The organism is Streptomyces sp. P9-A4 (genome assembly GCF_036634195.1).
Classification (GTDB): domain Bacteria; phylum Actinomycetota; class Actinomycetes; order Streptomycetales; family Streptomycetaceae; genus Streptomyces.
Genome location: NZ_JAZIFY010000001.1, coordinates 858,000 through 912,560, shown reverse-complemented (window position 1 = coordinate 912,560; position 54,561 = coordinate 858,000). Strand labels below are relative to the sequence as shown.

The 54,561-nt window shown below is 70.3% G+C and carries 56 protein-coding genes and 3 pseudogenes (2 of these 59 running past the window's edge); 35 read left to right on the top strand and 24 right to left on the bottom strand.

Annotated features, from left to right (window positions below):
- Positions 1-280, top strand: partial view of a gas vesicle protein K gene (locus tag V4Y03_RS03960; protein WP_443079729.1) — the 3' portion only. Its footprint begins 137 nt before the window's first position; 280 of the gene's 417 nt are visible here — the last part of the coding sequence; its start codon lies beyond the left edge, outside the window; the stop codon is at positions 278-280.
- A gap of 415 nt (positions 281-695) precedes the next feature.
- Here the strand turns inward: V4Y03_RS03960 and V4Y03_RS03955 are convergent, their stop codons facing one another.
- Positions 696-977, bottom strand: a complete 282-nt coding sequence (locus tag V4Y03_RS03955; protein ID WP_332437102.1) for a transglycosylase family protein — start codon at positions 975-977, stop codon at positions 696-698.
- 432 nt (positions 978-1,409) lie between these two features.
- Between V4Y03_RS03955 and V4Y03_RS03950 the strand changes: the two genes are divergently transcribed.
- Positions 1,410-1,868, top strand: coding sequence for a hypothetical protein (locus V4Y03_RS03950; RefSeq protein ID WP_332434016.1), 459 nt, complete (start codon positions 1,410-1,412; stop codon positions 1,866-1,868).
- 118 nt (positions 1,869-1,986) lie between these two features.
- Here V4Y03_RS03950 and V4Y03_RS03945 read toward each other — a convergent pair.
- From V4Y03_RS03945 to V4Y03_RS03915, 6 genes and pseudogenes are all read right to left on the bottom strand, one after another.
- Positions 1,987-2,375: pseudogene (locus tag V4Y03_RS03945) on the bottom strand (class II glutamine amidotransferase); the annotation flags it as partial.
- 626 nt (positions 2,376-3,001) lie between these two features.
- Complete coding sequence (locus V4Y03_RS03935) at positions 3,002-3,298, bottom strand: DUF2188 domain-containing protein (protein WP_332434015.1); 297 nt, start codon at positions 3,296-3,298, stop codon at positions 3,002-3,004.
- Positions 3,299-3,414: 116 nt separating this feature from the next.
- Positions 3,415-4,536: pseudogene (locus V4Y03_RS03930) on the bottom strand (glutamate--cysteine ligase).
- A 150-nt stretch (positions 4,537-4,686) separates the two neighbouring features.
- A complete protein-coding gene (locus V4Y03_RS03925; RefSeq protein ID WP_332434014.1) occupies positions 4,687-4,860 on the bottom strand; it encodes a CsbD family protein in 174 nt (57 codons plus the stop codon).
- Positions 4,861-5,375: 515 nt separating this feature from the next.
- Entirely contained in the window at positions 5,376-6,053 is a 678-nt protein-coding gene (locus V4Y03_RS03920) for an HAD family hydrolase (protein ID WP_332434013.1), read from the bottom strand.
- A gap of 11 nt (positions 6,054-6,064) precedes the next feature.
- Positions 6,065-7,030 (bottom strand): TIGR03557 family F420-dependent LLM class oxidoreductase, encoded by a 966-nt coding sequence (locus tag V4Y03_RS03915; RefSeq protein ID WP_332434012.1) that lies wholly within the window; start codon positions 7,028-7,030, stop codon positions 6,065-6,067.
- Between the two features lie 328 nt (positions 7,031-7,358).
- On the opposite strand from V4Y03_RS03915, the gene V4Y03_RS03910 reads away from it, so the two are divergent.
- The 7 genes from V4Y03_RS03910 (at position 7,359) to V4Y03_RS03880 (ending at position 11,557) form a co-directional block, all read left to right on the top strand.
- Entirely contained in the window at positions 7,359-8,048 is a 690-nt protein-coding gene (locus V4Y03_RS03910; protein WP_332437101.1) for a HemK2/MTQ2 family protein methyltransferase, read from the top strand.
- A gap of 61 nt (positions 8,049-8,109) precedes the next feature.
- Positions 8,110-8,310 carry a CDGSH iron-sulfur domain-containing protein gene (locus V4Y03_RS03905; RefSeq protein ID WP_443079861.1) on the top strand — a complete coding sequence of 67 codons (201 nt, stop codon included), beginning with the start codon at positions 8,110-8,112 and terminating at the stop codon, positions 8,308-8,310.
- Positions 8,307-8,615, top strand: a complete 309-nt coding sequence (locus V4Y03_RS03900; protein ID WP_332434011.1) for a hypothetical protein — start codon at positions 8,307-8,309, stop codon at positions 8,613-8,615. Before V4Y03_RS03905 ends, V4Y03_RS03900 begins: the two co-directional genes overlap by 4 nt.
- 2 nt (positions 8,616-8,617) lie before the next feature.
- On the top strand, positions 8,618-9,103 hold the full coding sequence (locus V4Y03_RS03895) for a flavin reductase family protein (protein WP_332434010.1): 486 nt from the start codon (positions 8,618-8,620) through the stop codon (positions 9,101-9,103).
- Positions 9,104-9,207: 104 nt separating this feature from the next.
- Positions 9,208-9,363 carry a DUF6131 family protein gene (locus V4Y03_RS03890; RefSeq protein ID WP_332434009.1) on the top strand — a complete coding sequence of 52 codons (156 nt, stop codon included), beginning with the start codon at positions 9,208-9,210 and terminating at the stop codon, positions 9,361-9,363.
- 109 nt (positions 9,364-9,472) lie between these two features.
- Entirely contained in the window at positions 9,473-10,036 is a 564-nt protein-coding gene (locus tag V4Y03_RS03885; protein ID WP_332434008.1) for a sigma-70 family RNA polymerase sigma factor, read from the top strand.
- A 195-nt stretch (positions 10,037-10,231) separates the two neighbouring features.
- Positions 10,232-11,557 (top strand): hypothetical protein, encoded by a 1,326-nt coding sequence (locus tag V4Y03_RS03880; RefSeq protein ID WP_332434007.1) that lies wholly within the window; start codon positions 10,232-10,234, stop codon positions 11,555-11,557.
- Positions 11,558-11,805: 248 nt separating this feature from the next.
- Here the strand turns inward: V4Y03_RS03880 and V4Y03_RS03875 are convergent, their stop codons facing one another.
- Positions 11,806-12,003 (bottom strand): hypothetical protein, encoded by a 198-nt coding sequence (locus V4Y03_RS03875; RefSeq protein ID WP_332437304.1) that lies wholly within the window; start codon positions 12,001-12,003, stop codon positions 11,806-11,808.
- Between the two features lie 461 nt (positions 12,004-12,464).
- On the opposite strand from V4Y03_RS03875, the pseudogene V4Y03_RS03870 reads away from it, so the two are divergent.
- Positions 12,465-13,169, top strand: a pseudogene (locus V4Y03_RS03870) (IS630 family transposase); the annotation flags it as partial.
- A 120-nt stretch (positions 13,170-13,289) separates the two neighbouring features.
- Here the strand turns inward: V4Y03_RS03870 and V4Y03_RS03865 are convergent.
- Together V4Y03_RS03865 and V4Y03_RS03860 are read right to left on the bottom strand one after the other, a co-directional pair.
- Complete coding sequence (locus V4Y03_RS03865) at positions 13,290-14,162, bottom strand: undecaprenyl-diphosphate phosphatase (protein WP_332434006.1); 873 nt, start codon at positions 14,160-14,162, stop codon at positions 13,290-13,292.
- Between the two features lie 81 nt (positions 14,163-14,243).
- Positions 14,244-14,714: a winged helix-turn-helix transcriptional regulator gene (locus tag V4Y03_RS03860; RefSeq protein WP_317874639.1), complete on the bottom strand. Its 471-nt coding sequence runs from the start codon at positions 14,712-14,714 to the stop codon at positions 14,244-14,246.
- Between the two features lie 106 nt (positions 14,715-14,820).
- Here V4Y03_RS03860 and V4Y03_RS03855 point away from each other — a divergent pair, with 106 nt between their 5' ends.
- Complete coding sequence (locus tag V4Y03_RS03855; RefSeq protein WP_332434005.1) at positions 14,821-15,990, top strand: thiolase family protein; 1,170 nt, start codon at positions 14,821-14,823, stop codon at positions 15,988-15,990.
- A 10-nt stretch (positions 15,991-16,000) separates the two neighbouring features.
- Here V4Y03_RS03855 and V4Y03_RS03850 read toward each other — a convergent pair whose 3' ends face one another.
- The gene (locus V4Y03_RS03850) at positions 16,001-16,798 is read right to left on the bottom strand and encodes a TVP38/TMEM64 family protein (protein WP_332434004.1); all 798 of its coding nucleotides are present in this window, start codon (positions 16,796-16,798) and stop codon (positions 16,001-16,003) included.
- Between the two features lie 94 nt (positions 16,799-16,892).
- Here V4Y03_RS03850 and V4Y03_RS03845 point away from each other — a divergent pair, with 94 nt between their 5' ends.
- Complete coding sequence (locus V4Y03_RS03845) at positions 16,893-17,645, top strand: DNA alkylation repair protein (RefSeq protein ID WP_332434003.1); 753 nt, start codon at positions 16,893-16,895, stop codon at positions 17,643-17,645.
- Positions 17,646-17,733: 88 nt separating this feature from the next.
- On the top strand, positions 17,734-18,579 hold the full coding sequence (locus tag V4Y03_RS03840) for a spermidine synthase (protein ID WP_332434002.1): 846 nt from the start codon (positions 17,734-17,736) through the stop codon (positions 18,577-18,579).
- On the opposite strand, the gene V4Y03_RS03835 is transcribed toward V4Y03_RS03840, so the two are convergent.
- Together V4Y03_RS03835 and V4Y03_RS03830 are read right to left on the bottom strand one after the other, a co-directional pair.
- A complete protein-coding gene (locus V4Y03_RS03835; RefSeq protein ID WP_332434001.1) occupies positions 18,541-19,872 on the bottom strand; it encodes an MFS transporter in 1,332 nt (443 codons plus the stop codon). The genes V4Y03_RS03840 and V4Y03_RS03835 overlap by 39 nt on opposite strands.
- Before the next feature lie 151 nt (positions 19,873-20,023).
- Positions 20,024-21,133, bottom strand: coding sequence for a hypothetical protein (locus V4Y03_RS03830; RefSeq protein WP_332434000.1), 1,110 nt, complete (start codon positions 21,131-21,133; stop codon positions 20,024-20,026).
- A gap of 133 nt (positions 21,134-21,266) precedes the next feature.
- Here V4Y03_RS03830 and V4Y03_RS03825 point away from each other — a divergent pair, with 133 nt between their 5' ends.
- On the top strand, positions 21,267-21,704 hold the full coding sequence (locus V4Y03_RS03825) for a DUF4442 domain-containing protein (protein WP_317874655.1): 438 nt from the start codon (positions 21,267-21,269) through the stop codon (positions 21,702-21,704).
- 180 nt (positions 21,705-21,884) lie between these two features.
- On the top strand, positions 21,885-22,541 hold the full coding sequence (locus V4Y03_RS03820) for a DedA family protein (RefSeq protein ID WP_332433999.1): 657 nt from the start codon (positions 21,885-21,887) through the stop codon (positions 22,539-22,541).
- 92 nt (positions 22,542-22,633) lie between these two features.
- Here V4Y03_RS03820 and V4Y03_RS03815 read toward each other — a convergent pair whose 3' ends face one another.
- On the bottom strand, positions 22,634-23,161 hold the full coding sequence (locus V4Y03_RS03815) for a gamma carbonic anhydrase family protein (protein ID WP_317874647.1): 528 nt from the start codon (positions 23,159-23,161) through the stop codon (positions 22,634-22,636).
- A gap of 131 nt (positions 23,162-23,292) precedes the next feature.
- Here V4Y03_RS03815 and V4Y03_RS03810 point away from each other — a divergent pair, with 131 nt between their 5' ends.
- Complete coding sequence (locus tag V4Y03_RS03810; protein WP_317874648.1) at positions 23,293-24,048, top strand: acyltransferase; 756 nt, start codon at positions 23,293-23,295, stop codon at positions 24,046-24,048.
- A 39-nt stretch (positions 24,049-24,087) separates the two neighbouring features.
- Here the strand turns inward: V4Y03_RS03810 and V4Y03_RS03805 are convergent, their stop codons facing one another.
- The gene (locus tag V4Y03_RS03805; protein WP_332433998.1) at positions 24,088-24,951 is read right to left on the bottom strand and encodes a DMT family transporter; all 864 of its coding nucleotides are present in this window, start codon (positions 24,949-24,951) and stop codon (positions 24,088-24,090) included.
- Positions 24,952-25,055: 104 nt separating this feature from the next.
- Between V4Y03_RS03805 and V4Y03_RS03800 the strand changes: the two genes are divergently transcribed.
- The 3 genes from V4Y03_RS03800 (at position 25,056) to V4Y03_RS03790 (ending at position 28,004) form a co-directional block, all read left to right on the top strand.
- Positions 25,056-25,628, top strand: a complete 573-nt coding sequence (locus tag V4Y03_RS03800; protein WP_317874650.1) for a helix-turn-helix domain-containing protein — start codon at positions 25,056-25,058, stop codon at positions 25,626-25,628.
- 35 nt (positions 25,629-25,663) lie between these two features.
- Positions 25,664-26,227 carry a YbaK/EbsC family protein gene (locus tag V4Y03_RS03795; protein ID WP_332433997.1) on the top strand — a complete coding sequence of 188 codons (564 nt, stop codon included), beginning with the start codon at positions 25,664-25,666 and terminating at the stop codon, positions 26,225-26,227.
- Between the two features lie 154 nt (positions 26,228-26,381).
- A complete protein-coding gene (locus tag V4Y03_RS03790) occupies positions 26,382-28,004 on the top strand; it encodes a recombinase family protein (protein ID WP_332433996.1) in 1,623 nt (540 codons plus the stop codon).
- A gap of 48 nt (positions 28,005-28,052) precedes the next feature.
- Here V4Y03_RS03790 and V4Y03_RS03785 read toward each other — a convergent pair whose 3' ends face one another.
- Positions 28,053-28,235 (bottom strand): hypothetical protein, encoded by a 183-nt coding sequence (locus V4Y03_RS03785; RefSeq protein WP_332433995.1) that lies wholly within the window; start codon positions 28,233-28,235, stop codon positions 28,053-28,055.
- 151 nt (positions 28,236-28,386) lie between these two features.
- On the opposite strand from V4Y03_RS03785, the gene V4Y03_RS03780 reads away from it, so the two are divergent.
- The 9 genes from V4Y03_RS03780 (at position 28,387) to V4Y03_RS03745 (ending at position 38,569) form a co-directional block, all read left to right on the top strand.
- Entirely contained in the window at positions 28,387-28,947 is a 561-nt protein-coding gene (locus tag V4Y03_RS03780; protein ID WP_332433994.1) for a hypothetical protein, read from the top strand.
- 596 nt (positions 28,948-29,543) lie between these two features.
- Positions 29,544-30,125 (top strand): hypothetical protein, encoded by a 582-nt coding sequence (locus V4Y03_RS03775; RefSeq protein WP_332433993.1) that lies wholly within the window; start codon positions 29,544-29,546, stop codon positions 30,123-30,125.
- A gap of 588 nt (positions 30,126-30,713) precedes the next feature.
- The gene (locus V4Y03_RS03770; RefSeq protein ID WP_332433992.1) at positions 30,714-31,670 is read left to right on the top strand and encodes a hypothetical protein; all 957 of its coding nucleotides are present in this window, start codon (positions 30,714-30,716) and stop codon (positions 31,668-31,670) included.
- Positions 31,671-31,689: 19 nt separating this feature from the next.
- Positions 31,690-32,058: a hypothetical protein gene (locus V4Y03_RS03765; RefSeq protein WP_332433991.1), complete on the top strand. Its 369-nt coding sequence runs from the start codon at positions 31,690-31,692 to the stop codon at positions 32,056-32,058.
- Complete coding sequence (locus V4Y03_RS03760) at positions 32,055-32,291, top strand: hypothetical protein (RefSeq protein WP_332433990.1); 237 nt, start codon at positions 32,055-32,057, stop codon at positions 32,289-32,291. Before V4Y03_RS03765 ends, V4Y03_RS03760 begins: the two co-directional genes overlap by 4 nt.
- 139 nt (positions 32,292-32,430) lie before the next feature.
- Positions 32,431-32,928 carry a phage terminase small subunit gene (locus V4Y03_RS33840; RefSeq protein WP_443079860.1) on the top strand — a complete coding sequence of 166 codons (498 nt, stop codon included), beginning with the start codon at positions 32,431-32,433 and terminating at the stop codon, positions 32,926-32,928.
- A complete protein-coding gene (locus V4Y03_RS03755) occupies positions 32,928-33,266 on the top strand; it encodes a hypothetical protein (protein ID WP_332433989.1) in 339 nt (112 codons plus the stop codon). Before V4Y03_RS33840 ends, V4Y03_RS03755 begins: the two co-directional genes overlap by 1 nt.
- A 390-nt stretch (positions 33,267-33,656) precedes the next feature.
- Positions 33,657-33,860 (top strand): hypothetical protein, encoded by a 204-nt coding sequence (locus V4Y03_RS03750; RefSeq protein ID WP_332433988.1) that lies wholly within the window; start codon positions 33,657-33,659, stop codon positions 33,858-33,860.
- Positions 33,860-38,569 (top strand): peptidoglycan DD-metalloendopeptidase family protein, encoded by a 4,710-nt coding sequence (locus V4Y03_RS03745; protein WP_332433987.1) that lies wholly within the window; start codon positions 33,860-33,862, stop codon positions 38,567-38,569. Before V4Y03_RS03750 ends, V4Y03_RS03745 begins: the two co-directional genes overlap by 1 nt.
- A gap of 239 nt (positions 38,570-38,808) precedes the next feature.
- On the opposite strand, the gene V4Y03_RS03740 is transcribed toward V4Y03_RS03745, so the two are convergent.
- Both V4Y03_RS03740 and V4Y03_RS03735 read right to left on the bottom strand, forming a co-directional pair.
- Positions 38,809-39,279 carry an NUDIX domain-containing protein gene (locus V4Y03_RS03740; RefSeq protein ID WP_332433986.1) on the bottom strand — a complete coding sequence of 157 codons (471 nt, stop codon included), beginning with the start codon at positions 39,277-39,279 and terminating at the stop codon, positions 38,809-38,811.
- 4 nt (positions 39,280-39,283) lie between these two features.
- The gene (locus tag V4Y03_RS03735; protein ID WP_332433985.1) at positions 39,284-40,024 is read right to left on the bottom strand and encodes an XRE family transcriptional regulator; all 741 of its coding nucleotides are present in this window, start codon (positions 40,022-40,024) and stop codon (positions 39,284-39,286) included.
- 138 nt (positions 40,025-40,162) lie between these two features.
- On the opposite strand from V4Y03_RS03735, the gene V4Y03_RS03730 reads away from it, so the two are divergent.
- Both V4Y03_RS03730 and V4Y03_RS33835 read left to right on the top strand, forming a co-directional pair.
- The gene (locus tag V4Y03_RS03730) at positions 40,163-40,384 is read left to right on the top strand and encodes a hypothetical protein (RefSeq protein WP_332433984.1); all 222 of its coding nucleotides are present in this window, start codon (positions 40,163-40,165) and stop codon (positions 40,382-40,384) included.
- Positions 40,381-40,611 (top strand): DUF7848 domain-containing protein, encoded by a 231-nt coding sequence (locus V4Y03_RS33835; protein ID WP_443079726.1) that lies wholly within the window; start codon positions 40,381-40,383, stop codon positions 40,609-40,611. The genes V4Y03_RS03730 and V4Y03_RS33835 overlap by 4 nt, the downstream gene beginning before the upstream one ends.
- Positions 40,612-40,842: 231 nt before the next feature.
- On the opposite strand, the gene V4Y03_RS03725 is transcribed toward V4Y03_RS33835, so the two are convergent.
- The 3 genes from V4Y03_RS03725 to V4Y03_RS03715 all read right to left on the bottom strand — a co-directional run bounded on the left by V4Y03_RS03725 (position 40,843) and on the right by V4Y03_RS03715 (position 44,477).
- The gene (locus tag V4Y03_RS03725; RefSeq protein ID WP_332433983.1) at positions 40,843-41,292 is read right to left on the bottom strand and encodes a CoA-binding protein; all 450 of its coding nucleotides are present in this window, start codon (positions 41,290-41,292) and stop codon (positions 40,843-40,845) included.
- A gap of 80 nt (positions 41,293-41,372) precedes the next feature.
- Positions 41,373-42,884: a carboxylesterase/lipase family protein gene (locus tag V4Y03_RS03720; RefSeq protein WP_332433982.1), complete on the bottom strand. Its 1,512-nt coding sequence runs from the start codon at positions 42,882-42,884 to the stop codon at positions 41,373-41,375.
- A 105-nt stretch (positions 42,885-42,989) separates the two neighbouring features.
- Positions 42,990-44,477, bottom strand: coding sequence for a long-chain-fatty-acid--CoA ligase (locus V4Y03_RS03715; protein ID WP_332433981.1), 1,488 nt, complete (start codon positions 44,475-44,477; stop codon positions 42,990-42,992).
- 198 nt (positions 44,478-44,675) lie between these two features.
- Between V4Y03_RS03715 and V4Y03_RS03710 the strand changes: the two genes are divergently transcribed.
- The 4 genes from V4Y03_RS03710 (at position 44,676) to V4Y03_RS03695 (ending at position 51,394) form a co-directional block, all read left to right on the top strand.
- The gene (locus tag V4Y03_RS03710; protein WP_332433980.1) at positions 44,676-46,127 is read left to right on the top strand and encodes a PucR family transcriptional regulator; all 1,452 of its coding nucleotides are present in this window, start codon (positions 44,676-44,678) and stop codon (positions 46,125-46,127) included.
- A gap of 141 nt (positions 46,128-46,268) precedes the next feature.
- Positions 46,269-46,895 carry a YigZ family protein gene (locus V4Y03_RS03705; protein WP_317878140.1) on the top strand — a complete coding sequence of 209 codons (627 nt, stop codon included), beginning with the start codon at positions 46,269-46,271 and terminating at the stop codon, positions 46,893-46,895.
- 243 nt (positions 46,896-47,138) lie between these two features.
- The gene (locus tag V4Y03_RS03700; RefSeq protein ID WP_332433979.1) at positions 47,139-48,341 is read left to right on the top strand and encodes an exonuclease SbcCD subunit D; all 1,203 of its coding nucleotides are present in this window, start codon (positions 47,139-47,141) and stop codon (positions 48,339-48,341) included.
- Positions 48,338-51,394 (top strand): SMC family ATPase, encoded by a 3,057-nt coding sequence (locus V4Y03_RS03695; RefSeq protein ID WP_332433978.1) that lies wholly within the window; start codon positions 48,338-48,340, stop codon positions 51,392-51,394. Before V4Y03_RS03700 ends, V4Y03_RS03695 begins: the two co-directional genes overlap by 4 nt.
- 19 nt (positions 51,395-51,413) lie before the next feature.
- On the opposite strand, the gene V4Y03_RS03690 is transcribed toward V4Y03_RS03695, so the two are convergent.
- The 3 genes from V4Y03_RS03690 to V4Y03_RS03680 form a co-directional block, all read right to left on the bottom strand.
- Positions 51,414-51,863, bottom strand: a complete 450-nt coding sequence (locus V4Y03_RS03690) for an Lrp/AsnC family transcriptional regulator (protein ID WP_332433977.1) — start codon at positions 51,861-51,863, stop codon at positions 51,414-51,416.
- Between the two features lie 68 nt (positions 51,864-51,931).
- On the bottom strand, positions 51,932-53,635 hold the full coding sequence (locus V4Y03_RS03685; RefSeq protein ID WP_332433976.1) for a DUF885 domain-containing protein: 1,704 nt from the start codon (positions 53,633-53,635) through the stop codon (positions 51,932-51,934).
- Positions 53,636-53,684: 49 nt separating this feature from the next.
- Entirely contained in the window at positions 53,685-54,182 is a 498-nt protein-coding gene (locus V4Y03_RS03680; RefSeq protein ID WP_073816058.1) for an Lrp/AsnC family transcriptional regulator, read from the bottom strand.
- 59 nt (positions 54,183-54,241) lie between these two features.
- Between V4Y03_RS03680 and V4Y03_RS03675 the strand changes: the two genes are divergently transcribed.
- On the top strand, positions 54,242-54,561 hold the 5' end (the start) of the coding sequence (locus V4Y03_RS03675; protein ID WP_332433975.1) for a trans-sulfuration enzyme family protein. It continues 940 nt past the right edge of the window; the window shows 320 of its 1,260 coding nt (coding positions 1-320); the start codon lies at positions 54,242-54,244; its stop codon lies beyond the right edge, outside the window.

The window sequence follows — 54,561 nt, the reverse complement described above, 5'->3', positions numbered from 1 at the left end:
CGCAGCTCACCGTATATACACCGACCGCGACACAGTGGAAGAGGACCTACTCAAACTTGTCCTCACCCTGGTCGAACTCCTGCGTCAGCTCATCGAGCGCCAGGCATTGCGCCGCGTGGACGCAGGAGACCTCACAGACGAACAGGAGGAGGAGCTGGGAGCCACGCTCCTGGCACTCCACGACCGGCTGGCCGAGCTGTGCGCCCAGCACGGCTACGCGCTGGAGGACCTCAACCTCGACCTCGGCCCACTGGGACCTCTCCTTCCACCCCGGACCTGAAAACTCACAGACCAAAGCCAGCCCGGATAGCAGTACCCGTCAGGTCCCAACTCTGCATGGAGGACGCACCACTGCCCAGCCGACCGACTGGATAGCTCGGGATGGCGGAGGTGGACACCGCGAACGCCACCCCGCCTGCGCCCAGTGGGTGGTCCCCGCTCTCACCGGGCCTGATGATCACAAGGGCCTCCACCGCAGCGCGGCGAACACCAACCATCCACCTCACAGATCCACTGCCTATGGCGACATGCAGGTTCGCTGAAGCCTCACCTGCCCGAAGTCGAGAACTCGTACCTGGCGCGCTGACGGTGCCCGGCCGGATCTCCCGGTGCCACATGCACGCCCCCGTTCCATCCCACGGGTACGAGGCCGGTGAGGCCGTCTACCGGTTCCCTACCGGTTCCCTACCGGTTCCCTACCGGTTCCCTACCGGCGGGCACCTCCAAGCACCCATACCCTGCAACGCAGCCAGCCTCTTGGCCGTGGCGATCTGCTCCGATTTCGTAGCCAGGTCGGCTCGGACAGCGTACCTACGGCCACCCGCGGCCCTCCAGCTCGACGGGGTGAACTGCAAGCCGCCGTAGTGCCCATTGCCCGTATTGGCACGCCAGTTACCACCGGACTCGCACTGGGCGATCGCGTCCCAGTCGACGCGAGGTCTCGAAGAGTGGGCGGCCGCATCGGCGGAATCGGTCATTGCTGCCTGACATAGGAGCACTGCGCAGAGCAGGGCCAGGATGGTGCTTCCGGTTCGCTGGCTCTCTTGGAAACGAGACATCAGTCCTCCTTCGCTGTCGGTCAGACCAGCCCCGCGCGTCCGGCTAATCCCGCCTGTGGCTGTCGGGCCATGCAGGCAGCACAGCACGCCTCCATGCCGCCTCCCGGCCCTTTCCGACATGCGAACGGCCGACGCCACCCGTTCGGCGGCCGCAGGCGTGGCTGTCGGGCTCACCGTGTCTGCTATGCCCGACCGGAGTAGAGCCCCAGCTCGGCGCCGCGCGTTCAGCCACTCGCCGCGCGATCATTGTGGTGGGGGTCCTTCGACCGCTGGCTCACCCTGAGGATCGGGGCCAGCTCGCACCAGCAACGAAGCCGGTGGCTGTTATGGCCGGGATGGAGAAGCACACCAATGACCAGTCGACATGACGGTAACGAGTTCCTGTTCCCCTCTGGAGAGCCGCCAGAGGGCGTGTACACAGTGGGCGAACCCGGCCAGGTCGACGAGCCATCGGCCCGAGCCGACGGCAAGTCCACTGCCAAAGAGAAGGCCGCCGCGGTCAAGGAACACACCATCGCGAAAGCCAAGCAGGCCACCACGCAAGTCCGTGAGAAGGCTGGCCATACAGCTGAGCTGGCAAAGGGCAAGACACCTGAGCAGATCCTGCACGCAGCAACACAAACCGCAGCGCACGTCCGCGACACCGCATCCCGAGCCGGCCACCTCGCAGCCGACAAAACCCCCGACGGAGTCCGTGAAAAGACTGTACGCACGGCGCACGCGGCAGGATCGAAATGGACCCCACTGCTTACAGCGGGGATCGCCCTCGTCGTCTTTCTCCTCGTGCGCCGCAGTCGGCGGAACCGCTGAAAGCAGCGCACGGCCGGCCTGCCCAAGGGAGGGCGGCGCGACCTACGGGACCCTCCTGAACGGTCGCCCGAAACCTACCCCCGCAGAGTTCATCCGCAGTGCAGCGATGCGCATGCTCGGCAAAGCAGAGGTCGCGCTGCAGTCGGGGGAAGTCCGCGATGGCCCCGTTGTGCATCCACAGCCAGCGGCCATGGCGGAACGGGTGACAGTTCGTCTGCTGGACCGCGGAGCCCGTGGAGGCACGGACGTGAGCGAAGAACAAGGGGGGGCGGACATGCGCGGCGAGCTCTCGCAGGTTGCGGTTGTTCCAGGCCGGTCCGACATCGCGGAAGACCGCCGGCGTTCCGTCGCCGTCCGGGCTGTACCAGCCGACGCCGAAACCGTCGCCGTTCGTCGACTCGACACCCATCCTCGCGTGGAGGCTCTGGTTGATCAGTGAGTGCTCGGGGCGGTAGAGCACGGCGCGAACAGCAGGGGCGAACCCGAGTACGCGAGCCAGCGACACATGCCCACCATGCCCTTCGATGCCTCCCTCGAGCCTACGCGGGGGAGGACCCCCACCCCGCCGCTGCCCGGTCTGGTGGGCGTCCACCTTCACCAACGCATCGACAGGGCGTTTTTGCGGACTGACTGCCAGGTACGTCGGGCAAGCGACTACTTCATCGGAAATTGACTACACGCCGAGCAAGGAGAGTGCTCGTGAGAAGTGGTGCGACCGTAGGGTCGAGGGCGATCCGCGGGGGTTCAAAGGCTTCATCGAAGAACGCGGGCAGGAAACCGGTGGGTGGCGCGGCCGCATCACCCCGGGCAGACCAATGCGGCAACGAACCCCACTGGGAAGGCGGGTAGGCCGATGGACGGATGAGCGCCGCCCCAAGAGGCTGTCAGCCCTCGACGCCGACGGCGTCGTGCGCAGTCCTTCGTGCCCGCCCAGCGGGGCGAGTCCGCTCGTGCGGGGTCGCCCATGTGCTGTTCGCGTTCACTCTCCGTTCCTGCCTTGTGCAGTGGCAGCACGCTCTGTGAAGGCCAAGAGCCCCACGGGCCGGGAAGCCGAGCGCCCATCACGCATCGTCGCCTGCCTCAGTCGCGGGGTCCCATCAACTGGCACCCTGAGTATGACCGGAAAGACACTCCTAGAAGAGGCCCCCGCGCGCGCCTGTCCTGCGGCCGCGTTCATCGGGGGACGTCATGGGAGCGTCGCCGTACGTGTAGGCGGTTCTGATGTGCCCGTCGCGGGCATGGACGATGACCTGTGCGGGGGTGTGCTCCTTGGCATGCCGGCGTGCGGAGTCGATCGCGTCTCTCTGGGTCCGGTGCGGCTCGTGCAGCAGCCGGCGGCCTTCCCTGCCCTCGACCTGCCACTTCACCCCCGCGGCCGCCGCCCGCTCGCCGGACGGTGCGACGTGGTAGACGGTCCGTTTCGCTGCCATCGTCCTTCTCCTCGCTTTTCAAGCGGACTTCCGACGCCGGAACGTCGCCGGCTTCCACGTAGCCGACTTCGTGGCCGGGGCCTTCTTCCCGCCCGCCTCCTTCGTCGGTCTTGGCATCAGGCTCGGGAGTCGCTCGTGATTCGCGCGCACTGGGTGACCACCGAGGTGAGACTGCCATGAGTGCGCAGGAGCTCGCGCTGGATGCGAGCCCCGTTGCCCCCTTCCAGCAGACCGGCGATGCCTCCGCGGACCCGTTCGTCGTCGCCGCACTCGACCAGGACTTCTCGGACATGGGCGTACAGCGCCTGGACGACCTCTGCCGCCGGCGCCTCTCGCATGGTTCCGGGATGGAGGAGGGGGCCGTCGAGGCCCGATCGGCCCGCCTGCCATGCCGCCAGCCGAATCAGGTCCGTGCTGACGCGGGAGGGCGGATCCCCTCCGCGCCAGGACCTGGCGGCGGTCTCGACGAGGGCGCGGACCAAGGCGGCGAGGAGTACGGGCGTCGACGCTTCGAGGCACACGTCCGCCACTCTGACTTCCACCGTGGGGTAGGTGGCCGACAGCCGGGCGTCGAAGTAGATCATCCCCTCGTCTCGCAGGACTCCGGTGTCGAGCATGGCACGGACCTGCTCGTGGTAGCGATCGGCGGAACCGAAGACGTGCATGGGGTCGGCCGAGGGCAGCCTGTTCCACACCCGGCTGCGATAACTCGCGTACTTGCTGTCCTGCCCTGCCAGAAGGGCGAGTTCGCGCTCGTCGCGGTCAGCACGGAGAGCCAGGGCCGGATCCTGTCCAGTACGGCGACACCTTCCTCGTCAGACTCGACCGAGACATGGACGTGACAGCCGCAGGTGAGTTGTTCCTGCGCGGTCAGGCCGAACTGTTCGCCCAGCCACGCGTATCGCTTGCCCGGGTTCAGCGAGGGCTGGGCGGGTAGCGGCGAGGCGGCAAGGGCTGCCACGAGGGCGCCTGCGGATGCGGCGTGCCGACAGGCCTCGGCACGGCACCGAGTGACTTCATCCCCGAGTTCGCCCATCTCCGTCACCGGTTTGGTGGCGAACTCCACCTGTTCCTTCTGCAGTTCCTTCTCGAGGGCGTGTTCTGACGCGCCGTCACCCTCGCGGCTGCCGACCTACGGACCGGTCCGCAGCCGCGAGGACAGCGCCGACCAGAGCGAGGGACTCCCCACTGCGGGCATGCACGAGAAGCAGCTCTTCCTCCACACCCACGCTTCTCATTCGGCCACCGCCGTTCGCCCCTTTCCATGAGCGGGAAGACCTGCTGTCTCACATGGGTGCCCCTGATGTGTTCGTGGGCAACAGCTCTTCGCCGGCCCATCGTGCTCGGCACCCACCGCGGCTCCTCGACCACGGCTCACCGTCGGCGGGTCAGCCCTTGAAGACGTCCTTGACCTTCTCCTTGGCCTGGCGGGCGTCCCCCTTCGCCTTCTCCGCACGTCCCTCGGCGGTCATGCGTTCGTTGCCCACCGCACGGCCCGCCGTCTCCTCGAGCTTGCCCTTGGCCTGCTCGGCCTTGGCTCGGCCCTTTTCCTTGCTCGACACGATCGATCACTCCCTGGGAAGTATTATCAAAACGGTACATATAAGTTCTTACCGGCATTCCGACCGGCAAACCTGGGGAAGCTCTCGACGCCTCTCGACGGGCGGAACGGACAGTAACCATGGCCGCCCCCTCAGCGCCCACCGGATGGTTCCGCTCCGCCGCACGGTCAGCACGGTCTGTTCTCATCAGACGCGAGTACGCGGCAGCCCTGGCAGCACAAGGAAGGGAAGGCGACATGCCTCGTGGATCGAGTCCGAAGCGGGAGCGACAGTACGATCCCTTGAGGGCGAGTCGCCGCCGAAGCGCGTAGGCCAGAGAGCGGGAAGCGGCGCGGCGGCCCCACGTACGACCGACTGTACGAAGAGGCCAAGCGCCGCAACATCTGGCCGATCGTCCATGAACAAGTCCGAGCTGAAGAAGTCCCTCGGCCGCTGACCGTTGCACCGGCCCGAGGACATCTCGCACGCGCGCAGTCCGACCACTGCTGGGGGCGCCGAAATACCCGATCACGAGATCACCCGGCTCTGGCCGACACGGCGGCGAGCGGGCTGTCAGCGAGATGGGCCAGCAGATCGGCGGGATCGCGGTACACGGCGGCGGCACCGGCTTCTTCCAGGTCGGCCCGCGGGATTCCGCCGCAGAGCAGGCCCACGGCAGTCACACGAGCGCGGGTGGCCGCCTTCATGTCCCACACGGTGTCGCCGACGAACACGGCCCGCTCGGGTGGCACCTGGGCCAGTCGGAGGGCGTGCCGGACGGGCTCCGGTGCGGGTTTGCCTTCCTCGACGTCATCGGACGTACTGGTTTCGGCGATGGCGTCGTCCGCGTCGATGGCTCGGCACAGGGCTGAGAGTTCGCTGCCTTTCGCCGACGTGACGAGGACGACCCGCCAGCCGCTGCCGGCGAGCGTGCGCATCAGGTCGGCGGCCGACGCCAGGGCGGGCAGACGGTCGAAGAAGGTGGCGTACAGGGTGTGGTGCGCGGCGCTCAGTCGGTCGTCCTGCGCTGGGTCGCGGTCGTCTCCCAGGAGGTGATCGAGCAGGTCCTCGCCGGGCAGGCCGATCGCCCGGTGGACGGAGTGCATCGGTACCTGGTGCCCGGCTTGGCGCAGTGCCTCCCACCATGCCACCACGTGAAGGTAGTTGGTGTCGGTAAGGGTCCCGTCGACATCGAAAAGCGCGGCACGGTCCATGGTTTCCCTCTTCACAGTTCCCGCAGAGCAGGGAGCAGCTCTGCCTGTGCCCAACGGAGGAAGGGCTCCTGCTGGTCGCCGCCGACTTGGACGAGGGCGATCTCGGTGAACCCCGCGTCGCGGAACGGACGTACCGCTTCGACGAACGCGTGGGCGTCTGCCCCGCAGGGGATGACGTCCGCTACGTCCTGGGGACGTATGTGCGTGCCGGCCTGTTCGAAGCTGGCGGGACCGGGGAGTTCCGCGTTCACCTGCCAGCCACCGAGGGACCAGCGGAACTGGTCGTGTGCCCGTGCGATCGCCGCGTCGCGGTCGGTGTCGTAGCAGACGGGCAGCTGGCCGATACGCGGCCTGCCTGCCCCACCGTGCGTGTCGAACGCCTCCAACAGCTCCCGGCGGGGCTCCGTGGCGATCACCAGGTCCCCGTACCGGCCGGCGATTTCGCAGGAGCGTTCCCCGGACACCGCGATGCCGATCGCAGGGGGGTCCTCGGGGAGATCCCAGAGTTTGGCGTTGTCGACGTCAAAGTGAGGGCCGCGGTGGCTGACCGTGTCCCCCGCCAGCAAGGAACGGATGATGCCGACGGCCTCTTCGAGCATCTCCAGACGCACCGGGGCCGCGGGCCAGCCGGCGCCGATGATGTGCTCGTTGAGGTTCTCGCCCGAGCCGAGGCCGAGCCGAAAACGGCCGCCGGACAGCATCTGCATGGTCGCGGCCTTCTGGGCGATCACTGTCGGGTGGTACCGGAAGGTGGGGCAGGTCACGAAGGTCATGAACGGTAGCGAGGACGTGGCCTGCGCGGCCGCGCCGAGAACACTCCATGCGTACGGCGCATGCCCTTGCGACTCCAGCCAGGGAAAGCTGTGGTCGGACATGACGGAGAAGTCGAAGCCGGCCTTCTCCGCGCCTATCGCGTGGGCGACCAGTTCGCGGGGCCCGGCCTGTTCGGTCATCATCGTGTAACCGAAGTGCGCCATAGACACCACTTTCTTACTTTTCCCCCGTTCTCACGAGTCGACAGCGGCGCCAAGTCACCGACAACCTCTTCCTCTCGCGCACTCCGCAGCCCGCCGTCCCGCGGCCGAGTAGCCCGGATGCGTCGAGCGGCGGACGAGGCGGCCCGGCGCCACAATGGAGCGTGTTCCGACTGGAAGGAGCCCCTCCCGCATCACAGTCGCCGAGCGGGAGACAATCCCGTTCCGGCTTCATCGGAAACGGCGGGCCAGGATTGGGGTCGAGATCCCGGACATGCGTTCCCTCGCCGACAACGGGATCCTCTCCGCGAACTCAGAGATCCGGAGGTTCATGGTGCCCAGTACGGCTCTGGCCTTCGACCCGCTTCCCAGGCGGCTGATCGCCCTGCCCGGCGTGTACCGCCCGCAGGCCGACACCTGGCTTCTCGCGGAAGCCCTATCCCATGAACCCATGGGCGCGGACAGCGACATCCTGGACATCGGCACCGGAACAGGTGCTCTCGCCCTGTCCGCGGCGCGTACCGGGGCCCGGGTCGAGGCCGTCGACGTCTCGTGGCCCGCGGTCATCGCGGCCGGCCTGAACGCCTTCCGGCAGCGACTGCCACTGAGAGTGATGCACGGTGATTTCGAGACCCGAGCCCAGGGCCGGCGCTTCGACGTCGTCCTCACCAACCCGCCTTACGTGCCCTCGGCCCGAGCGCGCCCGCCGTCGCACGGGGCCGCCCGCGCCTGGGACGGCGGCCCCGACGGGCGGGCGGTCATCGACCGCGTCTGCGCGTGCGCGCCGGCCTTGCTGCGCCCCGGCGGGGTCCTGCTGATGGTGCACTCCGGGATGTGCGGTCCACCGGCCACTCTTGCCCGTCTGGAAGCGGCCGGGCTGTCCGCTGGGGTGACCGCACGGGCCTCCGTCCCATGGGGTCCGGTACTGCGTGCGCGGCGGACCTGGCTGCGGAGGCAGGGCCTGGCGTGCGATGGCGACGAGCGCGAGGAGTTGGTGATCATCCGTGCCGAGCACCCCTGACGGCGTGACGCAGGCGGCCACCTCTACGACGGCCCGGCCCTCACCCGGACCCGCACGCCGGGTGGCCATCGACCCGCAGGGCCCGATCCTGGTCGAGGGCCCGGTGGAATTCGTGCTGGACGACGGGACCCTCGCCCGATCCGATCGGTTCATGGTCGCGCTGTGCACGTGTCGCCGCAGCCGTGCGTATCCCTGGTGCGACACCAGCCACCGCCGCCGGGAACGAGCTGTAGCACCCTCCGAGGACAGGAGCCTCAGATGACCCCGTCCAGCACGAGCGTCACGGAATCCGGCCCCCGCCTCGTCGCAGCGCGGGGTGACCTGTCGGGCGCCGTGGAGAGGGCCCTGCGGAGCGACCGGCCACCCGCGTACACCGAGGCCAGCGTCCGAAGGGCGGACCCCTGGGGAGAGGACCTCCAGCTCGCGCTGTACCTGCTGTACGAACTCCACTACCGAGGCTTCGAGGGCGTCGACGACGCACGCGAGTGGGACCCGGACCTGCTGCGTCTGCGACGGGAGAGCCCCCCGCCCCCGCCCCCGCCCCCGGACCCGGACCCGAGGAGCTGACCGTGGCCGGCCTCGACGGCTTCACCGACGTGCTCGACTACCCGATGTACGTCGTCACGGCGGCGGCCGACGGCGAGCAGGGTGGCTGCCTGGTGGGCTTCGCGTCACAGTGCTCGATCGACCCACCCCGTTTCATGGTGTGGATCTCCACCGCCAACCGCACCTACCGCATCGCACGCCACGCCTCCCACCTCGCCGTACACGCCCTGCGCCGCGACCAGACGCAGGTCGCCGAGCTGTTCGGCAGGCGGACCGGCGACGACATCGACAAGTTCGGCAGGGTGGCCTGGCGGCCAGGAGAAGGCGGAGCGCCGGTACTGGAGGACTCCTGCGCCTGGCTCGTGGGCCGAGTTCGGGAACGCGTCGACGGAGGAGACCACGTCGGCTTCCTGCTCGCACCTGTCACGCAGAGCCCACCCGGCCCTGCAAGGCCGCCACTCCTCCGGTTCAGTGACGTCGCGGACCTCCCGCCAGGGCACCCGGCCTGAGATCACGGGACAGAACCTCCCTGCTCAAGCTCCGTTCCCGGAGGCCATGAGCGGAAGGGACGCCTACTCTGATATGGAAGCAATCAGCAGAATCGGAGGACACCATGATCGTCCTCGGCGTCATCTTGCTCGTGATCGGCCTCGTGGCCGGCATCGGTATTCTCTGGACAATCGGGATCATCCTCGTGGTCATCGGTGCCATCCTCTGGATCCTCGGCGCGGTCGGTCACCAGGTCGGCGGGCGTCGGCACTACTGGTAGAGAGTCAGAACAGCCTCAATGCGACCGGGGGAAGCGCCGAACCCGGCATGTCAAACGACTCCGGCACTGAGAGTTCTGCACGTTCACTCTGCCCACCGTCGTCGGTGAGATGAAGCGCTTCTTCCGGACACCGGTTGGGCTGATTATGTTCCCCGCCGACTGCAGGAACTCCGCATGGAGGTGGCGAAAGCCGTCGACGCGCTGGAACAGCGCGAGGGGCACCGTCCAAGCCGTAGCGAACTCGCCGGCGAACTTTCACCTTACCGAGGCCGAAGTCGCCGAGACGAAGCTGGCCGTGAACGCCTACACCGTTCGTTCCCTCGACGCCTTCGCGGGCGACGACCCCCAGACCTCACAGGGCGCCGCCCTCAGCCGCAGCGCCGCCACGGAACCCGCGTACCAGCTGATCGACGACCTGGAGTCGCTGGGACCGCTGATCGCCCGACTCGACCAGCGTGACCGAGAGATTCTCGCCCTCCGCTTCGCACAGGAGCTGACCCAGGCCGAAATAGGCCGACGCGTCGGCCTCTCCCAGATGCACGTCTCACGCCTCCTCGCTCGCATCCTCAGCGAGCTGCGCACCGGCTGCTGCACGATGAGACCAAGGGCACGGACAGGAGGCAAGACCGCGACGGCTGAACGGAGGGCTCCGGCCATCCGGCCAAGGGCCTGAGCGCGGCGCCTGCATGATCAGGGGTGCCTCGCCGCGGCCGTCGGCGCCTGCACGGGTGCGGTGGGACACACAGGCAAGCTGCGGGTCGTGGGTGGATGGGGAACCATGGAGTCAGGCGCCGGATGATCGGCGGCCGTCTCACCACGTGGGCGGAGTGCCTTGGCGCGCCGAGTGCCGCACCCGGAGGGAGTCCCCATGGGCGCACCTCACGACTTCGGTCCGCGGAGGCCCTCGCCCGACGAGCCGGGGCGCCCTCTGGATGCATCTGAGCGCTCGGATTACGAGCGCCTTCGCAAGGACGCCGACCTCCGTCACGGCAGGCTGCGCATGGTGGTCGCCTCCGGGCTTCTCGCCCTGGCCGTACTGCTGGCTCCCGTCGCCGTGGTGGCAGCATGGGCGAGCTCGCAGATCAACGACGTCGACCGCTACGAACAGACGGTCGCGCCGCTGGCCCGCGATCCGGCCGTCCAGGACGTCGTCATCGACCGTGTGACCGACGGAGTGGTCGCGCGCGTCGACGTCCGCAAGATCACCGACGCCCTCGCCGACATCCTGGCCGACCGCGACGCACCCCCCTTCCTGGTCGACGCGGCCAGATCGATGGATGAACAGCTCAAGAGCGGCCTGACGACCGGCGTGCGGTACGTGGTGAAGAAGGTAGTCACCAGCGACGCCTTCGCCGAGGCCTGGGACACTGTCAACCGGGGCGCCCACACCGCCGCGACGAACGTCCTGACCGGCGACGGCGGTGGCGCGATCGAGGTCAAGGGAGACGCCCTCGTGCTGAACGTGGGGGTCGTGGTGGAGGAGATGCAGAAGCAGTTCGTCGGCACGACGATCGTCGATGCGGCTCAGATTCCCGGGGCCGACACATCGATCGTGCTGACAAGGAACGACCAGCTGGGTGAGGTTCGGAACGCGGCCCGCTGGCTCGGTGTGCTCGGTCCCTGGCTGCCCGCGACAGTCGTTGTTCTTGCGGGCCTCGGGGTCTGGGCAGCGCCTCGGCGCCGCAAAGCGGTGATGGCCCTGGGGGTCGGCATCGGTGTGATGATGTGCGCGCTGCTTGTGGTGCTCTCCGTCCTGCGCCAGGTGTACCTGGACGCGGTGGCCCCGGTCGCGAAGTCGCAAGAGGCCGCGGCGGATGTCTATGACACCCTCGTGAGGTTCCTGCGGCAGTCGACGGTGGCGACGCTCGTGATCGCGCTGATCGCCGTGATCACGGCCTATCTGTACGGGCCTGGCCGCGGAGCCGACGCCGTCCGCTCGGCCACCGGCCGGGGCGTCGATGCCGCCGGTCACGCGCTGGCCCGCACCGGGTGGGACAGTGGCCGGGCCGGCGACTGGCTGCGCGCGCACCGCCCCTTGACCACAGCCACCGTGATCGCGGCGGGAACTCTCGCCCTCGTCCTGTGGAGCTACCCCACGCCTGTGGTCGTCGTCCTCGTGTTCCTGTGCGCCGTGTTCGTCCTGGTGCTCCTCGGTGTCCTGTCGGCCGCCACGAACGATGTGGGGGACTCCTGAGCGGCGCGAACCGGTGCCTGACACGCCTGCGACGACGGGGGAACCCTCGCCGTCGCAGGCCGGGAAGAACGGGGGCTCCTTCTCCGCGCTCAGCCGCGGGGCGCTTCGCCCGGGTCGGATGGCAGCGGCCCCGGGTTGAGGGGCCCGGTCGTTCGGGGGAGGGGGAGCGCGAGTGCCGCGGAGCGTGTCCTGGGTGCTGTCCGCAGGCCGCAGCCTGCCGCGCCAGACGCCTGTGGCGGCGTCGCGCCTCAAGCAGTCGCCGACGGGCCTGGGGTCCAGCGGCGGGCGGTGACGTCCGGATCGTCGAGATCGTGCCAGGACAGTGGGGCGGCGCCGGGGCGGGCGCGGACGGCGTAGGGGGCGGAGAGCGGGCGCCATTCCGTCGGGAGAATTGCCGGGACGGTGTCGACGAGGTGTTCGCCGATGAATTCACCGTGCCGTGTCACATGAGCCGGGCATGGGCCGCTTGGCGGATCCGGATGGGGGAAGGCGCCCGGATACCCCACGATGGGGGCCGCCCGGGAGAGCGGTAGGCCAAGGTCTGCAGGGGAGACGAGGGCATGCCGCCCGGCACCGGCCATGGGCACGGCCGTCGCCCCAGCGGAATCAGAGACGCGGCCGCCGTCACCGGCGTCGCCCTCCAGGGATCCTGTCGCGGAGGCAGAGCGCACCGATCCTGCGGCGCCGGCCGGGAGACCCGCACGACGCATACGTGACCCCGAGAGGCGTGATGAAGGCCGTGACCTGGCAAGGCCGCCGGAAGATCGAGGTGGCAACCGTTCCGGACCCGCAGATCGCCGATCCCATGGACGCCGTGATCAGAGTGACGACGACGGGCCTGTGTGGATCGGACCTGCATCTGTACGAGGTGCTCGGGCCCTTCTTGGACGCGGGGGACATCCTGGGCGTTTCCCGGGTGTGGCGGGCTTTCGGCTTGCAGCCGCACCGGTCCGAGACGTTCAAGCTGTCCACGGACCCGTTCTTCGTCGACAAGGTCCATGACGTGGTGGGGCTGTATCTCGATCCGCCGGAGCGGGCGCTGGTGCTGTGTGTGGACGAGAAGTCGCAGATCCAGGCGCTGGACCGGTCCCAGCCGGTGCTGCCGATGATGCCCGGGGTGCCCGAGCGGGCCAGTCACGACTACGTCCGCGCTGGCACCACCACGCTGTTCGCGGCCTTCGACGCGGCCACCGGCAAGGTGATCGGGTCCCTCCACCGCCGGCACCGGGCCGAGGAGTTCAGGAAGTTCCTGAACAAGCTCGACAAGGAGATCCCTGCCGGACTCCAGGTCCACCTGATCTGCGACAACTACGCGACCCACAAGACCGCGGCGGTCAAGAAGTGGCTGCTGGCCCATCCCAGGTTCCACATGCACTTCACGCCCACCAGCTCGTCCTGACTGAACCTGGTCGAGCGGTGGTTCGCCGAGCTGACGAACAAGCGGATACGGCGAGGAGTCCACAAGTCGGTCCAGGCGCTGGAGAAGGACATCCGCACCTGGATCGACTCATGGAACGAAGACCCCAAGCCGTTCATCTGGACCAAGACCGCCGACCAGATCCTCGAATCCCTCGCCTCGTACTGCCGACGAATTACCGACTCAGGACACTAGTGGGGCGTATCCCGGCTCCCAGTTGGGAGATGAGTGGGAGACAAGTGGGAGATGATCATGGCGTGGTGCTGCAATCAGGCGCTAGGAAATGCTAGATAGCGCTACCTGTGCGGCCCTGGTTCAGCCGCCGGATTCGCCCGCGTGCGGGCTCAGGACACCTGCTCCCACCAGCACGAACAGCAGGATTCCGAGCAGGATTCGGTAGATCACGAACGGCATGAAGGACTTCGTGGTGATGAACTTCATGAACCAGGCGATCACCGCGTAGCCGACGCCGAAGGCGATCAGCGTGGCGAAGATCGTCGGGCCCCAGGAGACGTGGCCCTCGCCCGCGTCCTTCAGTTCGAAGACGCCCGAGGCCAGGACCGCCGGGATCGCGAGGAGAAAGGAGTACCGCGCGGCGGCCTCACGGGTGTAGCCCATGAGCAGACCGCCGGAGATCGTCGCGCCCGAGCGGGAGACGCCCGGGATCAGGGCCATCGCCTGACAGAAGCCGAAGATCAGACCGTCCTTGACGCCGAGGTCCTTGAGCGTCTTGCGCTCGCGGACCACCCGGTGGCGCCCGCCGATCTCGTCGCGGGCGGCCAGCCGGTCCGCGACGCCGAGGACGATGCCCATGACGATGAGGGTGGTGGCGATGAGCCGCAGGTCGCGGAAGGGGCCCTCGATCTGGTCCTTGAAGGCGACGCCCAGGACACCGATCGGTATCGAGCCGACGATCACCAGCCAGCCCATCTGGGCGTCGTGGTCGGAGCGCATCGTCTTGTCGGTGAGGGACCGGAACCAGGCCGTGACGATCCGGGCGATGTCCTTGCGGAAGTAGATCAGTACCGCGGCCTCCGTCCCGATCTGGGTGATCGCGGTGAACGCCGCACCCGGGTCTTCCCAGCCGGCGAACGCCGCCGTGAGACGGAGGTGCGCGCTGGAGGAGATGGGAAGGAACTCCGTCAGCCCCTGGACGAGTCCGAGGATGAACGATTCGAACCAACTCATGGGGCTAGGGCCGTCCCGTTATGTACGTGTGCGGTCAGAAGGTCGTGCGCAGCGTACCTTCCCCAGATGACGGGCCCGTGCTCAGGCCTCCTGAGGGGTCGTCGGTCCCGTGGTCGTCCAGCCGGGCGCCCGGACGTGGGCGCGGAGGGACTCGGTATCGGCCTCGCCGCCGCAGTGGGCGCACACGACCCGGGGGCTGAGGACCTCGCCGCAGCGGTGCTCCAGGACGACCGGGCGGTGGTCCGCGTTGAGGTGGCGGTCGCCCCAGGCCATCAGGGTCACCAGGACCGGCTGGAGTTCCTCGCCGGCGGGCGTGGCCCGGTACTCGAAGCGCTGCGGGCGTTCGCTGTAGGGCACCTTCTCCAGAACGCCCGCCTCGACGAGGCGCTTGAGGCGGGCGGTGAGGATGTCACGGGGGGCACCGGTGTTGCGGGCGATCCGGTCGAAGCGGCGCACGCCGAGGGAGACCTCTCGCAGCACCAGCAGCGAGTACTTCTCGCCGACGAGCGCGAGGGTGTCTGCGATCGAGCAGGGGCGGGGGGAGGCCTTCATAGGTCCCAGAGTAGGGCAGCACCGGGCCTGGTCGGTTTGAAAATCCAACTCACTGGGTTACGTTACTGACGAGTGTTGGTCCAGTTCTCCAACTCAGGAGCCAGTCATGCGCGACGCCGTCATCGTCGAAGCCGTCCGGACCCCCATAGGGAAGGGCAAGGCGGGCGGAGCTCTCTCCCATGTCCACCCCGTCGCCCTCCTCTCCCACACCCTGCGTGCCCTGATCGAGCGCAGCGGTATCGATCCCGCCCTCGTCGACGACGTCATCGGCGGCACCGTCGACCAGGTCGGCGAGCAGGCCATGAACACCACCCGCTACGCCTGGCTCGGCGCGGGGTTCCCCGAGTCGGTACCCGCCACCACCGTCGACCGGCAGTGCGGTTCCTCCCAGCAGGCCGTCCACTTCGCCGCCCAGGGCGTCATCTCAGGGGCGTACGACATCGCCGTCGCCTGCGGTGTTGAGTCCATGAGCCGCGTTCCCATGTGGTCCAACGTGCCGCCCGGCGCCGATCCCTTCGGCCCCGGCGTCGCCGAGCGCTACCCCGAGGGCCTCGTCCCGCAGGGCATCAGCGCCGAACTCATCTCCGCCAAGTGGTCGATCGACCGCGAGGCCATGGACGTGTTCGCCACCGCGTCGCACACCAAGGCGGCCCGTGCCTGGGCCGCCGGACTCTTCGACGCCGAGGTCGCCCCGTACGGGACCGCCCGCCGTGACGAGTCCGTACGCCCCGCCACCACCCCCGAGATCCTCGCCGGGCTCCGGCCGTCCTTCGAGGACCCCGACTTCGCCGAACGCTTCCCGCAGATCGACTGGTCCGTCACCGCAGGCAACAGCAGCCCCATCAACGACGGCGCCTCCGCCGTGCTCGTCATGGCCGCCGACACCGCCCGCAGCCTCGGGCTGCGCCCCCTCGCCCGGCTGCACAGCTTCGCCGTCACCGGCTCCGACCCGCTGCTCATGCTCACCGGCGTCATCCCCGCCACCGAGAAGGTCCTGCGCCGGTCCGGCCTCTCCCTCGCCGACATCGACCTCTTCGAGATCAACGAGGCCTTCGCGAGCGTCGTCCTCGCCTGGCAGCAGGAGACCGGCGCCGACCCCGCCAAGGTCAACGTCCACGGCGGTGCCATCGCCCTCGGTCACCCGCTCGGTGCCAGCGGCACCCGCCTCACCACCACCCTGGTGCACGCCTTGCGGGCCCGGGGCGCCCGCTACGGGCTCCAGGCCATGTGCGAGGCGGGAGGCCTGGCCAACGCGATGATCGTCGAGGCGCTCTGACCCGTATGCCTCAGTGAGGCCCGCCGACGGGCTCCGGCGCCGGTCCCGCACCCGGCACCGGAGCCGGCACCGGAGCCGACGCCGAGGCCGGTGCGGGTGCCGAGGCCGGTGCCCGCAGAGCGTGCCGCTTGCGCCAGGCCACCACCGCCGCGGCGAGGCCTGACAGGACGATGAACCCCGCCGAGAAGAGGAACGCGGGCGACCCCGGCGACCCCGCCTGGGCGCCCGCCACCACGTACGCCGCCGTGTTCGGCACCGAACCCAGTCCCGTCGCCACGAGGAACGGCACGTATCCCATACGGGAGACCGCCGCGCAGTAGTTCGCCGCCGCGAAAGGCACCCCCGGGAACAGCCGGATCGCCAGCATCGACCGGAACCCGTGCCGGCTCAGCTGCCCGTCCGCCGCCGTCAGCCAGCGCCCCCGCAGCAGTGGCCGCAACGCGTCCTGCCCCAGGAACCGCCCGAGGGTGAAGGAGATACCGGCGCCCAGCACCGTCCCCGCGAGCGCCGCCGTAAGACCCATGGCCGAACCGAAGAGGGCGCCCGCCGCCAGATTGAGCACCGGGCGCGGCACGAGCGCCGCCGTGCAAGCGCCGTACGCGAGACCGAACAGCAGGACGGCACCCGCACCGTTCGTGTGCGGCGGCCAGCCCGAGGCGAGCAGCCGCTGAGGCTCGTAGAGCAGGACGAGAGCCGCCGCCGAGAGCAGCAGCAGCGTGAGCAGCGAGAGACGCGAGCGCGGCGAGAGCAGGACCCGGGAGCAGCGGACGGCGAAGGAGCCCGGCGGCCGGGGCACGGGAGCGAGCATTCGGGGAGAGTAACGGACGCGTCCGTATGATCGCCGTAACGTGCGTCATGTCCGTCCGGGCCGGACCCGGAGCGCTCCAGGACCGGGAGGCACCATGACCGACACCGCCGAGACCGACCGCGCGGTGGCCGCCGACGCCCTCGATGCCGATGCCGGTGGCATCCCGCCCAGCGAGCTCGCCGACACCGTCCTGGAGCGGCTCACCACCGTCTACCCCGCTGCGGGCAACCCCTTCCGGGCGCAGGAGATGGTCGCGTACATGAAGGGCGTCGCCCCCTTCCTCGGGCTGCGCACCCCCGAGCGCCGGGCACTGTCCCGTACCGTCCTCGACGGCACCCCCCGCCCCGACGAGGGCGACTGCGCCGCCGTCGCCCTGCGCTGCTTCGCCCTGCCCGAGCGCGAGTACCACTACTTCGCCGTCGACTACCTGCGCCGCCATGTGAAGCGCTGCTCATCCGGCTTCCTGCCCGTCGCCCGCCGTCTCGTCACCACCACCTCCTGGTGGGACACGGTCGACCACCTCGCCGCCCACGTCGTCGGCGGCCTCGTCGCCGCCGATCCCGCCCTGGGGGCGCGTATGGACGAGTGGATCGAGGACGAGGACCTGTGGGTGGCCCGTACGGCGCTCCTCCACCAGCTCCGCTTCAAAGAGGACACCGACGCCGACCGGCTCTTCGCCCACTGTCTGCGGCGCGCCGCAGACACCGACTTCTTCCTCCGCAAGGCGATCGGCTGGAGCCTGCGCGAATACGGCAAGACCGCCCCCGGCGAGGTAGGCGCCTTCGTCGCCGCCCACACCGACCGCCTCTCCCCGCTCTCCGTCCGCGAGGCCCTCAAGCACCTCTGACCCGATGCCGACGGCGTGGAACGGCTGAACCACGCGCGCGCGTGGGCGGGCGTGTCCGCCTTCAAACCCCTCCCGGCACAATGAGAGCGTGAACGAGCAGATTCCCGTCCTTCGCGAGGTCGACCACGGCACCGCGCGCCTCATGCCCGACGTCGACCGGGAGCGGGCCTGGCTGCTGACGGTCGACGGTGCGCCGCAGTCGTACGTCGATCTCGACGATCCCGCGTACCTGGAGTTCGAGTACGCGCGCTGGCTCGCGCACGTCGTCGACGGTGTCGCGGACGACGGTGAACCGCTCGACGTCCTGCACCTGGGCGGCGGGGCGCTCTCCCTGCCCCGCTACGTCGCCGTCACGCGGCCCGGCTCGCGTCAGGACGTCGTCGAGGCCGACCGGGGGCTGCTCGACCTGGTCGAGGAGCACCTGCCGCTGCCCGAAGGGTCCGGCATCACCGTGCACGGTGCGGACGCCCGGAGCTGGCTGGAGGCCGCGCCGACGGCCTCCGCCGACCTCGTCATCGGCGATGTCTTCGGCGGCTCGCGCGTGCCCGCCCATCTGACCTCCGTCGAGTACGCGCGCGAGGTGCGGCGCGTCCTGCGGCCCGACGGCGTCTACGCCGCCAACCTCGCCGACGGGGCGCCCTTCGCCTTCCTCCGCTCCCAGCTCGCCACCTTCGCCGCCGTCTTCCCCGAGCTGGCACTCGTCGCCGAACCGGCCGTGCTGCGCGGCCGACGCTTCGGGAACGCCGTCCTCGTCGCCTCCGGCCGCGAGATCGACACCGCCCACCTGGCGCGGCGTGCCGCCTCGGACGCCTTCCCCGCGCGCGTGGAGCACGGCGAGACGCTCGACCGGTTCACCGGGGCCGCGGAACCGGTCCTCGACGCCGGGGCCGTACCCTCACCCGTTCCGCCCGAGGGCGCCTTCGGGATCGGCTGACGGGGCCGCCGGCGGCGCCGGGACAGCGCCGCCGGTCTCCTTCGTGTGCGGACGGCGGGTCAGATTCCGTACGTCGGGCACCAGCAGCACCAGCGCCGTGACGACCGTCATCAGGACCGCTGCGCCCCACAGCGCCTCGCTCCGGCCGAAGGCGCTCTCCGCGGGGCCGGCCACCGCCGTCGTCAGCGGCAGCAGCGCCGTGGAGCCGAACCAGTCGTACGCGGAGACCCGGGACAGCTTCTCCTCCGGGATCTCCTGGTGCATCGTCGTCATCCACGACACGCCGAACACCTCGATCGCGACGCCGCTGACGAACATCGCGGCCGTGAGCCCCGCCGCGTCGAGCGGTACGGCGAGCGCCGCCGAGGGCAGGGCGATCGGGAAGACGCACAGCGTCCCGACGAACAGCATCCGGCGCGGCTTCCAGCGGGTCATCAGGACGGCGCCCGCGACCGTCCCCGCGCCGTACGCGGCGAGCGCGATGCCCCAGGGGCGCGACCCGCCCAGCTCGTCCCGGGCCACCAGCGGCCCGAACACCGACTCGACCGCCCCGATCAGTCCCACCACCACGGAGAACTGGGCGACGATCGACCACAGCCACGGCCGGCCGATGAACTCCTGCCAGCCCTCCCGCAGATCGGCGAAGAGCCCGCCGCCCGGAGCGCGGTCCGGGGTGCCGCTCACATCGAGGAAGGCGCGCAGCCCGCCCGCGACCGCGAACCCGATCGCGTCGATCACGAGGACCCAGCCCGGCCCGACGAAGGCGACGAGCGCACCGCCGAGCGCGGCGCCGCCGATGGCCGCGCCGTGCATGGCCATCCGGTAGACGGCGAAGGCCCGGCTCGCCTGCTCCCCGGTGACGCTGGACATCAGCATGGCCTCGGCCGCCGGGTTGAAGAAGGCCTGCCCGGTCCCGCACAGGCCGGTCAGCAGCATCATCTGCCAGATCTGGGCCTCGCCGGTGAGTACGAGGGCCGCGAAGGCCGCCTGGGAGACGCAGTTGAGGGCGTTGGCGGCGACCATCACACGGTGTCGGGGGACCCGGTCGGCGACGGCGCCGCCGATGAGCAGGAAGACGACGAGCGGCAGGAACCGGGCCATCGCCACGAGACCGGCGTCGCCCGCGTCGCCCCCGGATTCGAAGACCGCCCAGGTCGTGGCGATCAGCGCGCCGTGCGTGCCGAGGTTGGTCACGATCGTGGCGGCGGTGAGGAGGACGTAGTTCCGGCCGGCCCACTCGGGCCGTCGGGTGTGGAGCGGGCTGCGGCGGGGGGTGGCGGCGGGTCTGGTCACCCGGGGACTATCCCTGCCGACGGCGTGCGACGCCAACCGGATACCGGGACGGGCCGTCCTCGGACGGGTCATTTGCTCTCGGCACGGCAGCCGGGCCCCCGGCAGCCGGGCCCCGGCACGCGGGTGTACCGCGCGCCGGGAACCCTCCGCCTCAGGAGCCCGAGGAGAGCCGGACCGTGGAGAGGATCTGCATGATCGTCGCGTCCGGCAGCTCGTCCGCGACGCCGTCGGCCGCGTAGAGCACGAAGGTCGAGAAGTCGCCCTTGGCGTTCTTGAAGGTGAAGGCGATGGACTTGCCGTCCGTCTCGCACTTGTTGCGCTTCTTGACGTTCGGCGCCTTGGCCGTCGCCATGCTGCCGGTGAGACCCGACTTCGTCTTGTACGGCACCGCCTTGGTGATCTTGATGGTGCTCTGCGGCATGTGCTGCGCGTAGCCGCCCCACACCCAGGTGCCGGCCTCGCTGAACGCGGCGTCCGAGGTGTTCTTGGCGCCCTGGCCGCCCTTGGTGCCGGCGGTGCTGAGGCCCCAGGTCTCGTTGGTGCCGTTCTTGTCGGTGTCGAAGGTGCACCACTCGCTCTTGAGGCGGGTGGGGCTCGACATCGTGACGAGCGGGCTGCCGTCGTTCTTCTTCTCGTCCTCGAAGAAGGTGATCGACCCGGGCTTGAGCACCTCCCAATCCGGCGGTACGTCGAAGAGGGTGCCGTACTTCGGGTTGTAGACGACCTTCCAGCCCGGGATCGTCGGCTGCTGGGCGGCGCCGTCGCGCGGGTTGGCGATGGTCGGCGAGGCGCTCGGATCCGCCGAGGGGTCGGCCGACGGGTCGGTGGACGGGTCCGTCGAGGCCGTCACGGACGGCTTCTTGTCGTCGGCGTTGGGCTTCTTCTCGTCGTCCTTGCCGAGCACCAGGAACCCGGTGACACCGGCGGCGACGACCACGGCGGTCGCGGCGACGATCGCGATCAGGGTGGTCTGCTTCTTCTTCGGGCCGTCGGGGCCTCCGGGCTGACCCGGTCCCGGCACCGCGTACTGCGCCGCCACGGTCGGCTGCTGGTACGGGTTCGGCTGCCCGTAACCCGGCTGCTGGCCGTACCCCTGCTGCGGGTAGCCCGGTCCCGCGGGCGGCGGCTGCTGCGGGTAGCCGGGCTGCGTAGGCGGCTGCTGATACGGGTTCGGCTGCTGGTACCCCGACTGCTGGTAGGGGTTCTGATTCTGGTCCTGCGGGTTCTGCTCGCCCCCGGGCGGCTGCTGTCCTGGCCACATGGCCAGTAACCATAGAGGTGCGGGGGCGGCTCGACCACGCCCGCCCCCGGAGCACGCGCGCGTGAAGGTGTCCGCGGGGGATGGCCAAGGCTGCTACTCGTGGGTAACATCATGGTCCATGAGCGCAGACCAGATGACCGTCGGCGAGATGCTCGCCGCCACGGTCCCCATGGCGGGAACCCTCAACCTGGAGTTCCTGGAGACCACCGCCGAGCGGGCCGTCGTGCGCCTGCCGGACCAGGCCGCCTACCGCAACCACGTCGGCGGCCCGCACGCCGGAGCGATGTTCACCCTGGCCGAGTCCGCCAGCGGCGCCATCGTCCTCGCCGCCTTCGGCGACCAGCTGAGCCGCGCGGTACCGCTCGCCGTCAAGGCGGAGATCGGCTACAAGAAGCTCGCCATGGGCGTCGTCACGGCCACCGCCACCCTCGGCCGCCCGGCCGCCGAGGTCGTCGCCGAACTCGACGCCGGGCAGCGGCCCGAGTTCCCCGTGCGGATCGACATCACCCGCGAGGACGGCGCCGTCACCGGCGAGATGACCGTGGTCTGGACCCTCCGCCCGAACGCCTGACCAGGACGCCACGCGCCGCCCCCGCCCCTCCACCGGGTGCGGGGGCGGCCGTGTTCCGGGGCCACCGCCTCCTCGGAGTCGAGGTCCGTCCGTCCCGACCCGGTAGGCTTCCCCAGCGCGCCCGCCGCGGTGCGCGCCGGGCGAACGAGCAGCTGAGCTGCTGATACGGGAGGAACCGCGTTGCACGTCCAGGAGTGGCTGGAGACGATCCCCGCGGTCGCCGTCTACGTCCTGGTGGGGGTGGTGATCGGGCTGGAGAGCCTGGGCATCCCGCTGCCGGGCGAGATCGTGCTCGTGAGCTCGGCGCTGCTCGCGTCGCAGCACGGTGACATCAACCCGTACGTGCTCGGTGCCTGCGCCACCGCCGGCGCGATCGTCGGCGACTCGATCGGCTACGCGATCGGCCGCAAGGGCGGGCGACCGCTGCTCGCCTGGCTGGGTAAGAGGTTCCCCAAGCACTTCAGCGAGGCCAACATCGGGCTCGCCGAGAACTCCTTCCAGAAGTGGGGCATGTGGGCGGTCTTCTTCGGCCGCTTCATCGCCCTGCTGCGCATCTTCGCGGGACCGCTCGCGGGCGTGCTCCACATGCCGTACTGGAAGTTCCTCATCGCCAACGTGCTGGGCGGCATCCTGTGGGCCGGTGGCACGACCGCCGTCATCTACTCGGTGGGCGTCGTCGCGGAGGCCTGGCTCAAGCGCTTCTCCTGGCTCGGCCTGGTCCTCGCCGTATTGATTGGCCTGGCCTCGATGCTGATCGTCAAGAACCGTGCGAAGAAGGCGGCGGCGGCCCGTTCGCAGACGGCGGAGCCGGCGGAACCGGTCCCGGTCGCGGACTGAGCGCGAGCCCGGAACGTACGAGCGGGTGAAGGGGGGCGGCACCCGTAGACGGGAGCCGCCCCCCTTCGCGTCGCCGGAGGCCGTACGGCAGCTCAGCCCTCGAAGGCCTCGGCGTGGCCCTTCGCGAGCAGCAGGTACATCTCGGCGTTCAGCTGGATGCCCGCCTTCTCCTCCTCGGTCAGCGGGCGGCGCACCTTCGCGGGGACGCCCGCGACCAGCGAACCGGGCGGAACCTCCATGCCCTGCGGGACGAGGGCCTGGGCCGCGATCAGCGATCCGGCGCCGATCCGCGCGCCGTTGAGGACGGTCGCGCCCATGCCCACGAGGACGTCGTCCTCGATGACACAGCCGTGCACGGTCGCGTTGTGACCGACGGTCACCCGCGCCCCGATCGAGACGGGGAAACCGGGGTCGACGTGCACCGTGCAGTTGTCCTGGATGTTGGAGTCCTCGCCGATGGCGATGGGTCCGCAGTCCGCGCGCAGCACGGCGTGGTACCAGACGCTGGCGCGGGCACCGAGGGTCACCTCGCCGAGCACCACGGAGGTGGGGGCGGTGAAGGCGGTCGGATCGATCTGCGGCTCCTTGCCGCCCACACCCTTGATCAACGCCTCTGTCATGGTTCGCTCCTGCTCGTCAGCGGTGGTGTCGCGCCCGGGGATGCCCCCGGGCGCACCCTATGCGGTGCTCATGACCGACATCACAGCGCACCGCACTGAACAGGCACGACGGCGCCGACTACGGTGTCGGGGTGCCCAGGAACAGAAACACGTTCTCCTCCCTGTCCGCCTGGCGGCGCCGGGTCCTCGCCCGCGCCGTGCGGAGCGGCTGGCGCTGGGTGCAGGAGACGGGCTCCGTCACCGCGGAGCATCCCGGCGGGCTGCGGTTCCGCCGGCTGGGCGCGGGGACCCGGCTCGCCTTCCCGCAGGGCACCGTCTTCGGCGAGCCGTGGATCGAGATCGGCGAGTGCTGCATCGTCGCCGAGCAGGTCACGCTGACGGCGGGCATGCTGCCGGGCCTCGACCTCGGGACGGACACCGTTCTGACGCTCGGTGACGGCGTCGTCCTCGGCAGGGGCAGCCATGTCATCGCCGACGCGAAGGTGACCATCGGCTCGGACACCTACTGCGGGCCGTACGTCTACATCACCTCGACCAACCACAGCTACGACGACCCCGACGAACCGGTCGGCCGTCAGTGGCCCCGTTCGGAACCCGTCTCGATCGGCCCCGGCTGCTGGCTCGGCACCGGAGCGGTGATCCTCCCCGGCGCCCGGCTCGGCCGGAACGTGGTCGTCGCGGCGGGCGCGGTCGTACGGGGCGAGGTGCCGGACCACTCGGTCGTGGCGGGTGCCCCGGCCAAGGTCGTCCGCAGCTGGGACCGGGACAAGGGCTGGCAGCCCCCGCTCCGTACCCCGGCCCCGACCCCGATCCCGGACCATGTGACCCCGGAACAACTCGCCGCGCTCGCCTCGCTCACCACCCCGGAGGCCGAAGGCGCCCGCTGACGGAGGTCGGTGGGGGCCGGTGCGATTCCCGTACGCGCCTCAGCCGGTGGCCAGCAGGACCGTGCCGACGAGGGCGAGGCCCGCGCCCGCCGCCTGGATCGCGCGGAGGCGTTCCTTGAGGACGCCGAAGGCCGCGAGGGCCGTCACCACCGGGTAGAGGCTGGCGAGTACGGCCGCGACGGTGACCGGCCCGTGCTGGGCCGCGATGGCGTACGTGCCGTTGGCGGCGACGTCCGCGAGGCCGACGAAGGCGAGGGCCGGGAGCGCCGCGCGGATGACCCGGGGGCCGTCCTCAGGGACCGCCCGGCCGCCGCGCCGCACCGAGGCGTACAGCGCGCCGCCGCCCACCAGGACGTTGGTGACCCGCTGGACGAACAGGGCCAGGAACAGGCCGGTGACGGTGGTGGAGGCCTCGGCGATCAGGGCCATCACCGAGCCGAAGCCGAACGCCGCGACCAGGGTGAGCAGGACCGCCTGGCGCTGGACGGGCGCGCCGCGCAGCTCCGGTCCGCCGGCGAGGACCACGCCGAGGATCGCCACCGCGATCCCGGCGAACTGCGCGAGCCCCGGCCGGTCACCGACGAGCAGCCCGACCGAGACGGGGACGACCACGCCGAGCGAGCCGAGCGGGGAGACCACTCCCATGGGGCCGAGCGCGAGTGCCTTGTAGAAGGCGAGCATGGCCGCGGGGCCCACGACGCCCGCCGCGACCGCGTACCAGAGCTGGGGGCCGGCCTCGGTCCAGGCGCCGGTCGTGAGGACGACGGCGCCGAGGACGAGGACGGCGAGGGCCTGGGAGACCACGACGACGGTGAGCGCGGGTATCCGGCGGGTCAGCAGACCGCCGCCGAAGTCGGCGAGGCCCCACAGAAGGCTGGTGGCCAGGGCGAACAGGGCGGTCATGAGGCCTCGCGGGGACAGACGGCAGTACAGTGCAGTGAACCATGGGGTACACCTCACCGTAGTTCACTGCATTGAACTCTGTCATCCAGAATATTGGACGGAATGTGTCGGACCTCGACCAGCTCACGCAGTCGCTCGCCCGGAACCTGAAGCGCTGGCGCAAGGAGCGGGGACTCACCCTGGACGCCCTCGCCGCGAGGTCGGGCGTCAGCCGCGGCATGATCATCCAGATCGAACAGGCCCGCACGAACCCCAGCGTCGGCACCACCGTGAAGCTGGCCGACGCCCTCGGCGTCTCCATCACGACCCTCCTCGACTACGAGCAGGGCCCCCAGGTCCGGCTCGTCCCGCCGGACCAGGCCGTCCGCATGTGGTCCACCTCCACCGGCAGCCACACCACCCTGCTCGTCGGCACCGAGGCCCGCGGCCCCCTGGAGCTGTGGTCCTGGAGGCTCATGCCGGGCGACGGGAGCGCCTCCGACCCGCACCCCGACGGCACGGTCGAACTCCTGAGCGTGACCGCCGGCGTCCTCACCCTCGTCGTGGACGGCGAGGAACACACCCTGCCCGCAGGCATGTCCGCCGTCTTCGAGGCCAACGCGACGCACGCCTACCGCAACGACGGAGCCGACCCCGTCGAGATGACGATGGCTGTCTCCATCCCGCCCGTACGCTGAGACGACCGCCGGGCGGCGTTGCTAGCGTGGCGCGCATGCGCGCACCCATCGGAGCCTTCGACGACGCCCGGCCCGCCCCCGACTGCCTCGACCTGCTGACCGGGCCCGTCGCCGCCGCCGTCCGCGTCTGGACCGGCCCCGTACCGGCCGATCAGCTGCTGTACGTGGACACCGACCCGGCCATCGCCGACACCGCCGCGTTCGTCGAGCACCACGGCTCCGATCTGCTGGACGCGTCCGCGAACTGCGTGGTCGTCGCGGGCAGGCGCGGCGAGACCACCACCCTGGCCGCGTGCGTCGTGAAGTCGGCGACGCGGGTCGACGTCAACGGGGTCGTACGCAAGCATCTCGGCGCCCGCAAGGCCTCGTTCGCCCCGATGGACACCGCGACCGGCGAGACCGGCATGGAGTACGGCGGCATCACGCCGATCGGCCTCCCGGACTCCTGGCCGCTCCTCGTGGACGCCGCCGTCATCGATACCGACTGGGTCCTGATCGGCAGCGGCCGCCGCCGCGGCAAGCTCATCCTCCCGGGCAAGGCCTTCGCCCAACTGCCGGGCGCGGTCGTCCTGGAGGGCCTGGGCGTCCCCGTCGGCTGACACCGCCGGACCGGGAGGCGGGAATCCGGGGCCCGCGACAGCGGCCCCGGACCAACCGGCTCAGCCCAGGCGCGGGATCTCGATGGCGGGGCAGCGAGGGTGTAACTCCCCATGTCATACTGCGATCGGGGAGGATCCTCACCAGGGGAGTGGCATGCAGCGTGAAGACGCAGACGCCCTAGCCGCGCTAGGGCTGTCACCCGAAGATCTAGTGGCGCTGGGGCTCAGTCAGCCTGCAACGGGGGACCCGAGCGAACTCGTCGACCTGTACCTTCGCCGGTCGAAGAAGATGGAAGACCTCACCACCCTCCGCAAGCACCTGGCTGACGCCGTGCGCTGGGCTCGCCAGGAAGAGCTTCAGATCCGGCACGTGTGGTTTGAGCAGCGAAGTGCGAGCAAGCAGCACCTCCGTCGCGACGAGTTCGAGAACGCCAAAGCGGCTGTCCTTGCCGGTCGGTCGCAGTGCCTTGCGGTATGGAAGACGGACCGCCTTGACCGTCGCGGTATGGGCGCAGTGGGAACGCTCCTTGACGAATTGGACCGCCGGCGCGCTCGCCTGGTGTCCATCACGGAGGGGCTGGACAGCAACAAGGGCGGACGCATCGTGTTCGCGATCCTCTCTGAGCGAGCGCGAGACGAAGCAAAGGACATCGCCCTCCGGGTACAGACCGGACTTGACTCTCACCGGATCATCGGACGAGCGCCCGGTGGGAAGCCGCCATACGGCGTGAAACATCTGGGGAACGGGAAGGTCGGCCCGAATCCCGAGGAGTATCCGACGGCGCGAAAGATCGCGGAGGCACTTCTTGAAGGGGATGCTGGAACCGCCATCGCCCACCGGATGACCAGCGAAGGGGAAAAGACACGCACCGGACGTCACTGGTCGGCTAACGCTATCTCTCGAATGGCGCACTCTCCCCTGTGGGCTGGACTCGTCCCGTTCCGGGAGCGTCAAACCGACGAGTACGGGAACCCCCTGGACAAGTGGGGATGGAAAGCGGAGCCGCTACTTGACGTAGAAGGTAAGCCCGTCGTTTGCGGGACTGGCGTCGTGTCGGTGACGGAGTGGTACGCAATCAAGTCCCTTATCGCGAGCCGGACTGTCCGGGGAATCAAGCGTGGGCACGGCGTTAGGTCTGCGGGGAAGATCCTCACCGGGATCTTGCGGTGTCCGCACTGCAAGGTGGGGCTTGTCTCCGGCGGCGAGTCGTACAGGTGCCGTACGCGCATGGAAGGCGGCGAGACCGCCTGTCCCGGAGCCCGAACGTCGGCGGCGCGGGTTGACTTCGCGGTGGGGGAGATGTGGGTAACCCACGTCTCCGCACTGGAGCCAGAGGACCCTGTTCTTCACGAGATCGGGGCTCGATGGCTGGCCTACCAGGATCCTGAGCGTGCCGAGCGTAAGCGTCACGTCGTGGCGGCGCTGGAGGATGCGGAACGGAGGCTTGCGGAACTGGACGACGCCTACTTCGTCAAGGGGCGCATGCCGGAAGAGCGCTACTCCCGGATCTCTTCGGCGCTCGACGAGCAGATCTCATCGCTCCAGACGGAGCTGAAGGAGCTGAAGCGGCAAACGGACCTCACGCCGCTACTCGATGGGTCTCTCCTGGCGGAGGCGTGGCACGCTGCGACACTCGCGGATAAGCGAATGCTGCTGCGCTGCGCCATCGACGAACTCGTCCTGTTGTCCTCCACGGGACAGGGTGACCGTCGGCCAATCCACGACCGCCTCCGAGTGAAGTGGGTGTCTGTCGACGCTCCGAGCGACACGGACTGACGCTAGACACAGGAGTGGCCCCGCTATCACGGGGCCACTCTGCGTTGCTCAGGAGTTCGGCGGTCGCTCTGGCAGCTTCGCGCCGGGCCGGCCGGTGAACCACTCCATATACCGGCGCAGGACTGCGGAACGGTCGCTCCCCGATGCCTGGACGGCCCTGTCGAAGTCGTTCCAGAGGTCGTCGTCGATGCCACGGAGGCCGCGCACCGGATGCTTGTGTTGGTTAGCCATGACTCGATGATGACAGGTGGTTGACCACCTGTCGACCGTGTGCCATATTCGAGGTGGTCAACCACCCGTGAGTAGCGGGAAAGAGTGCAGCCCCGGTGTTCCTCTGGCCGAGTCCCCGGGGCTGCGCACTCCAGTGAAGGAGCGGTCCAGCATGGCACACCCTCGTATCGACGTCGCCACCCTCACCCCCGCGCAGCGCGACGGCGTGGCCTGCGCCGTCTGTGGCGACGAGCGGGGCCAGATGATCCCCGTCGGCGTCCTGGAGGGCGGACAGCTCTTCGCCCACCCCTCCTGCGTCGCTGGCGGGATCACGGAGGACTGCATCTTGGTTATTGGCGATGTGACGACGCCGGAGGCGCTCGACGAGACGACCGCTTTCGCGTCTGACGTCGCGGACCGGCTGAGGATCCCCGCGCGGATCGCCTTCGGCATCGACTACGACGTCCGGCAGTACGAGGGTGCCGTGGTCCTGGATAGCTACCTGGACAGCGTCGCGAGTGCGGTGCTCGCTACGGAGGCCCGGGAGGCTGACATGTTCTGCCTCGACGTTCGGGAGCTCTTTACGCACCCCATCGACGACATGTGCGGACACTGCCTCGCGGAGGGTGCCAAGCCCTACCTTGTCGGCGACACCTGGACGACCAGCGTCTGTGACGACTGCGTGGCCGTGACGCTCGCCGGAACGGCGCGGGTTACCCCCCTCGTCGCGTAACACTCCGTAGTCGAGCGAGCGGCCTTCCGTCGACCGGGAGGCCGCTCGTTGGCGTTCCGGTCGACCTGGGGTTGACGTCGAGCGGCGTCCTCGTCGTCCGGCGGGGTCAGTTCGCGCCAAACCTCGTCGAGACTGGCATGGCCCTGACCTGCACGTTCGTTCCCCAAGGGGGCGGAAGTGTCGTTTCTGGCCCCTACTTCAACTTTTCTCTAACGCGTCTTAAGAGAAATGGAAAGTACTGGTTAGTTCGCCACTTTGGACCCCGGTTTGGCACGGGCGCCGATTCGACGTCGAGCGCGGGCGGCGGGCGAGGCGGAGGCGGGGCGGCGGAGGCCCGAGGGATCCCGTAAAGGGCCATCAGGGGGCCTGGGGGGTCCGCCGGGTAACCGGGTCCATTCCAGGTCGTGGAAGCCGCAGAGGGGTGCACGCAGGCGTTCGGGGCTTCGGGGGCCCAGTAGGCCGGCCCGTGACGTCCTTCGGAGCATCGTTACGCAGCGTGGTTGCACACGTCGCACCAAACATTTGCGCTCTACCCCCACATAACTACTTCGGGAGCGACGCGTAGGGCGTCGCTCCGCGACGAAGTGAGGATCACTGTGTACGACAGCACCGGAGCCCCCGCGCTCCGCCGGGCGCGCCGTGGGTACGAGGCCGAGGAACTGGCACACCTGGCACTGGAGATGGAGGCGGACGGCGCCTACGTATCTCCCGGACGCATGCCGTGGCGTGGCCTGAGCGGGTACGACCCGCTTGACGACCTGTCCGACGAGGAGTTCGGCGCCCGAAACTTCGAGGACTGGGAGGACGCGGGGTGCGACGAGGAAGACCGTCCGAAGCGACACCGGCCGACGGGTCGCGCCTACGACATCGTTCCGCCTGTCGTGGGGGAGGTGACGGTTCGCGTAGACCCTTCGATCGCGGAGGAGTTCGCCGAACGTCAGGCGCGGGCGACTGAAGGGGCCTCCTGGAATACGGACGGCGGGCACGTCACCGTAGAGGGGTCCTTCAAGGTCTGGCGCGGCACGTGCCTGCGGTGCGACGAGGAGTTCGTCCAGCGTCGTCCTGCGAGTCAGCGTCGACGCTGGCGCCGGCTGTGCGGAGACGAGTGCGCTACCGAGTGGCGCAAGGCGACCGCCCGGGAGCGGATGCGGACTTTGCGGGCGGAGGATGCCGCCTGACGTTCGCTTTACAGGTGTTAGTGGGGAAGGGTGTCGCACAGTCGCCCTTCCCCCGTCGCGCTGCGTCGCCGGCTGCCTTTCCCGGCTGACGCTCCGCCCTCTGCGACGTTGAGCCGCTGCATGCCGCGAATCTCCTCCGTGGTCCGGCTGGTTCCGTCGCAGGGGGCGACGACTTCAGGCGTCACCCATGTCCGGGTGGCGCCTTCTTCATTTGCCCGCACCCGACAGAACGGCGGGACGACAGAACACCCGGAGACCCCATGCGATACCGCGAAGTGCAGCCGCCACCACATCGGACGTGCCCCGACTGCAAGCGCAGCCTTCCTGTCACGTCTGACCACTTCCACAAGGACAGCCTTCGCGTCGACGGCTTCACCCGACGGTGCTCCGACTGCCGCAACACGGCGGCTCGGAACACCTACGCGCAGGACCCCGAGAAGTTTGCTCAGCGCGTCCGTGAGCGTCGCCAGGAGCGCACGGCTCACTTCGAGTCGATAGGCCGCTACGAGGCCGTCTGAGAGGCGCACAGCTCAACTCCCAAGCCCCTGCCGCCCGGTGGGGCTTTTGTGTATCCCCAGAGAGGCAACAGTGACAACCATCAATCCTGATCTGGAGGCCGCGCTCGCCACGGTCCCGGAGATCAAGCGCACCGCCGACCTTCACGAGGCTGCCAAGCGACGTCTCGCGCGGCACGGTGCTGGCGAGGAGCCCCACCGCGCACGAGACCGCGTGATCGACGAGGCGGTTCAGTCGTTCGCGGCTACCGGCCGATGGCCATCTGACATTGGCGAGCGAGCGGCGACGGCCTACGCGGACGGGATGTCGTGGGAGGCGGAGCGACGCGCGCTGAAGCACGCCGTCGAGTTCACGGAGGACCGTGCAACCGATGCGTTCGAGACCCTCGCACCCGACGCACTCGCGCACCTTGCGGGGCGCTTGGCTGATGTCCTGAGCGAGGCTCTCGCGGCCTCCGAAAAGCTCAGCGGAGCCAGGAGTGCGGAGGAGGCAATCAAGGCCGGAGGCGGCGCCGTAGAGGCGTGGGGGCGGCTTCAGGGGTGCGTCTCTGACGTCGCCAACGTGCGTGCGGCGCAATGGGCGTTGCTGACGCCGAAGATGCGGCGCGGAGAGCTGCCAGGAAGCAACGAGGCGCGCAATCTAGCGACGCGTTGGCGCACAGCCGGCCACGGTGAAGTGCGGAGGGCCCGAACCGACGACGTACCGGAGTTTGTGCGGGACGCCGCGCGGTCCAAGGCCTACTCCGTCGCTTCGGTGCTCTGGCTCGCTGAGAGCGGCGCCGCCTATGTCCCAGAGTCGTTCGAGGAGCTGGCGGAAGAAGTCGAAGCCGCCACGCCGGCCCCGGTGGTCTACGACGACCACGGACCCGTGACGCTCCGGGTGACCGAGACGCTTATCCCCACGCCGAAGGCCCCGGACGTGTACCCGCATTCCAGGACGCCGCACATGGACCACAGCGCCCCCACTCCCAAGAACCCCAAGCCCAATGCGACCCCGGGCGACCCTGTGACGCCCACCTGGCGCTACTGAACAAGAGAGGTACCGAGAGATGGAACCCGAACAGAACCCGCAGCAGCCGCACCCCGCAGAGCTGGAGCTCATGAAGGTGCGCGCCGGCATGGCGGCTGGCCTGACCTTCGAGCAGAGTGCCCGACTCCAGGGTGACACCGTGGAGGCGCTGACGGCAGACGCTCAGACGCTTGCCGCGGAACTGGGCGCCGCCAACCAGACACCGCCCGCCCCGCGCGTCGGTGGCAACCGTGGATCCGACGTGGGAGGCGGAGGCGGCACCGTGGCGGCCGGCGCGGAGGAGTACCGGCGCAAGCACCCGAAGCGCGAACCGCGACCCCTGCCGACCGAGGAGCAGCAGCGCCGTAACCCCTGGCAGACCAGCGGCTACACGATGGGGTCCCGGTGAACATCAACGTGCACGACTACGTGCAGGCCATCAAGGCGCGCGCCGTCGCGCTCCATGGCACAACCGTGAGCGTCGAGCTCAGCGGTGGGAAGACTCTCGTCGGGACCCTGGCTTACGCCGTCACATCTGACGCTGCCGGTTACGAGAAGTACCCGGACGTGCTGACAGTGACAGTTTCGACGAAGGCTCAGACTGTCCGGGTTGACCGGATCGACGCCATCGGTCAGGGCTGACGGATCCGCACTGTCGTCACGGCGAGCGAGCCAACGCAGGCGTGCGCGCTGCCATAGTGCGGCGCCTGCGCGGTTGACGAGCAGTTCAAAGAGAAAGGTGACCAGGAATTCCACGAGGACCCCATACGCAACAGCGGACATGGTTGCGGCTCGGTGCGTCCGAGCGTCCACGGGGGTCCACGCGTGGTCGGGGCTGAGATACACCTCAGCAATCAACACACTAACAGAGAGGGGGTCGTTCATGCCGTCACGTGGCAGACCTGGCCCACGGCCAAACCCCAACGCTCCGCGGTCTCGTCACCGCCCGGACGAGCGGCCCATCACGTACCTGCCGCCCGACGGGTGTCAGGACGAACCGCCCCCGCTGCCTCCGGGGCGCGCGTGGTCGGAGGCGGAGGAACATCACTGGCGCGAGCTGTGGTCCTCGCCGGCGGCCGACGTATGGGAGGACAGCACTTACCCGGCCATCGCCGCGCTTGTCGTGGCGACGTCGACAATCCTCGGAGGCGGTCGCATAAGCGCTCAACTCATCGGCGAACAAAGGGCGTTGATGAACGACCTAGGTCTGACGCCGGCGTCCATGGAGCGTCTGCGGTGGGTCGTCGGTGAGCCACCCTCCACGGTGCGGGGTGACTGATGGGACGTCGTGAGCAGCGCGCGCAGCGCAAGCGCGACGAGGCGCGGGGCGTGGATGCGAAGACGGGAGAGATCCCGGAGTATGCGTGTCCGTCCCGCCTCCTGGCGCCTGCGGTGGTGGAGGAGTGGCTCACGGCGTCGGAGCTGGACGCGCTAGCCGACGTCGACGCCATCATCCGCGCTCGCCGACGGTGGAACGACGCGCGCGACGCGTATGCGATGTCCATCGACGAGGACACGCGCCACTTGCGAGCCCGCGCCACTCAGCTCTGCGGCCCGACGAGCCGACCCGTGTGGCGCGACGAGCTAGGACAGCCGTGGCACACGCGACGCCGGTAGCAGCGCTCTGACCTGCACATACCCACCCCATGACCCCCATCGGGCCGTTTTAGTTTGACCGAAGAGGTGCTGGTCCTCGCTCCGTATCTGCGACGCAGATGGTCTACGAGGGAGTCCGACAGGGGCCCCGTGGAGGCCTCCAGGCGCCCGTCAGGGGCTCCGGCAGCGTTCGCGCACGGTGGATCGAGCCCGCTCGACGATCAAGGACCCTGCGTCGACGCCCGAGAAAGTGTGACATCGCCGCAGGTCAGAACCCATATAGCCGTTACATCCCGAAGGGCCCGTAGCCGATGCGCTGCGGGCCCTTCGGCGTTCCCAGACTTTTGAGAGGTACCGATGCCCGCTGACCCGAACGAGCCGTGCGCACGCGACGGTTGCACCTTCCTCCCCATGCTGACGATGGTCGGCGACGTGGGGTTGCCGACCGTGCATTGCAGTCACGCGTGTGCTGACTACACGTGGCTGGAGCGCACCCTTGCCACCGCCCCGGATACAGCGCTGACACCTATGGCTGAGGCAGGCATGGAGAAGCTGCGCGACGCGCTCGACGCACGGCGTGAGCCCACCGATATCGGCCCGTTGGTGGAGCTCTGATGGCGATAGACCTGGACATCGTCGGTAGCGCCGGCGTCGACGTTGTACCGATCGCACCAACCTTCCATCAGAAGCTGGAGCGCATCGTCCTGCCCGCCGCTCAGCGCGTGGGCGACGAGGCCGGACGAATCATCGGCGACCGCATGAGCGACGAGATCGCTCGACGAGTCGCGGCTGCGCTGCCTCAGGCCGTTCAGGCTGGTGGGCAGGCAGCACAGCGAGCCGCGTCCCGTCAGGGATCGGACACAGGTGGCGCCTTTGCGAGCAGCCTCCGCCGCAAGCTAGAGCTTGCCTTCAAGGCCATGCCGAAGCTCGATGTCCGTCTCTCCGATACCGGGGTAGACGCCGAGCTTGCCCGCCTCCGTGCCCGGATGGAGACCCTCTCCGGAAAGCGCATCGGGATCGACGTCGACGCGACGGCCGCGGAAGCGGAGATCCGGGCGATCGACTCCGAGCTTCAGCGGCTTGGAGCGTCGCACCCGAACATCGCCGTGCGCGCCGACACGGCTACGGCCCGCGCGGCACTTGCGGAGATCCGCGCCGAGATCGCAGCCGTTGACGCCGCTGACATCAACCTGGACGTCGACGTAGACACGAGTGGTGCCCGATCGTCGCTGATGGCGCTCGGGATTCAGATGGCCGTCCTGATGGCCATCCCCGTCGGTCCGGTCATTGCTGCCGGCCTCGGTTCCGTGGTCGCGATGGCGACGGCTGCGGGTGCTGGCTTCGGTGCTCTCGCCCTGGCGGCTGTTCCCGCCGTGAAGGGTGTGACGGAGGCACTGAAGGCGCAGACGGCCGCTCAGGACGACGCCGCGAACGCCGCACAGCGTGGCTCTGCCTCGTCGGCCCGAGCTGCGCAACAGGCCGCGTCTCAGGCGCTCCAGCTTGCTGGCGCGCAGGCCTCTCTTGCGACGGCTCACCGCAACGCCGAGCGGCAGATCGTCCAGTCCAGCCGGGCGATCGAGGACGCGGAACGGTCCCTCGCGCAGACCGGCATGCGTGCCGCTGAGCAGCGCCGCCAGGCGGCCGAGAGCGTCGAGCGTGCGGAGAGGTCCCTTTCCGACGCCAAGCGCGACGCGCTGAAGGCGGAACAGGATCTCACGCAGGCGCGCGAGGACGCAGCGAAGAAGCTGGCCGACGAACGTAAGGCACTTGCGGATCGTCTGGAGGATTCATCCTTCGACGAGCGGGCGGCCGTTCTCCGGGTCACGGAGGCGCAGGAGGAACTCTCCCGCGTCATGAAGGACCCGAAGGCGACAGCCCTTCAGCGTGAGCGTGCTCAGCTCGCGGCCGACGAGGCGGAGCACGCACTCAAGCGGCAGCGGGAGGAAATCAAGGATCTTCGTAAGGAGATCCTCGTCCAGGCGAAGGCGACCGTCGACGGCGCCGACGAGGTGAAGCGCGCACACGAGCGTGTCGGTGATGCGCAGCAGAAGGTGAAGGACGAGGCGAAGGCGCTCGCCGGCGCACAGCGGGACGCGGCTCGCGTTCAGGTGCAGGTGGCGCAGGATCTTGCCGACGCCCAGCGCCGTGTGGCGGACGCCGTGGAGAACTCGGCGAACGTTCAGGTAGCGGCAGCCGAGTCCATTGCGTCCGCGGAGCGTGGCGTAGCGTCTGCCCGCCTGTCGGGTGCTGCTGCGACGTCGACGGCGATCACGAAGGCGCAGGAGTATGAACGTGCTCTCGCGAAGCTGACGCCGGCGCAGCGGGACCTCTTCGACTCGATCGCGGGCCCCAAGGGCATCAAAACCGCCTTCAAGGACTGGTCGACGGCTCTTCAGCCGCACGTCCTCCCCATCTTCACCCGCGGCGTGGACGGCGCGAAGGCGTCTCTTCCCGGCCTGACACCGCTAGTCATTAGTGCTTCTTCGGCGGTTCAAACGCTCATGGACAAGGCGTCCGCCCAGCTGAAGACGCCGTTCTGGCAGGGCTTCAAGAAGGACCTGGAGGAGAACGTCGAGCCGGCGATCGTCGGTTTCGGCGTGGCCTTCGGGAACATCCTGAAGGGCGTAGCGGGAATCATTGACGCCTTCCTCCCCAAGATGGATGGCATCGCATCCCGGTCGGACTCCATCACGGAGAAGTTCGCGAAGTGGGGGACGAGCCTCAAGGGCTCTCCGGAGTTTGAGCGGTTCCTCAACTATGTGAAGGAGAGCGCTCCATCCGTTGGAGCGCTCATCGGGAGCGTTTTGACGGCGCTTATCACGACGTCGCAGACAATGTCCCCCGTTTCAGCCGCGTTGATCGCTGTCGTTAAGCCCCTATTCGGCGCCGTTTCTTGGTTGGCAACGAACACGCCGGGGTTCGTTCAGACGTTGTGGGGGCTTTGGGCTGCCAGTAAGGCAATCAGCGTCGGAATGGCCGCATTCGGTGTGGCTATGGGCATCTTCAACACGGCCGTTGCGCTCGCAGCGATGGAAACGTGGAGTTGGTCCGCGGCGCTTGCAGCGACGGGAATTATCCCACTCATCATGGCAATCGTTGTAGTGGTGGCCGCACTCGTCGCAGGCGTCATCTATGCATACGAACACTGGACCTGGTTCCGTGTCACCGTTGACACGGTGGTAAACGCCATCTCAACAGGTGTGTTGTGGCTGTGGGAGACTATCCTGAAGCCTGTCTTCGGCGCCATTTGGTGGGTGCTGAAGAAAGCCGGTGACATCGCGGTATGGCTGTGGGAGCACGCGATCGGCCCAGCTTTCCGGTTCATCTGGGAGGCCGCGAAGATCCTATTCACGATCCTCGTCGTGGGAGTCCTGACGCCGGCCTACCTTGCCTTTAAGGTGCTGGGCGTCATCGGCCTATGGCTGTGGGAGAAGGTAGTCCGTCCTGTCTTCCGGTGGATTGGCGACCTCGCGATCTGGCTGTGGGAGCGGGGGATCAAGCCCTCCTTCGGCAACTTCGTGCAGATCCTCAAGGCCGTCGCGAATATGGCGATGTGGGCTTGGGAGAAGGTTCTCCGGCCCGTCTTCGGCTGGATCGGCGACAAGGGTAAGTGGCTCTACGAAGTCGCCCTGAAGCCCGCCTTCGACGGCATCAAGTCTGCTATCAAGTCCGTGGCCGACTCCTTCGGCTTCGGAAAGGATTCCATCAAGAAGGCATGGGATCAGGTAGCGGAGATCGCGAAGAAGCCCGTTCGCTTTGTGATCGACAAGGTTTACAACAACGGGATCGTTCCGCTGTGGAATCGGGTTGCCGCTATCACGGGCGTCGACGACCTGAAGCCGATGAGCCTAAAGGGCTTCGCGCGGGGCGGCATTCTCCCCGGGCAGTCGACGTGGAGGCAGGGAGACGATCAGCTCACTCCCATGCGGCGTGGCGAAGGCGTCTACGTCTCCGAAGCGATGCGCGACCCGTATGAGCGTGCCCGTCTCTTCGCCGTCAACAAGGCGGCCATGAGCGGTCAGTCCCTCGGCCAGTTCCAGGGCGGATACGCGGAGGGTGGCATCGTCGGCTGGCTGAAGGACAAGGCCGGCGACGCGGGTGACTTCTTCTCCAACCCGCTCGACGTCTTCGGCAAGGCGCAGCGCCTCATCACGGATCAGATGAAGGGCATCCTCACCAATCCGTGGGCGCGCTCGCTGGCGAAGATCCCCGGGAAGATGCTCGACGGTCTGAAGAGCAAGGCGCTCGACTTCCTCGGCTTCGGTGCCGACGGGAGCGGAGGCGGTGGCGGCGCGTGGACGAAGCCCGTCGACGTTCCGTTCGGCACCCCGTTCGGCAAGCGTGGCTCGATGTGGTCGTCCGGCCGACACACCGGTCTCGACTTCCCCGCAGCCATCGGCACCGCGATCCGTGCCGTGGCCGGCGGACGAGTCAGCTCGTCGGGCAGCACCGGTCCGTACGGCATCCACGTGACGGTGGACCACGGCGGAGGCTTGTCCTCCCTGTATGCCCACATGTCCCAGATGCTCACGGCCGTGGGCGCGCCAGTTTCCGCGGGCCAGGTCATCGGCCGAGTGGGCGACACAGGCAACGTCACCGGCCCTCACCTCCACCTGGAGGCACGCCGAAACGGGACCTCCATCGACCCCATGCAGTTCCTGACGGGCGGTGGCGGGGGAGGTAGTGCGCGGGGTGGCGTCGAGCGCTGGCGCGGCGTAGTCCGACAGGCACTCCAGATGACTGGCAACCCGCAGCAGTACGCGGACCTGACGCTTCGGCGGATGAACCAGGAGTCTGGTGGCAACCCCAACGCCGTGAACTCCTGGGACATCAACGCGAAGAACGGCACGCCGTCGGTGGGCCTCATGCAGCTCATCAAGCCGACGTTCGAAGCGTTCGCCGGCCACATGCGCGGCGTCGGCCCGAAGCTCCACGGCGTCTCGACGAACCCCCTGGCGAACGTCTACTCGTCGATGCGCTACGCCATGAGCCGCTACGGCTCGCTCCCGACGGCCTACAACCGTCCGGGCGGCTATGCAACGGGCGGCTTCCCGGGCGTCGGTGAGCTGGCGTGGGTGGGCGAGAACGGGCCCGAACTGGTCCGCTTCCTCCATCCGACGCAGGTCTACAACAACCGCGACTCGATGGCCATGTCCCGGCAGATGGCGACGGTTCAGCCCGGGGGAGGACGTGGCACTCCCAACATCGTCGTGGAGTCCCGCACCTTCCTGGGAGACCGCGAGCTGACCGACATCGTGCGCACAGAGATCGACATCCGCGACGCCGACACGGCGCGCGTACTCACCTACGGACGCAACGTCTAGTGCACAACCCCACGCGCCCCGCAGCTCCGACATGGAGCGCGGGGCGCCCCCTTACTTCGAGAGGCAGTACAACCATGGACACCACGAAGGCGGTCAAGGCTCAGTCGACGACGTGCGGTCACTGCGGGGCCGACGTCCCACAGGTGGCTGGAGCTGGGCGCCTGAAGCGCTACTGCTCAGCAGAACACGGACGACTGTGGCGACGTCGCGCGCGGTTCTTCGGGTGGCTTTAGCGTCGGTCAGCCAAGGTACGGCGCTGCACGGACGTCGAGGGCATGCTGAACCCTGAGCCGCTGAGTGTGGTGCATGGGCAGGCTATCGACGTCCGACGGCGCCACGAACCGGAGCTCCGTGGACTCGTCAGAGATTTGCAGCGTGCCGCCGGTCACCTGCGCACGGAAGCACACGTTGAACTGGCGCCGAACTTCCCCGTCGCTGTACTCGATGACATGACGAGGATCCGTGTACGTGCCGACGAGACCTGTCACCTCGATGTCGAGTCCGGTCTCTTCCTTGACCTCTCGGACGGCTGTCCCGGGGAGGCTGTCGCTCAGCTCCATCCCACCCCCGGGAAGTGCCCACAGTCCGCTGTCGGCACGACGCTGGAGGAGGATGCGCCCCTCATCGTCAGTGACGAAGGCCGAAGCTGCCACAACCATGCTGTTGGGCTTCGGGGCGGTCGGGTCGTCGTAGTACTCGCGGCGGGCCATGACGTCAGCCTGCCACGGGAGCCCCGGTGGCCCATACGGCGTCAAAGCTCTGGGCGTAGGTGTCGAACATCCCGCCATCGCCACTCCGGCGGAGGTGCCACACCGGGGCGGCGTATGCGTTGGCACCCCAAACGTGGGCGTTGACGAGGCACTGATCATCAGCGCGATAGATGCTGTTGTAGAGCGTCGTACCGTGCGTCCGGATTTCGACGTTCTCCATCCCGATCAGCGACCGGTAATGCATGAGTGCCAACCGACACCGCGACTCAATGCCGTGACCGAACCGCTCTTCCTGGCCCCGCTGTTGAACGTTCTCACTGTCGGCGTCGCCAATGGCGATACGGATCCGGCAGCCGTCGGCGGCGCGTTCCCTGAGTAGCTCGTTCAGCCGCGGATACGCCTCATGGAGGAATACAGCGGCGTAGACGAGTACGTCGATGTGCTCGCGTGCGGGGGCGATGAGGTCGACGAACGTGGACACCGGTAGGTCTGCACGCTGGTCGTAGACCGCGACGAGCTCAGGGCTTATGGCCCGTGCAGCGCGCGCCTGACGAAGAGCCGGCCACAGTGCGTGCACGTCTTCCCCCAGTGCCTCTGCGGCTTTGAGTGCCGTCTCGCGGCGGGGCGTCCTGCCTAGGTTCACCCAACGTTCCACGCTCTTCGGGTCCACCCCGACAGCGTTCGCGAGTGATGCGTGAGTCCACCCGTCGCCTGTCATGGCCACTCGTAGCCGCTCGTTCTGCATGCCAGTCTCTCCCTAGGACGCGAGACGTCGCTAGGGACGTTCTACAGCCTCCGGGACGTCCCGAAGTGGGTTTTGTACGTGGTTCCGCCGTCCCAACGCACTGAGCGACGCTCAGGGGACGTGAGGGGACGGTGTGCAATGTCGGAAGAGCAGTGGCAGCCGGCGAAGAGCCGATACGCAGTCGACGGAGACGGCCGTATCGGGCGGATCGTCGACCGGGATGAAGGCAGCGTCTATCTTCGTCCGCCAGGCGGTGGCAGGGAGTGGACGGTGGCACCCGAGACGCTCCGTCAGCCGACCTCCGACGAAATGACGCAGGTGCGGGTTTTCACCACGCCCGTGCCGAAGGTGGAGTCATGACTGTCAGGGCGGTGCTCCGGTTCGTCACTCACCGAATCATGCGGCACCCCGACTCTGAGCCGACGTTCACCGCTCGGTGCCTCAACCCGGATTGCCGGTGGTCCGTCGCTCCCACGGCTGACGGGGAGCAAGCTGACATCGACTGCATGGAACACAAGGGGCGGACGGGGCACGCGATCTTCTCCCGCACGTGCGAGACCGTCGCGGTCGTCGTCCCTGTTGCCTAGATTTCCGCCTCCCTTCCACGGCCTCATCTGCGGGGACTGTCCCGGGAGAGGGAGGCGGAGCCAAGCCCGTGCGGTGGGTCCTCGCGAGACCCCTGCACGGAGAGCGGGCGGGACGCACGTCGATAGAGGTCGGCTGTGCGTCCCACCCGTGCGACGTCGAGCCGGCGTAGCCCCCTAGCTGCCCCGGTCGTCCTCTTCCCCCGTGGAGGATGGCCGGGGCTTCCCGCGCTGCTAACCTAGGGAATTAAGCTCGATCGCGGGGCAGCGGTCCATGACCATGTCCAGGCCCGCCGCGCGAGTGCGCTCGAAGGCGGCCTCGTCGATGACGTCCAGCTGGAACCAGACCGCCTTGGCCCCGATCGCCACCGCCTCGTCGGCGACCGCCCCCGCCTGCTCGGCGTTCACGAACACGTCGACGACGTCCACCGGGAACGGGATGTCGGCGAGGGACGCGTAACCCCGCTGGCCGTGGACCGTCTCCGCCTTCGGGTGGACCGGCACGATCCGCTTCCCGAAGCGCTGGAGGACGGCCGCCACGCCGTAGGCCGCGCGCGCGGTGTTCGACGAGAGGCCCACCACCGCCCAGGTGTCGCCCGTGGACGTCAGGATCTTCCGTACCGCCTCCGCAGCGGAGTACCCGGCCGGCTCGCCGGTCCCCGTGGTCGTGATGTCGACGCTCATCGCTTGTGCTGCCTCTCCTCGGCGCGGCCCGTCCACCCCGGTCAACGAGCCGCCCCCCGCTCTGATTCCCGCCCCCGGCCTCAGACCTCCCAGGCGAGCCTCTCGGCCTCCCGCGGCCCCTCCACGAGGGACGGAAGACCCGGACCGAAGGTCATCACCGGCCGCGCCGCGTCCCACCCGCGCCAGCCCGGGTCGCCGGTCGAGGCGAACGCCACCCAGGCCGCGTGCATCGCCGACGCCAGCTCCCCGGGCGCGTCCGGGCCCGTCAGGGCGCGCGTCTCCGGCAGGCCGAGCGTGTCGAAGACGAAGCCGAGTTCGAGCGCGTGACAGGCGCCGAGGTCCAGGACGGGGGAGCGCCAGCCGAACTCGTACAGATACGTTCCGCCGGGAGCGCCGCTACGGAGCCGGGCGTCCGCGAGCCGGTTCAGCGGGATGCGCAGCAGCTTGTCCGTGGCCAGCGCGCCGAGCACCTCGCCCGGCTTCTCCAGCGGACGCCCCGCGCGGTACACCCGGGCCGTACCCGACGGCACCTTCGCCTTCCACAGCAGCAGCCGCTGGACCCAGGGGCCCACCCGGTCCGTGACCCCGCTCGGCACGAACCACAGCCGGTACTCCTCGGTGGTCGTGCCCATCAGCAGATCCACGTCCGCGGAGGCCCCGCCCGCGAGCGCCCGCGCCGGGTCGCGGGGGACGACCTCCCCGTCGACGGCGATCTGGAAGGACTTCCCGCCGGACAGCGGCGACCCCTTGCCGGTCACCTCCGTCTGCGCGGCCAGCAGCCGGTCCCGGTCCACGCGCGCGAAGGCCTCCGCCGTGGCCGGCACCTTGAGCCGCGCGGCCACCGCCTCGGTGGTCCGGCGGGCCTCGGCGAGCGGCAGGGCCATCGGCGCCCCGCTCTGCACGACCGCCCGCCGGAACAGGCCCTCGGCGAGTGGCGAGGCCAGCAGCGCGGCGATCGAGATCGCGCCCGCCGACTCGCCGAACACCGTCACCCGCTCCGGGTCCCCGCCGAAGGCCCCGATGTTGTCCCGGACCCAGCCGAGCGCGGCGATCTGGTCGCGGAGACCGAGATTGGCCGGGGCGTCGGGGAACACCCCGAAACCCTCCAAGCCGAGCCGGTAGTTGACCGAGACGAGCACCACCCCGTCCCGGGCGAAGGCGGTGCCGTCGTAGACGGGGACCGCGGAGGAACCGTGGACGAGGGAACCTCCGTGGATCCAGACCATGACAGCCCGGCGGGGGCTCGCGAGGTCACCCCGCTCCCTGCCGGCGCCCGGCTCCGCGCCCCCGGCCCGTGGCCACGGCGCCCAGACGTTCAGGTTGAGGCAGGCCTCGCCCGCGACCTCCGGATCCGGCAGGAGGGCGTCGAGCGGCGGGGCGTACGGGCGCTTCGGCGCCGTCGGGCCGAAGGCGGTGGCCTCCCGGATCCCGTCCCACGCTTCGGCCGGTTCCGGCGCCCGGAACCGCAGCGGGCCCACGGGCGCCTGCGCGTACGGCACACCGAGGAAGGCGGCCACTCCGTCCTTCAGGGAGCCCCGCAGGGCCCCGTCCCGTGTCCGGACCTCAGGACCGAGCCCACCGCTCTCCGACATCGCCGCAACCCCTTCTCCCCGACCGACCTGCCGGTCGCTCCTCACCGACCGGATTCTCCCGGCCGGTTCTCCCGGGCCACGCGCGCGCGTGGCCCGACTCCGTGACTATGCGTTCCCCACCAGCGCGCGCTTCAGGACCTTGCCCGTCGGGCCCAGCGGCAGTTCCTCGACGAAGCGCACGATCCGGGGGTACTTGTGGCGCCCGAGGCGCTCCCGCGACCAGTTCACGAGCTCCTCCTCGGACAGCGGGGCCGCGCCTTCCCTGCGTACCACCACCGCGCACACCTCCTCGCCCTTCGCCTCGTCGGGGACGCCGATCACCGCGACCTCCGAGACCGAAGGGTGGCGTACGAGCACCTCCTCGACCTCGCGCGGGTAGATGTTGAAGCCGCCCCGGATGACCAGGTCCTTCTTGCGGTCGACGATCCGCAGGAAGCCGTCTTCGTCGCGTACGCCCAGGTCACCCGTACGGAACCAGCCGTCCACGACCGCCGCCGCCGTCGCCTCCGGGTCGTTCAGGTACCCGGCGAAGACGTTGTGCCCGCGCACCACGACCTCCCCGACCTCCCCGTCCGCGAGCAGCACGGTCTTCCGGTCGACGGCCGCGTCCGCGATGCCCACCTCGACGCCCCACACCGGGTGCCCGACGGTGCCCGGACGCCGGCCCAGATGCGGCTGGTTGAAGGTGGCGACCGGCGAGGTCTCCGTCAGGCCGTACCCCTCGAGGACCTGGGTGCGGAAGGTCTCCTCGAAGCGTTCGAGGACGGCGACCGGCAGCGCCGCACCGCCCGAGACGGCGGCGCGCAGGGCCTCGGGACGCAGCTCGGAACCGGCCGCCGCCTCCACCAGCGCGTGGTACATCGTCGGCACACCCATGAAGACCGTCACGCCCTCGTCGGCCAGCACACGCAGCGCGGCCGGGCCGCTGAACCGGGGCATGAGCACCAGCGTCGCGCCCTGGCGGAGCGTCCCGTTCATGGCGCAGGTCTGGCCGTAGCTGTGGAAGAGCGGCAGACAGCCGAGGACCACGTCCCCGGCGCCGAGACCGAGGAGGTCCTGCGAGGTCACGGCCGCGTTCATGACGATGTTGAGATGGGTGAGCAGTGCCCCCTTCGGACGGCCCGTGGTGCCGCTCGTGTACAGGATCACCGCCGGGTCCGAGGGCTTCGCCGGCTCCGGCGCGGCCAGCGGCTCCGCCGCCGACGGCGCGCCCTGGAACGCGCGCACCCCGGTGGCCCGCGCCGCCTCGTCCGCCACCGCCCAGAGCGGGCCGCCACTCACGATCCCCACCGCGCCGCTGTGCTCAAGGACGTACCGCACCTCCTCCGCGACGAGCAGCGCGTGCACCGGCACCACGGTCGCGCCGGCGGCGAGCGCCCCGTAGTACACGCGGAGGAACTCCGTCGTGTTCGGCAGCAGCACCGCCAGCCGGTCGCCCGGCCGCACCCCGGCCTCGCGCAGCCCGGCCGCGCACCGCAGCGCCTCCGTCCACAGCTCCCCGTAGGTGAGCCGGGTCGCCCCCTCGACGACCGCGATCCGGTCCGGGAAGTGGCGGGCGGACTCGCCCAGCACGCCGGCGACGCTCAGTGACATGGCACGCTCCAGAAAGGCGGAGTCGACAACTCTGTTGACGACGGGGTGTCGAACGGCTGACACGGCACAGAATCCGTCGTGACACCGCCCGGAAGCCATGTGCAGCTGCCCACCATGTGACCCGCCGAGCTGGGCAGCGGCCCCACCGTCGCACCCGACCCGTGGCATTCGCCAAATCCCGGCGTTACGGTGCCAGCCATGACGCACAGCTCGGCCGCACCGGGAGAGCCCGCGGCGACCCGCCCGGACGACGGCCCCATGCAGCGAGCTACGGCGCGCTCCGGTGGTCCCCCCGCACCCACGACACGCGCGGGCGCGCGCTCCGGCGGAAGCCACACCCCCCTCGGCGGTCTCGGTGGCTCCGGCGCACTCCGGCGCTCCCTCGCCACCGCGATCCTCGCCGACATCGACCGGCTCACGGACCGCGCCGTCGCCGACATCCACGCCCACTCCGGTACGTACGCCTCCGGGGCCCCCGTCACCCGCGACGACCTGTGGGCGATCTGCCGCGACAACCTCCTGCGCGCCCTCGAGGACTTCGGCGGCCTCGAAGCGACCGGCGGCGACTTCGAGTGGGCGGCCCGAGAGACCGGCCGCCGCCGTGCCGAGCAGGGCGTACCCCTCGACACCGTCCTCCAGGCCTACCGGCGCGGCGGCCGGATCCTCTGGCAGGTCATGGCCGAGCACCTGCGTGTCCGCGCGGGGCGCGGGTCCGACAGCCGGGACATCGAGCTGGACATGGCCGGCGGCGTCTGGGAGACCATCGACCGCTACTCCGTCGCGATGGCCGACGCGTACCGGCTCGCCCAACTGGAACTCCAGAGCCGCCAGGACACCCGGCGCGTCGCCCTCTTCGAAGCGCTGCTCGACGGCCGCGCCGACGACCCGGCCGTCGCCTCGGCCGCCGCTGCCGCGCTCGGCGTCCCCGCGTCCGACCGGTACGTCGTCGTGGTCGCCGCCCAGGACCCGGCCGCACCGCCGCACCCCGCGCCCGTCCTGGAGGCACAGGGCATGTGGTCCTTCTGGCGCCCGCGCTCCGGTCGGTACGCCGGCATCGTGCGGCTGCCCCGCCGCGACGCGCCCGCCGGCCGTTCGTCGGCGGTCGGACCCGGCGGGGTTTCTGACCCGGCGGACCCGGCCACGCGCGCGTTGCTCGCCGCGCTGCGCGAGCGGACCGGGGCCACCGCCGGGGTCTCCCCGGAGTTCGAGCGCCTCTCCCAAGCCGGGCGCGCCCTGCGGCTCGCCGAACAGACCCTCCGTACCCTCCCGGCCGGCGGCGGCGAGGTCGCCGTCTTCGACGACCGGCTCGCCCAGGTGCTGCTGAGCGGCCGCACCGACATCGCCGAACGGATCGTCACCGTCCACCTCGGTCCGGTGCTCTCGACCGGCGGCGAGCGGGCGGCACTCCTCACCACGCTCCGGGCCTGGCTCGACCACGGCTGTTCGGCCTCCCGCGCCGCCGAGCAGCTGTACTGCCACCGCAACACCGTGCTCAACCGCATCGGCCGCGTCGCCGAGCTCACCGGCCGCTCCAGCGAGTCCGGCGAGGCCCGCCTCGGCTGGGCGCTGGCGCTGCGCGCCCTGCCGTACGCAGGGCTCGGGACCCCACCCGAACCGGCGGCCGGAGAGAACGAGGCCGACGGAACGTAGACGTGTCGCGCCCGCCCGGGGATCACCGGGGCCGGTGAAAGCGGGTCCGTCGCGTCCGCCGGGGCTCTCCGGGTCCGGCCCGAGGCGGGCCTGCCGAGACCGCCGGAGATCACCCGCTCCCGCGGAACGTAGGCTGGTCGGATGCAGGAGCAGTACCGGACACCGGCCCGTGAGGGCGTGCACGAGACCGAGATCAACCGCTCGCGCTTCCTCTGCGCGCTCGCGCCCGTCGCCGACGAGCGGGAGGCGCAGGAGTTCGTCGCGCGCGTCCGCAAGGAGCACCCGACCGCCACCCACAACTGCTTCGCGTACGTCCTCGGCGCCGACGCCTCCGTCCAGAAGGCGAGCGACGACGGGGAGCCCGGCGGCACGGCGGGCGTCCCCATGCTCCAGATGCTCCTGCGCCGCGAGATGCGGTACGTCGTGGCCGTCGTCACCCGGTACTACGGCGGTGTGAAACTCGGCGCGGGCGGCCTCATCCGCGCCTACGGCGGTGTCGTCGGCGAGGCCATCGACGCGCTCGGCACGGTGACCCGGCAGCGCTTCCGGCTCGCCACCGTCACCGTCGACCACCAGCGCGCGGGCAAGTTGGAGAACGACCTCCGGGCGACGGGGCGGGCCGTCCGTGACGTGCGGTACGCCGAGGAGGTCACGATCGAGATCGGCCTCCCGGACGCCGACGTCCCCGCCTTCCGGGCCTGGCTCGCGGACGCCACCGCGGGAGCGGCGTCGCTCGAACTCGGCGGCGAGGCGTACGGGGACGCGTGACGGTCACGGACCGCTGACCATCGGACGCCGGACGCCGGACGCCGGACGCCGGACGCCGGACGCCCACAGCCCCCGGCGACCCGACGGCGTGACCCTCGACACCGTCCGGCGCCGCCCGCCCCGTGCCCCCGGCCCTCCCTCCCCGTGCGGCCCCGACCACACTCCCCGGCGGGATAGCGTGGAGGGCGCACACGACGGGTACCGGCGGCGAGGAGCGACGCACATGCGGGGTGGGACGGCATCGTGAGGCTCCTGCACACCTCGGACTGGCACCTCGGCCGGTCCTTCCACCGGGTCGGCCTCCTCGACGCCCAGGCCGCCTTCCTCGACCACCTCGTGGCCACCGTCCACGAGCACGAGGTCGACGCCGTGCTCGTCGCCGGCGACGTCTACGACCGGGCCGTGCCCCCGCTGCCCGCCGTCGGACTCTTCGACACCGCGCTCCACCGCCTCGCCGAGGCCGGTGTGCCCACCGTCATGATCTCCGGCAACCACGACTCCGCCCGCCGCCTCGGCGTCGGCGCCGGACTCATCGGACGGGCCGGGATCCACCTCCGTACCGACCCGGCCGGCATCGGCACCCCCGTCGTCCTCACCGACGCGCACGGCGACGTCGCCGTCTACGGCCTGCCCTACCTCGAACCGGCCCTCGTGCGCGAGCAGCTCGGCGCAGCGAAGGCCGGTCACGAGGCCGTGCTCGCCGCCGCCATGGACCGGGTCCGCGCCGACCTCGCCGCCCGGCCCCCGGGCACCCGCTCCGTCGTCCTCGCCCATGCCTTCGTGGCCGGCGGCGCGGCCAGCGACAGCGAGCGGGACATCACCGTCGGCGGGGTCGCCGCCGTCCCCACCGGTGTCTTCGACGGCGTCGACTACGTCGCGCTCGGCCATCTGCACGGCAGCCAGACGCTCACCCCGCGCGTGCGCTACTCCGGCTCCCCGCTCGCGTACTCCTTCTCCGAGACCGACCACCGCAAGACCATGTGGCTCATCGACCTCGGCCCGAACGACGGCCCCGATGCCCCCGACGGTGCCGTCACACGCGCGCTCATCGGTGCCGAACGCCTCGACTGCCCCGTCCCGCGCCCCCTCGCCCGGATCAGGGGCCACCTCGACGACCTCCTCGCCGACCCGGCGCTCGCCCCCCACGAGGACTCCTGGGTGGAGGCCACCCTCACCGACCCCGTACGCCCCGCCGAGCCGATGGCCCGGCTCGCCGAGCGCTTCCCGCACACCCTGCACCTGGTCTTCGATCCGGAACGCACCGAAGACACCCCCGGCGCCTCCTACGCCTCCCGGCTCCGGGACCGCACCGACCAGCAGATCGCGGAGGACTTCGTCGCCCATGTGCGCGGCGGTGCGAGCCTCGACGGCGCCGAACGGGCGGTGCTGTACGGCGCCTTCGACGACGTACGGGTCGACACGGCCGAGCGCGAGGGGGACCGGTGAGGCTGCACCGCCTGGAGATCACCGCGTTCGGCCCCTTCGGCGGCACGCAGACCGTGGACTTCGACGCACTGTCCTCCGCCGGGCTGTTCCTGCTCCACGGGCCGACCGGCGCCGGCAAGACCTCCGTCCTGGACGCCGTCTGCTTCGCCCTGTACGGAAGCGTGCCCGGCGTCCGCCAGACCCCCGGCGCGTCCCTGCGCAGCGACCACGCGCCCGTCGGCACGACCACCGAGGTCGTCCTCGAACTGACCGTGGGGGACCGGCGCCTGGAGATCACCCGGCGCCCGGCCCAGCAGCGCCCCAAGAAGCGCGGCGGCGGCTTCACCACGGAGAAGGCCCAGACCTGGCTGCGCGCGTACGACCCCGCCACGCGCGCGTGGACCGGCCTCAGCCGCTCCCACCAGGAGGTGGGCGAGGAGATCACCCAGCTCGTCGGCATGAGCCGCGACCAGTTCTGTCAGGTCGTCCTCCTCCCGCAGGGCGACTTCGCACGCTTTCTGCGCGCCGACGCCGAGGCCCGGGGCCGCCTCCTCGGCCGCCTCTTCGACACCCGGCGCTTCGCCGCCGTCGAGGAGCGCCTCGCCGAACTGAGGCGCTCCACCCAGCAGCAGGTCGAGGACGGGGACGAGCGGCTGCTCGCCCTCGCCCACCGCATGGGCCAGGCGGCCGGCGGCCTCGGCATCGCCCGTACGTCCGTGGAGGGGCGACCCGGTGACCCCGGGCTCGCCGACGCGGTCCTCAGCTGGGCCGCCGTCGCCCGTACGGAGGCCCGCGAGGCCCTGGACATCGCGCGCGTGCGGCTCGACGCGGCCGAGGCCTGCCAGGGCGCGGCGCGCGCCGCGCTCGACGCCGAGAACGACCTCGCCGCCCGCCAGGCACGGCACGCCGACGCCGTCTGCCGTCAGGAACGGCTCACCGCCCACGCCCCGGAGCGCGACCACCTCCAAACCGCCCTCGACCGCAGCCTCAGGGCGGACCGGGTGGCCCCCGCGCTGGGAATGCGCCAGGAGGCCGACCACGCGCACGCCGCCGCGCACTCCGCCCGGGACCGCGCCCGCGCCCTGCTGCACCCCGAACTGGCCGAGGCCGGGGCCGAGCAGCTGACCGCCCTCGAACACCGGCTGCGCGAGGAGCTCGGCGGGCTCGAATCGGCGCGCCGCGCCGAGCGCCGCGCCGCCGTGATCGCCGAGGAGCGCGCCCACCTCACGCGCGAGGCGCGCGCCGACGACGCCGCCCTCCAGGACGCGGCCCACTGGCTCGCGGGCTGGGAGCAGCGCCGCACCGCGCTCGGCGAGCGGGTCGAGGCCGCGCGGGACGCCGCCGCCCGCGCCGAGCACCTCGCGGGCCGCCTGGAGCCCGCCCGGCGCAGGCTCGCCGCCGCCCGCCGCCGGGACACCCTCGCGAGGGACACGCGGTCCGCCGAGGCGCGCCTCGCGGAGGCCCGCGAGCAGCGGAACGCCGCCCACGAGAACTGGCTGGACGTCAAGTCCCGCCGTCTGGAGGGCATCGCCGCCGAACTGGCGGTCACCCTCGCCCCGGGCGACCCCTGTCAGGTCTGCGGCTCCACCGCCCACCCGGCTCCCGCCCGCACCACCGCCGACCACGTCGACCGCGCCGCCGAGGAGACTGCCTACGCGGTCTACGCCCGCGCCGACGAGACCCGTACGGCCGCCGAGAGTGAACTCGCCGTCTTCCGCGAGTCCTGGGCCACGGCGCGCGCCGAGGTACTGGCGGGCGGCCCGGCCGAGGAGGGTGGCACGGGCTCGACCGCCGAACCCGGTGTCGACGAACTCGCCCGAGAGGTCGAGGAACTGAGCAGCCGTCATGCCGAGGCGCACGCGCTCGCCGCGCAGACCCACAGCGCGCGGGAGGCGCTCGCACGCGCCGAGCGGGAGTACGAGGGACGGGTCGCCGCGCAGCGGGAGGCCGAACGCCGGGTCGCCGCCCGTACCTCACGGCGCGAGGCCCTCGACGGTGAGACGGCCGCCCTTGAGGAGGAAATCGCCCGGGGACGCGGGGCGTTCGCCAGCGCCGCCGAGCACGCCACCCGGCTGGAACGGCGGATCGCCCTCCTGATCGACGCCACCGGAGCCGTACGCGACGCCGAACTCGCCGCCCAGCGCCTCAAGGAGGCCGACGACCGGCTCGCCGACGCCGCCTACCGCGCGGGGTTCGCCACCCCGGCCGAGGCCGCCGCCGCCCTCCTGGGCGAGGGCGAGCGCCGCGACCACCAGCGGCGCGTGGACGCCTGGCAGGCCGAGGCGGCGGCGGTCGCCGACCGGCTCGCCGAGCCCGGCACCGCGGCCGCCGCCGCCCTGCCGCCCGCCGACCCCGGGGCCGCCGCTGCCGCCCACACCGCGGCCGAACGCGCGCTCCGCGAGGCCGACTCCGTGCTGTCCGGCGCGCGCGAACGCGTCACCGGCCTCGGCGGTCTCTCCCGGCAGGCGGTGACCGAGGTCCGCCGCCTCGGGCCGCTGCGCGAGGAGTACGACCGGGTCGCCCGGCTCGCCGCCCTCACCGCGGGCACCTCCGCCGAGAACGAGCGCCGGATGCGCCTGGAGTCGTATGTCCTGGCGGCCCGTCTCGAACAGGTCGCCGCCGCCGCGACCGCCCGCCTCCAGCGGATGTCCGCGGGCCGTTACACCCTGGTCCACTCCGACGCGCGCGCGGGCGGCAAGCGGGCCGGTCTCGGTCTGCACGTCGTCGACGCCTGGACCGGCAACGAACGCGACACCGCGACCCTCTCCGGCGGCGAGACCTTCTTCGCCTCGCTCGCCCTCGCCCTCGGCCTCGCCGACGTGGTCACCGAGGAGGCCGGCGGCATTCGGCTCGACACCCTCTTCATCGACGAGGGCTTCGGAAGCCTCGACGAGCAGACCCTCGACGAGGTCCTCGACGTCCTGGACTCGCTGCGCGAGCGCGACCGCAGCGTCGGCATCGTCAGCCACGTCGGGGACCTGCGCCGCCGCATCCCGGCCCAGCTGGAGGTCGTCAAGGGACGGCAGGGCTCGGCGGTACGGCCGCGGACCGGCGGCGCGGACCTCGGGGGCTGAGGGCCCGCCGGGGGAATGCTCAGCGGCTCAGCGACCGCCGGGGCAGCGGCGACGAGTAGACCACGCTGGTCGTCACCGCGCCCAGCGTGGCGATCTTCCCCGTGATCTCCTCCAGGTGCCTCATCGAGCGCGCCGCGACCTTCAGCACGAAGCAGTCGTCGCCGGTGACGTGGTGTGCCTCCAGGACCTCGGGCGTGGTGTCGATCAGGTCGTGGAACGGCTTGTAGTTGCCGTGTGGATAGCGGAGCCGTACGAAGGAGAGGATCGGCAGCCCCAGCCGGTCCTGGTCGACGATCGCCGTGTATCCGGCGATCACCCCGGCGTCTTCGAGGCGCCGCACCCGCTCGGTCACGGCGGACGGTGACATCGACACCGTGCGGGCCAGGTCGGCGAAGCTGGCGCGGCCCTCGGACTGGAGGGCTTCGAGGATGCGCCAGTCGGTGGCGTCGGGGGTGTACTCGCTGGTCATACGGCAGGAATAGCAGGGGAATCCCCGGCCGATCAAGTGATCGGCCGGGAATCCCACCGAGTGCGTCCTCAGAGCCGGGAAAGCTCCTCGACCAGGTCGTCGAGGCCCAGCGGGCCCAGCGAGAGCGCCGCCATGTGCCAGGCCTTCGCGTCGAAGGCCTCCCCGTGCGCGGCTCGCGCGTTGGCCCGGCCGAGCAGCCAGGCGCGCTCGCCCAGCTTGTAGCCGATGGCCTGCCCCGGCACCGACAGATACCGGGTCATCTCGCTCTCCACGAACGACGGCGGACGGCTGCTGTGCCGCTGGAAGAACTCCTGCGCCAGCTCCGGGGTCCACCGCTCGCCCGGGTGGAACGGCGAGTCCGCCGGGATCTCCAGGCCCAGATGCATACCGATGTCCACGATCACCCGGCAGGCGCGCATCATCTGGCCGTCGAGGTAGCCGAGGCGCCGCTCGGCGTCCGGCAGGAAGCCGAGTTCGTCCATCAGGCGCTCCGCGTAGAGCGCCCAGCCCTCCATGTTGGCGCTGACCTTGCCGATCGTCGCCTGGTAGCGGGAGAGCCGGTCGGCGACGTGTACCCACTGCGCGATCTGGAGGTGGTGGCCCGGAACGCCCTCGTGGTACCAGGTCGACACCAGGTCGTACTCGGGGAAGCGCGTGGTGCCGTCCACCGGCAGCCAGGTGCGGCCGGGGCGCGAGAAGTCCTCGGACGGACCGGTGTAGTACGGGGCCGCGGCGCCTCCGGGCGGGGCGATCCGCGACTCCACCCGCCGTACCCGCTCGGCCAGTTCGAAGTGGGTGCCGTCGAGCGCCTCGACGGCCTCGTCCATCAGCTCCTGGAGCCAGACCCGCACCTCCTCCACGCCCTCGATGTGCGCGCCGTGCTCGTCGAGGTGGGCCAGCGCCTCCCAGGGGCCGGCGCCGGGCAGGATGCGCTCAGCCTCGGTCCGCATCTCGCCGAGCAGCCGGTGGTACTCGGTCCAGCCGTACGCGTACGCCTGGTCGAGGTCCAGTTCCGTGCCGTTGAAGTAGCGGGTCCACCGCTGGTACCGCTCGCGGCCCACCGTGTCCGGGGCGTCGGCGACGGCGGGGGCGTACACGTCCCGCATCCAGTCCCGCAGCGCCGTGACCGCCTCGGTCGCCCCCCGGCCGGCCTTCACCAGCCCGGCGCGCAGGTCCTCCGGCAGATCCGCGGGGCCCGTGGCCGCGAACTCCTCGAACCAGCCCGGCCTTCCGTCCCCGGCACCCGCCCACTCGGTGAGCTGGTCGACGAAGGTGGCGGTCGGACGCGGCCCGCCGAACAGCTTGCGCCCGAGCCCCAGCGCGAGCGAGGCACGGTAGCCCTCGAGGGCGGCCGGGACGGCCCGGAGCCGGGACGCCACCGCCGTCCAGTCCTCCTCGGTCTCCGTCGGCATGACGGTGAAGACGATGCGGACGCTGTGCGCGGGCGAGCGCATATTGCTGACCGCGCAGAGGGCCTCCTCGGCCTCGTGCACGGCGAGTTCGGCCGTCAGACGCTCCCGCAGCAGCCGGGCGCAGCGGCGTTCCGCCGCGTCGTCCGCGCCCGGGGCGCGTTCCGCCTCGTCGAGCCGGGCGAGCGTACGGCGGGCGAGGTCGGCCACCGCCCGCTGGCCGGCCGGCGAGAAGTCGGGCAGCAGTCCGGCACTCTCTTTGACCCCCAGGTACGTACCGGTGATCGGGTCGAGGGCGATGAGTGCGTCGACGTGGTCGTCGGCGACCTGGCGGGGCAGCGGGCTGCTGGAAGTCTCTGGCATGGGGGCCATCCTGGCGCCTCCGGCGGGCCCGCGTCACCCTCGTCCGGCCTCAGTCGGCTGACAAGGAAGGGCCCGCCGAGGGTGGCAGAAGCGGCCCGCACTCCCACTGCTGGAAGATCAGCCGGGTCTCCACACGGGCCACCTCGCGGCGCGAAGTGAACTCGTCGAGCACGAGTCGTTGCAGGTCGGAGGGGTCTGCCACGGCCACGTGCACCAAGTAGTCGTCGGGCCCCGTCAGATGGAAGAGGGCCCGGGACTCCGGGAGGGCGCGGATCCGGTCGACGAACGGGCCGATCAGTTCCCGCCGGTGCGGGCGGACCTGGACGAGGAGCAGCGCTTCCAGTCCACGGCCGAGTTTGGCCGGATCCAGTCGTAGCTGGTGTCCGAGGATCACACCCGTGCGCCGCAGCCGTGCGACCCGGTCCAGGCAGGTCGAGGGGGCCACCCCGACCTCGGCGGCGAGTTCCCGGTAGGTGGTCCGGGCGTCGTTCTGCAGGAGGCGAAGAATGTGCAGATCGACCGCGTCCAGTACGACAGAATCAGCCATTCGGCGAACGTAACACGGGCCTTCCCCCCTACGTCCCGGTATCCGTTCACAGTGCCGCCATGGACGCCATGGACTACGGCCCCTCGGCCACCCCGAGGGCCCTCGCCACCGAAGCCGTGCACGCCGGCCGCGAAGACCTCGCCTCGCTCGGGCTGCACGCCCCGCCGCTCGACCTGTCCACCACCTACCCCTCGTACGACGCCCGGGCCGAGGCCGCCCGGATCGACGAGTTCGCCACCACCGGCGCGCGACTCGACGGGCCGCCCGTCTACGCCCGCCTCGACAACCCCACCGTCGCCCGCTTCGAGGAAGCCCTCGCCCGCCTCGAAGGCACCGAGGCCGCCGTCGCCTTCGCGAGCGGCATGGCCGCCCTCACCGC

Excerpts from the sequence above, each read along its gene's own strand:
- V4Y03_RS03955 (WP_332437102.1), bottom strand. The coding sequence starts at position 977 with ATGACCGATTCCGCCGATGCGGCCGCCCACTCTTCGAGACCTCGCGTC.
- V4Y03_RS03950 (WP_332434016.1), top strand. The coding sequence starts at position 1,410 with ATGACCAGTCGACATGACGGTAACGAGTTCCTGTTCCCCTCTGGAGAG.
- V4Y03_RS03935 (WP_332434015.1), bottom strand. The coding sequence starts at position 3,298 with ATGGCAGCGAAACGGACCGTCTACCACGTCGCACCGTCCGGCGAGCGG.
- V4Y03_RS03920 (WP_332434013.1), bottom strand. The coding sequence starts at position 6,053 with ATGGACCGTGCCGCGCTTTTCGATGTCGACGGGACCCTTACCGACACC.
- V4Y03_RS03915 (WP_332434012.1), bottom strand. The coding sequence starts at position 7,030 with ATGGCGCACTTCGGTTACACGATGATGACCGAACAGGCCGGGCCCCGC.
- V4Y03_RS03910 (WP_332437101.1), top strand. The coding sequence starts at position 7,359 with ATGGTGCCCAGTACGGCTCTGGCCTTCGACCCGCTTCCCAGGCGGCTG.
- V4Y03_RS03900 (WP_332434011.1), top strand. The coding sequence starts at position 8,307 with ATGACCCCGTCCAGCACGAGCGTCACGGAATCCGGCCCCCGCCTCGTC.
- V4Y03_RS03890 (WP_332434009.1), top strand. The coding sequence starts at position 9,208 with ATGATCGTCCTCGGCGTCATCTTGCTCGTGATCGGCCTCGTGGCCGGC.
- V4Y03_RS03885 (WP_332434008.1), top strand. The coding sequence starts at position 9,473 with ATGAAGCGCTTCTTCCGGACACCGGTTGGGCTGATTATGTTCCCCGCC.
- V4Y03_RS03880 (WP_332434007.1), top strand. The coding sequence starts at position 10,232 with ATGGGCGCACCTCACGACTTCGGTCCGCGGAGGCCCTCGCCCGACGAG.
- V4Y03_RS03865 (WP_332434006.1), bottom strand. The coding sequence starts at position 14,162 with ATGAGTTGGTTCGAATCGTTCATCCTCGGACTCGTCCAGGGGCTGACG.
- V4Y03_RS03860 (WP_317874639.1), bottom strand. The coding sequence starts at position 14,714 with ATGAAGGCCTCCCCCCGCCCCTGCTCGATCGCAGACACCCTCGCGCTC.
- V4Y03_RS03855 (WP_332434005.1), top strand. The coding sequence starts at position 14,821 with ATGCGCGACGCCGTCATCGTCGAAGCCGTCCGGACCCCCATAGGGAAG.
- V4Y03_RS03850 (WP_332434004.1), bottom strand. The coding sequence starts at position 16,798 with ATGCTCGCTCCCGTGCCCCGGCCGCCGGGCTCCTTCGCCGTCCGCTGC.
- V4Y03_RS03845 (WP_332434003.1), top strand. The coding sequence starts at position 16,893 with ATGACCGACACCGCCGAGACCGACCGCGCGGTGGCCGCCGACGCCCTC.
- V4Y03_RS03830 (WP_332434000.1), bottom strand. The coding sequence starts at position 21,133 with ATGTGGCCAGGACAGCAGCCGCCCGGGGGCGAGCAGAACCCGCAGGAC.
- V4Y03_RS03825 (WP_317874655.1), top strand. The coding sequence starts at position 21,267 with ATGACCGTCGGCGAGATGCTCGCCGCCACGGTCCCCATGGCGGGAACC.
- V4Y03_RS03815 (WP_317874647.1), bottom strand. The coding sequence starts at position 23,161 with ATGACAGAGGCGTTGATCAAGGGTGTGGGCGGCAAGGAGCCGCAGATC.
- V4Y03_RS03805 (WP_332433998.1), bottom strand. The coding sequence starts at position 24,951 with ATGACCGCCCTGTTCGCCCTGGCCACCAGCCTTCTGTGGGGCCTCGCC.
- V4Y03_RS03795 (WP_332433997.1), top strand. The coding sequence starts at position 25,664 with ATGCGCGCACCCATCGGAGCCTTCGACGACGCCCGGCCCGCCCCCGAC.
- V4Y03_RS03790 (WP_332433996.1), top strand. The coding sequence starts at position 26,382 with ATGCAGCGTGAAGACGCAGACGCCCTAGCCGCGCTAGGGCTGTCACCC.
- V4Y03_RS03785 (WP_332433995.1), bottom strand. The coding sequence starts at position 28,235 with ATGGCTAACCAACACAAGCATCCGGTGCGCGGCCTCCGTGGCATCGAC.
- V4Y03_RS03780 (WP_332433994.1), top strand. The coding sequence starts at position 28,387 with ATGGCACACCCTCGTATCGACGTCGCCACCCTCACCCCCGCGCAGCGC.
- V4Y03_RS03765 (WP_332433991.1), top strand. The coding sequence starts at position 31,690 with ATGGAACCCGAACAGAACCCGCAGCAGCCGCACCCCGCAGAGCTGGAG.
- V4Y03_RS33840 (WP_443079860.1), top strand. The coding sequence starts at position 32,431 with ATGGTTGCGGCTCGGTGCGTCCGAGCGTCCACGGGGGTCCACGCGTGG.
- V4Y03_RS03755 (WP_332433989.1), top strand. The coding sequence starts at position 32,928 with ATGGGACGTCGTGAGCAGCGCGCGCAGCGCAAGCGCGACGAGGCGCGG.
- V4Y03_RS03750 (WP_332433988.1), top strand. The coding sequence starts at position 33,657 with ATGCTGACGATGGTCGGCGACGTGGGGTTGCCGACCGTGCATTGCAGT.
- V4Y03_RS03745 (WP_332433987.1), top strand. The coding sequence starts at position 33,860 with ATGGCGATAGACCTGGACATCGTCGGTAGCGCCGGCGTCGACGTTGTA.
- V4Y03_RS03740 (WP_332433986.1), bottom strand. The coding sequence starts at position 39,279 with ATGGCCCGCCGCGAGTACTACGACGACCCGACCGCCCCGAAGCCCAAC.
- V4Y03_RS03735 (WP_332433985.1), bottom strand. The coding sequence starts at position 40,024 with ATGCAGAACGAGCGGCTACGAGTGGCCATGACAGGCGACGGGTGGACT.
- V4Y03_RS03730 (WP_332433984.1), top strand. The coding sequence starts at position 40,163 with ATGTCGGAAGAGCAGTGGCAGCCGGCGAAGAGCCGATACGCAGTCGAC.
- V4Y03_RS33835 (WP_443079726.1), top strand. The coding sequence starts at position 40,381 with ATGACTGTCAGGGCGGTGCTCCGGTTCGTCACTCACCGAATCATGCGG.
- V4Y03_RS03725 (WP_332433983.1), bottom strand. The coding sequence starts at position 41,292 with ATGAGCGTCGACATCACGACCACGGGGACCGGCGAGCCGGCCGGGTAC.
- V4Y03_RS03720 (WP_332433982.1), bottom strand. The coding sequence starts at position 42,884 with ATGTCGGAGAGCGGTGGGCTCGGTCCTGAGGTCCGGACACGGGACGGG.
- V4Y03_RS03715 (WP_332433981.1), bottom strand. The coding sequence starts at position 44,477 with ATGTCACTGAGCGTCGCCGGCGTGCTGGGCGAGTCCGCCCGCCACTTC.
- V4Y03_RS03710 (WP_332433980.1), top strand. The coding sequence starts at position 44,676 with ATGACGCACAGCTCGGCCGCACCGGGAGAGCCCGCGGCGACCCGCCCG.
- V4Y03_RS03705 (WP_317878140.1), top strand. The coding sequence starts at position 46,269 with ATGCAGGAGCAGTACCGGACACCGGCCCGTGAGGGCGTGCACGAGACC.
- V4Y03_RS03690 (WP_332433977.1), bottom strand. The coding sequence starts at position 51,863 with ATGACCAGCGAGTACACCCCCGACGCCACCGACTGGCGCATCCTCGAA.
- V4Y03_RS03685 (WP_332433976.1), bottom strand. The coding sequence starts at position 53,635 with ATGCCAGAGACTTCCAGCAGCCCGCTGCCCCGCCAGGTCGCCGACGAC.
- V4Y03_RS03680 (WP_073816058.1), bottom strand. The coding sequence starts at position 54,182 with ATGGCTGATTCTGTCGTACTGGACGCGGTCGATCTGCACATTCTTCGC.